We start from the raw sequence: 57,671 nt of genomic DNA, 5'->3' as shown, positions 1-57,671 counted from the left end.
TTGGCGTGTTTCAGCTTGAGGTTGGAAATCCCGTGACGGTAACGTTGCTCAAGGGTTTCGCGGTTGGTGGCGGTAACATCCAGATCACGCAGCAAGCCGTCGTGAATGCCGTAGGCCCAGCCGTGAATGGTAACTTTCTGCCCGCGTTTCCACGCTGATTGCATAATGGTGGAGTGGCCCAGGTTATACACCTGTTCCATGACGTTCAGTTCACACAAGGTATCCAGACGGCGCTCTTGCGGCATTTCGCCGAGCAATGAGCTATGTTTGAACCAGATATCGCGGATATGCAGCAGCCAGTTGTTGATAAGCCCCAGTTCCGGGTTTTCAACTGCGGCTTGTACGCCGCCGCAACCGTAGTGGCCACAGATAATAATGTGTTCAACTTCGAGTACATCCACTGCATACTGAACCACGGAAAGGCAGTTCAGGTCAGTGTGAATGACCAGGTTAGCAACATTACGGTGAACAAAGAGTTCGCCCGGCTCAAGACCGGTTAAACGTTCTGCAGGAACGCGACTGTCGGAACATCCAATCCATAGAAAGCGCGGTTTTTGCGCTTGTGCCAGTTTCTCAAAAAACCCGGGATCCTCTTCCACCAGCATTTTTGACCATAGTGCATTGTTGCTGATGAGTGTATCTATGTCTTTCATGGAGGTTAACGACCTGTAACCAAATAATTACGTTTGGCTAATATAGGGCAACTCCGGGACGATTTAAACCACAGATAAAGTGTAAGAACGTAAGGTAAGTAAAAATTTATGACCATTGCACTGGAACTTCAACAGCTTAAAAAAACCTATCCAGGCGGCGTTCAGGCGCTTCGTGGGATAGATTTGCAGGTCGAAGCGGGTGATTTTTATGCGCTTCTCGGGCCGAACGGGGCCGGGAAATCGACCACTATCGGTATTATCAGCTCTCTGGTAAATAAAACCTCCGGGCGGGTCAGCGTATTTGGTTACGATCTCGAGAAGGATGTCGTGAACGCTAAACGTCAGTTGGGACTGGTGCCGCAGGAATTTAACTTCAACCCGTTTGAAACCGTGCAGCAAATTGTGGTGAATCAGGCAGGGTACTACGGCGTGGAGCGCAAAGAAGCGTACATCCGCAGCGAAAAGTATCTTAAACAACTCGATCTATGGGGAAAACGCAACGAACGTGCGCGTATGTTATCTGGCGGGATGAAGCGCCGTTTAATGATTGCCCGTGCGTTAATGCATGAACCTAAACTACTGATTCTCGACGAACCGACCGCAGGCGTGGATATTGAACTTCGCCGCTCAATGTGGGGCTTTTTGAAGGATTTAAACGACAAAGGCACCACCATCATTCTCACCACACACTACCTGGAAGAAGCAGAAATGCTGTGCCGCAATATCGGCATTATTCAACACGGTGAGCTGGTGGAAAATACCTCGATGAAGGCGCTGCTGGCGAAGCTGAAATCGGAAACCTTTATTCTCGATCTCGCACCGAAAAGCCCGTTACCGAAGCTCGATGGCTATCAGTATCGACTGGTCGATACCGCGACGCTGGAAGTTGAAGTGCTGCGTGAGCAGGGGATCAACAGCGTATTTACGCAGTTAAGTGAGCAGGGCATTCAGGTATTAAGTATGCGTAACAAAGCTAACCGTCTGGAAGAGCTGTTTGTTTCACTGGTTAATGAAAAACAAGGAGATCGCGCATGATGCATCTTTACTGGGTGGCGCTAAAAAGCATCTGGGCGAAAGAGATCCATCGCTTTATGCGTATCTGGGTGCAGACGCTGGTGCCGCCAGTCATCACCATGACCCTTTACTTTATTATCTTCGGTAACCTGATTGGTTCGCGTATTGGCGATATGCATGGCTTCAGCTATATGCAGTTCATCGTACCGGGGCTGATCATGATGTCGGTGATCACCAATGCCTACGCCAACGTTGCGTCATCATTTTTTGGTGCCAAGTTCCAGCGTAATATTGAAGAGCTGCTGGTAGCGCCGGTTCCGACTCACGTCATTATTGCCGGATATGTCGGCGGTGGCGTGGCGCGTGGTCTGTTTGTTGGCATTCTGGTGACGGCAATTTCACTGTTTTTTGTGCCATTTCAGGTGCATTCGTGGGTATTCGTTGCCTTAACGCTGGTGCTCACGGCGGTGTTGTTCTCCCTTGCGGGTTTGCTGAACGGTGTGTTTGCCAAAACGTTCGATGACATCAGCCTGGTGCCAACCTTTGTGTTAACGCCACTCACGTATTTGGGCGGGGTCTTTTACTCACTGACTTTGTTGCCGCCGTTCTGGCAAGGGCTGTCGCACCTGAACCCAATCGTTTATATGATCAGTGGTTTCCGCTACGGCTTCCTCGGTATCAATGATGTTCCGCTGGTCACTACCTTTGGCGTACTGGTGGTCTTTATTGTGGCGTTTTATTTGATCTGTTGGTCGCTGATCCAACGTGGACGTGGTTTGCGTAGCTAAGGCTATTTCCTCTCCTCTGGATTTGGGGGAGAGGAGTTTTGACGGCTATCACCCTTTATCAACAATGGTCAGGGTAGACTGATTTTCGGCTAAGGAGGAAGGCGATGTTAGGTTGGGTAATTACCTGTCACGATGACCGGGCGCAAGAGATACTGGATGCGCTGGAGAAAAAACATGGGGCACTTCTTCAGTGCCGGGCCGTGAATTTCTGGCGCGGATTAAGCTCTAATATGCTCAGCCGCATGATGTGCGATGCTCTGCATGAAGCGGACTCTGGTGAGGGTGTCATCTTCTTAACCGATATAGCCGGAGCGCCACCGTATCGCGTGGCTTCATTATTAAGCCACAAACACTCCCGTTGCGAAGTGATTTCTGGTGTCACGTTACCGTTAATTGAACAGATGATGGCTTGCCGTGAAACCATGACCAGTTCAGAGTTTCGCGAGCGTATTGTCGAACTGGGTGCGCCGGAGGTGAGTAGTCTTTGGCACCAACAACAAAAAAATCCGCCTTTCGTCCTCAAACATAATTTGTATGAGTATTAACCCGCGATTCTGATGGCGCTTTTGCTACAATAAAAGCGTTGTTTCACCCTCGGTTATTTTTTCATGTACAAACAAGCTGTTATTCTCCTGCTGATGCTGTTTACCGCAAGTGTCAGTGCCGCGTTACCTGCCCGTTATATGCAAACCATCGAAAATGCTGCGGTCTGGGCGCAAATTGGTGACAAGATGGTGACCGTGGGGAATATTCGGGCCGGACAAATCATTGCCGTGGAGCCCACTGCCGCAAGTTATTACGCATTTAATTTTGGCTTTGGCAAAGGTTTTATCGATAAAGGTCATCTCGAGCCGGTTCAGGGGCGACAAAAAGTTGAAGACGGTTTGGGCGACCTCAACAAGCCGCTGAGTAATCAGAACTTAGTTACCTGGAAAGATACGCCGGTCTATAACGCGCCGAGTGCGGGAAGTGCGCCATTTGGGGTACTGGCGGACAATTTGCGCTACCCGATTTTGCATAAACTGAAAGACAGGTTAAATCAAACCTGGTATCAGATCCGTATTGGCGATCGACTGGCCTATATCAGCGCACTGGATGCCCAACCCGATAATGGCCTGTCGGTGCTAACCTATCACCATATTCTGCGCGACGAAGAAAACACCCGTTTTCGCCATACTTCGACGACCACATCGGTACGCGCTTTCAATAACCAGATGGCCTGGCTGCGTGACAGGGGATACGCGACACTGAGCATGGTGCAGCTGGAAGGCTACGTGAAGAATAAGATCAATCTCCCTGCGCGAGCGGTGGTGATTACCTTTGATGATGGCCTCAAGTCGGTGAGCCGCTATGCGTATCCTGTGTTGAAACAATATGGCATGAAGGCGACGGCGTTTATTGTTACCTCACGCATCAAACGTCACCCGCAGAAGTGGAACCCAAAATCGCTGCAATTTATGAGCGTTTCTGAGCTTAACGAAATTCGCGATGTATTTGATTTCCAGTCACATACCCATTTTTTGCATCGGGTAGATGGTTATCGCCGACCCATATTACTGAGCCGTAGTGAGCACAATATTCTGTTTGATTTTGCACGTTCACGCCGCGCTCTGGCGCAATTTAATCCGCATGTCTGGTATCTTTCGTATCCGTTTGGCGGATTTAATGACAACGCCGTGAAGGCAGCAAACGATGCCGGATTTCACCTGGCGGTGACAACCATGAAAGGCAAAGTAAAACCGGGGGATAATCCGTTGTTACTAAAACGACTTTATATCTTAAGAACGGATTCGCTGGAGACGATGTCGCGGCTGGTGAGTAACCAGCCGCAGGGATAACAATCAAGCAACCTGTACCGGAATCGCTTTCGCGGTACGTTTCATTTCATTGTCGCCTTCAAAATAGGCGACGTTGGGTCGCCAGGTGCGAGCTTCTTCATCTGGCATGGTAACGAAGCTGGCGATGATGACAATATCGCCGACACTGGCGCAGTGGGCCGCCGCACCGTTAACAGAAATAATTCTCGAACCGCGTTCTGCCGCGATGGCATAAGTGGAGAAACGCTTGCCGTTGGTGACATTCCAGATATCAATGGCTTCGTTTTCGAGAATACCGGCTGCGTCAAGAAAATCCTGGTCAATGGCGCAAGAACCTTCATAGTGCAGGTCCGCATGAGTCACTTTCACGCGGTGGAGTTTGCCCTGCAGCATCGTGCGAATCATAACTTCTACCTTTCTACCCTGTCGTTAACGAAGCAGGCGATGCCTGCTTTGAGGAAATTCTCACGCAGTATTGCCCGATTTTTGTTTAGTGTCTACTCATCTGACGGCATTTGCGTCAGCAGTTTGCGTACCGCGCCGAAGCGTGCCATGTATCGCCTGTAACGAATTGATATTTCTCTGAACGCTGCTCGGTAAACAATAAAGAGGTGGCTGACGATAGCGCGCCTTGACTGGATACTGCCTTCACGCAAAGCCACACGGAAGACAGGGAAGATGGATGCACCGAGTACCACACCGCATGACGCGGTATTTAAACAATTTTTAATGCATGCGGAGACGGCTCGCGACTTTCTGGAGATACATTTGCCAGTGGAATTACGCGAACTTTGTGACCTCAACACGCTTCATTTAGAGTCGGGGAGTTTCATTGAAGAGAGCCTGAAAGGACACAGCACGGACGTGCTCTATTCCGTGCAAATGCAGGGCAATCCCGGTTATCTGCATGTTGTGATTGAACACCAAAGCAAGCCGGATAAGAAAATGGCCTTTCGCATGATGCGTTATTCTATAGCCGCCATGCACCGGCATCTGGAGGCTGACCACGATAAGCTGCCGCTGGTGGTGCCGATACTGTTTTATCAGGGCGAGGCCACACCTTATCCGCTATCAATGTGCTGGTTTGATATGTTTTACTCGCCGGAGCTGGCGCGACGCGTCTATAACAGTCCTTTCCCGCTGGTGGATATCACCATCACACCGGATGACGAAATCATGCAACATCGGCGGATTGCGATTCTCGAACTACTGCAAAAACATATTCGCCAGCGCGACTTAATGTTATTGCTTGAGCAACTGGTCACGCTGATCGACGAAGGGTACACTAGCGGAAGTCAGTTAGTTGCCATGCAAAACTATATGCTGCAACGCGGTCATACTGAACAAGCGGATTTGTTTTACGGTGTGTTGAGAGACAGGGAAACGGGAGGGGAGTCTATGATGACGCTGGCGCAGTGGTTTGAAGAGAAAGGGATTGAGAAGGGGATTCAGCAGGGAAGACAGGAAGTAAGTCAGGAATTCGCCCAGCGTCTTCTGAGTAAAGGAATGTCTCGGGAAGACGTTGCAGAGATGGCAAATTTACCTCTTGCTGAGATTGATAAGGTAATTAACCTTATTTAAGTTACCTGTGTTATGACAGATGACGTGGGGTAAATTAATAACTGGCGCCATCAGCCGTAGCGCCAGTTAAGTATTACGCCAGCTCGACCATTTTGTTGTCGATCAGGCGAGCATCGCCAAGCCAGGCGGCTACCAGAATTACTGCCCGTTTGCTGGTTTCAGAAACTTCCAGCAATGTGTCGGCATCGCGAATCTGAATATCATCGGCGCGGAAGCCTTTTTCATTCAGTTCTTGCCCCGCAATGGTAATAATTTCATCGAGATCCCGTTCCCCAGCCTGCAATTTGTCAGCAATCGAACTTAAAACTTTGTACAGACCAGGCGCAATTTTGCGTTGTTCCGCCGTCAGATAACCGTTACGGGAACTTAGCGCCAGACCGTCTTTGGCGCGCATAATTGGCACACCGACAATCTCAATATCGAAGCCCATATCGGCAACCATTTTGCGGATCAGCGCCAGTTGCTGAAAATCTTTTTCACCGAAGCAGGCGATGTCCGGCTGGACCAGGTTGAACAGCTTGCTGACAATAGTCGAAACGCCGCGAAAATGTCCCGGACGGCTGGCACCTTCCAGCATGGTCGAAAGGCCAGGAACGTCAACGTAAGTGTGGGTTTCAGTACCGTTCGGGTAGATCTCTTTTACCGAAGGGGCGAAAACTAAATCCACTTTACGTTTGTTTAGCTTCTCGCAGTCCTCCTGCAAGGTCCGTGGATAACGAGCCAGATCTTCCGGGCGGTCGAACTGCATCGGGTTAACGAAAATACTGACGACGACCACATCGGCGCGGGCTTTGGCTTCGTCGACCAGCTTCATATGGCCATCGTGCAGGTTACCCATGGTAGGCACCAGCGCCACGCGCTTGCCTTCCATACGCAGGCGGCGAATTTGCTGACGCAGCAGCGGCAGGGTTTCGATAATTAACACAACGTGACTCCTTAATGGAAACTGTGTTCTTCGCCCGGATAAACGCCGGACTCCACTTCAGCCATATACTGCCGCACAGCCGCGCGGATGTCGCCCGTTTCGGCGAGGAAATTTTTAGCGAATTTAGGAATGTGACCGCCGGTAATACCAAAGGCGTCGTGCATCACGAGGATCTGCCCGTCAGTGACGTTGCCTGCGCCAATGCCAATAACCGGGATCGCCAGTGCTTCGGTAATACGTTTTGCCAGTTCAACCGGCACGCATTCCAGCACCAGCAGCTGTGCCCCAGCAGCTTCTAAGGCTAATGCATCGCTGAGCAGTTGATCGCCCGCTTCATCGCCGCGCCCCTGAACTTTGTAGCCACCGAAAATATTCACTGACTGTGGTGTTAAACCTAAGTGACCACATACAGGAACGGCACGTTCGGTCAGCATTTGTACGGTTTCTACCAGCCACTCACCGCCTTCAATTTTGACCATGTTAGCACCGGCACGCATAACCGTTGCGGCGTTTTCGAAGGCTTGTTCCGGCGTGGCATACGCCATAAACGGCAGGTCAGCCAGCAGCAGGCAGTTTGGTGCGCCGCGACGTACGGCGGCAGTGTGGTAGGCGATATCGGCAACGGTAACTGGCAGGGTGGAGTCGTGCCCCTGAACCGTCATGCCCAGCGAATCGCCCACCAGCATGACGTTAAGCCCTTCATCAGCAAAGAGTTTGGCGAAGCTATAGTCATAAGCGGTGATGGTCGCGAAACGTTTTTTTTCCTGTTTGTACTTCTGCAGTAAGGAGATGGTGGTCGGTTTCATAACGTATCCTGATAAATTGATGTTGTGCTGTCTGGCATTTTATCAGTCACATTGGTGGGGGCAATGATTTATCCGTAGCAGCACTGCCAGAAGGTGACAGTGCTGCTACGTTATCAGGGATAGGTTACCTGGAAAGTACTGGTGGCTTTAAATTCGCCGGGTTCGATAGCAATATTCCCGTCTTGCTTTAATGTTGCCTGGAAATGAAGAGGCTGTGATGTGCCGTTACCTTGATTAGGGTAAACCCCATCGGAGGTGTCATCTTCGGTTTCATAATCTATATAAACAGAATTCGTATCATTAGGTTTTAATGTCATTAGCGGATTTTTACTGGTTGCTAAACCTTCAATGAGTACGCCAACGCCTTTGGCGGCAGTGCTTCCAGTAAGCGTATTACCAAGCAGTTGTGTGTTTTGAGTACCTACTTTTCCAGTGACGAGTTTTGTTTCAATATTACGCACACGAATACAATTCTGAAGCGAGATATCAAAGGGAACAGGTGAAGCGCCATTTTTAATTGTCCCAGAGCTATATTCTCCCATTCTAACCGTTGAACCATTGACTGATGGCCCGGTAAGTATGGAGGTAAAACATGTTGGTAAGGTTAATTTGACATTATTCAGTGTGAAATTGACATAAATGTGGTTGCTGTGATCTACAACTTTTGTACCAGGACTGTAGGCCTTAAACGAATAAAGGTAATTTGATGAACTGGATAACTGGACTTGCTGATTAAGTGTAGGATCGAAATTAGTATCTGTATAAAATTCAACAGTTATGTTGTGTACTATACCACCAATAGCCCAAAACTTATCGTAGTCGTCTGCTTTGTTGCAACCCTTAGTTTGTAGATCGCTGTCTGTGACGGAAAAGAAAAATTCTTGGTTGGAAGGATCTCCGATATAGATTCCTGGCGATTGAATGTCAGTTATTGTATCGTATGCAGACCAGACCCTTGATATTAACATGGTGTAATACAGACCAGGAACAGATGTATTAAATAGTTTATGTCCGCCATAATCTTTACCTGAATAGACCATGGCATTTTCAATAGTTATTGGACCAGGATTCGCTCTGCCAGATGTATTGCAGTAAAGAATACCACCACCGGTACCTGTATCCAGGTATGACCAGTACATTTTTACCCCAGTCGGGCCGAGCTGCGTGGGTTTATAAAAAACCAAGTTGCTTGCTGTTGATGTGTAATTAAAGGTCATCTGTGCGGCAGTGGAGGGGCCTCGATAGTTATCAACTCCTGCATTATTTCCCACAATAAAACTTGTATATGCACTGACTGTATTACAACAAGAATACAGTGCTAAAAAAAGAATGTACCTGAAGATAGTCTTCATTTTTACTCCAATGTTTCTTTATTGTTATGGTTTGCGCTGTTTTTGTTTGTTATTCGTAGTAAATATCCACTAACACATGGCTCATAAGTTGACCAGATGTAACACTCAATGCAGGATCGATTTTTTGCATTCGGGTGCTAAATTTCCAGGATGAACCATTCATGTCATCCGACATTACTGGATAAACGGAACGAGATCCGCCTGAAGCATTAAGAACATTGAATGTATTCGCCGAATCCTGAGTAGAAAATATAACTACTCCTACATTACTTGCTCCTGACGAAATTTCATTAGCAAATATTTGCCTAGAGCCAGCAGCCATGACACCGCTAAGGGCTCTAAAATCAATATGTAACTGATTTAGCACATCGCCAGTTCCCTGTAATGCACAGTCGGATACAGTGATAGTGAACTCTTTTCCACCTGGTTGATAACTTTCAGGAGTAACATTACCTGAAAAATATCCCACCCCAACGACGCCAAGATCAATATTACCCTGGTTACTGATTCCGCTTTTGCAGGTGCTGTTTTTTACATTGGCAACAAGGTCAATATCCTGTCCAGCAATGGCTGGACAGGCGATGCAAAACAGTAATGACAGAAACAGAATTATTCTCTTCATCAGCTTACGTTGAGTGGGATGCATATATAGTTCCTGAATCTGTAAGTCTGTTAGTTATAGGTTACTGTAAATGTGGCTGGTGCAGAAAACTTACCCGCAGTGACATTGTTTACGGTTTTATTTTTTTCCACGACCAGGCGTGCACTCATCGGATAATAAACGACCGCATTGGCTGCAGTGGAGATTGTTACCTCTTGTGATGCTGGTGTTACACAGCTAAATTGTGTTGCACTCCCTGTTGCCGGAGTTACAGTGCTCCAGACTTCAACGGCGACAGCACTTGCTTTATCTGCGGCTGTGGAACCATTTGCAAACCCCGCACCGTCATTAGCAGTTCCCTCGCATGTGGCTCGCTTGGTTAATTTTATTTGCGCTTTTTTATTGGGGATACCCGCACAGTCTTTGAATTTGAGTTTGAATGTTTTTACTTTGGTCTTGGCATTGATTTCAGAAATATATACATCACCAAAATCAACAACAGAAATGTCCTGATCAGAGTCATTTACTAATGTAGCGGTACAAGTACCCATTTCTACAGTAGTAATAACGGTCAGTCCAATACTGTCTGTTGCCGCATAAGAGAGTACGCTGAACAATGAGGCAGCCAAAACGACACTGCTGGATAATCCATAACGTAAATTTTTAAATGTCATCATAATTATCCTTCTTATTGATAGATGAAATTAAACGTCGCCAGTGCACGAAAATTCCCCGGTACGCCTTGCCCTGCATCTGTTTCACGTAGCGCAACGGTCATTTCAAGACCCTTATCGGGCTGCATCTCGTCTGTGCTCCAGCGTATCTTTTCCGCACTGTTAGGTTTAAGGAAAGTGGCATCATCAGTAGTCCGTTTTTTGAAACCCATACCGATATTACTTGTCGTCGAAGATGAATCACCAGACTGCGGTATAATAAGCTTAGGTGAGCTTGATGATGCATTTCCGGTCAGAGTGGTATCAATCCAACTGATGCCACTGCTGCACCCACTGGCAACCAGTTTAAAATCAGCCTGAGATTCTGTCGTTTTATTCGCGATCTTATCCAGACCCATCTTAGGGATTCTCAATGTGTAGTTATTATTGCCATCATTCGTGACGTTATTACCAGTAAGTGTGATGTTACAGGTTGTCGCTTTGACAGTGGCTGTAAACTCTACATTAATATCCGTTGCAAATACTGAGGGTGATAATAATATTCCCATCAGTATCACTATTTTATGTGGCGTTGTTTTTATCATTTGACGACCCTTGTAGTTACTGAATCTGACACCGAATTCCATTCAGAATAATAGATTGTGCTATTTTTTCTGCTTCTGGGCTTTGTTGATAATGCGCAAGACAACTTACGGGTTTACTTTGTTCGAACCATTTAATGCTGATATTTCCCTGCTGCTCAATACCACGAACAAATGCTTGTCCACCCTGTCCAACATTACCAATGACATTGCCTTGCTCATCATAAATATCTGCAGCAAATGGAATATTTTTACCATCACTTCGTGTGATGTTCATAATGGCTGATTGCCCTTGCACGGTTTCAAAATCAGCAAAGACGACTGAACCCTGACGCGGTACAGCTACTGCACTGGTACTTTTTAATTCAACATCGTTCTCAAGATCGTTGATATCCAGCGCGATACGGTTTTCATGATAAGGAGAAAGAGCGCTGGTGACACCATAACCCCATCGATCGATAGTACTGTTGCCATAATTTATTCGCGCTCCTTGAGCACCTGGAGCCTGAACTACCGCCAGTGTATCGGAGTCGCTAAAACTATCATTACTGAAAGTCAGTCCACCGCTATGCAATACAAAACCACCGTCGGTGCTGAGAGAAACTTGACGGCTGTTATCGCTATTTGCAGAAATTGAACCTGCCAGCGTTCCCCATGGTGACTCATAGCTGGCATAACCCCCAACATAACTCAAATCTTTGCTGGCTTTATTCATCGTATAGCCAGTATTCACGCTATAACTGACGCGAGCGTTATCGCTATAGCCACTGCTGCTAACGTTGAGTTGGTTATTACCCTTAAAGTCACTGCTTATTTGAGTATCAATACTCTGGAAACCTGAAGTACGTTGTTCAGTGCCAAGTAATTTTTCAATTGGAATGGTGAAACTAAGATAAACGCTATCGTCAGTGTCGCCGTCTTCATTCCATGAACGCTGGGCACTGACACTGTAGCTGCCCCAGGATGTACTGTTACTGTAGCCAATAGAGTAATTGCTACGATTTTGTCCGGAAGCCCAGTAATCGGACCAACTTCCGGAAAGATAAAATGAACCGTAATCTTTTTTCTCAAATTTCAACGGTTGGTTAATACTGACCGTAACCTGATTTTTCATGCGTGAGTAATTACGCATGGATTTCGGTTCAAGATCTTGTTCGGGATGTTTCACTTCATCAATTAGAGTTAGTGCATCATTAAGACCAAGGTAATTCTGTGTCGAATAGCGATAGGCCGCGATATTCAGTGAAGTACTTGTTTCTTCGAATAACTTGTTCCAGGAAACACGATAACTTTGCCCCTGGTATGTTTTATCATCCGGGATACGAACATTGGAATGAGTCACATCGAAAGAAAATGCACCAACTGAAGTATTCAGACCAAGACCTAACAAACCAGCGGTATAGTTATTATCGGTTATCTGAATACCGGTATAACCCGTCAGATAGTTATTCAGGCCGTAGTAGTAGCTTGCTTGAAATAAATTAGGCTCATCCTGAATATCATCTTTTAAGACCTGACCGCCGCTAATATCCCAACGTCCAACGCCAGGGCGTAACATTTGAACAACGGATGAGAAAGGTTGCGAGAATGTCCGCTTTGAGCCATCGGATTCTTCGATGGTAACAATAAGATCGCTGCCGTACCCTGACGGACTCAGATCATCAATGACGAAAGCGCCTGGCGGCACCGTCGTTTCATAAATCTTATAGCCACCTTGCGTAATAGTGACTTTGGCGTTGGTATTGGCAACGCCATGAATGATAGGCGCAAAGCTGGCTAAAGTCGGAGGCAACATGCGGCTGTCACTGTATAAACGAATGCCTCGGATACTGACGGAATCAAAGGTTTCGCCCGTCGTATAAGACTCACCAAGAATGAGTTGAGAACGCAGCGAGGCGATATCACGCTGAACATACCGATTCTTAAAATCATAATTACTGCCAGAATCGGTCATCCAGTTGTAGTTGCCCGAGGCACGCAGTCGCCATGCACCTAAATTCATCCCACCGTTAAATGCAGCATAAATGCTTTCATTTTTTCGACCAGGGGTTTCACTATGATATCCGTTGAGGTTGTATGACAACATGGCCGCATTAATGCCGTTTTCCCATAACGATGGATCAACATAGTTTTGGTAATTTTTCATTACCCAGGCTTGAGGAACGTCTATATCCAGACGTTGATCGTTAACGTCATAACGAACAGAAGCCTGAGGGATAATTTCCGTCAAATTGAGGCAATTGCCGAGCGTTTCATCCCTGGCAAGCAGAACGGCTTTTTCGTTATTTATATCGGGAGAATTAATATGAAACTGCAATAAATTCTTTAATGTGATACAAGCCTGGGCGTTCTTTTTTCCTTCAATTGCGACAAATGTAATACTTTGGTTAATGATTGGTTGGTCGTTTACATAAACACTGACGTCGTAAACACCCGGTATAGCGGGGTTACCTTCACTGTACCGGCTGAGATCAATATTAGATGCATTCTGCCCCATCAGGAAGGTATGGTCATATTCAACGAGTTCAGCACTGAAAGCAGTATTGCAATACAGCAGCGCGCAAAACGTGGCGATACGGGTCAGATGATGATAATTTTTAGTATATTCTATAGTCACGCTATGCTTCCTGCGGAATTATATCCTTGCCTGATTACAGCCTGGCATTACCTTCAATTGCGCCACCAAAGTCATTAATGGCGTAAAAATGCACTTTTGCAGAATTCGCTTTGCCATTAAGGCCATTGACTTTCATGACCTCATCACTAAATGGTGCAATCATTTTCACATCAATCGGATAGCGTTTACCGCTAGCTTCTAAATCACCACTGCTAAAAGAGACGTAGTAAGGGGTTGGATTGGTCACTCGTAATGACGCCTTACCTTCTGAACCTGACCAGAACCACTTCAGGGCTAACGGGGCTTCAGAGGGATTTCCCTTCAATCCATCCGGGCGATAGAAAAGTTTTATACGTGTGCGAAATGCCAGTTGCAGCAGGCTTTGATTCGCGACCTTTTCTGCATCTGGTTTTGGTGGAACTTCCAGTACGTTAAACCAGAACACGCTCTCTCTGTCTTTAGGCAGTGAGGTGCTGGCTGTGTACATTAATTTGATTGTTTGCCCACGTTTGGCATCAATACGCGATACTGGCGGCGTAGCAGTAAAAGGGACTGTAATACTGCCAGGCTCAGCGTTGTCATCGCCAGTATCTAACCAACTCTGGACAAGCAACGGGTTATTCCCTTTATTTTCCAGACGTACGTTGACACTTTTTTGATCGCTTTTATATATTACGCGAGTACCCGAAATGACAATGTCCGCAATAGACGATGAACTAAAAGCCATACAGGTTACGAAGCATAAAGCTGTTGTATGTTTGGTGTTAAAAAACATAAACCATCCCTGATAGAGTTAATTAAAACAGGGAATAATATAAAATAGAAATTATTATTCCCTGTATATTCATTCAATCAATTTAACTGGTGAATACTTACTGATAAGTAATGGTGTATGCAGTGTTAGTTTTTACATAACCAGCAGTTGCTGTTTGGTCTGCGACGGCACGAACGTAAGACGCTTTAAAATCATAAACAGCAGATTTTGTCGTTGCATCCAGGGCTTTAGTATACACATCGCCAGGGTTGTTAATTTGAACCTGTTTGATAGTGGAACCATCAATATTGTGTAGAGCGATATTAACGCCGTCAGATGGGTTGTTAATAGACATGTCGTTGTTCAAAGTCCCTTTGCTGTTACCAAAGAAAACAGAACCGAAGGTCATTTTAGCCGTGCTACCTGGATTCGGATTTGCTTTGCTGCAGTCAACGGTGATGCTGAAAGGTTTAGCTTTAGCGCCAACGGTGTCATTCAGTACGCCAGCATCGATTTCACCAACGGTTGCGGTTTGCAGCAGGATCAGACCATCCTTGTTACCGCCGTCAACGCGGGTTTCACAGGTGTTATCAACAACCAGACCACTGATATTTAACTGACCGCCGTCCATATCAGCAGAAGCAGTACCTGCAACCATCGCCAGCATAAGACCAGACAGGGCAAAACCTAATTTTTTAGACATAAAAATCCTTTAATAAAATTCCATTAGTCAGACTACATGTTTGAAGAATGACTATTCATGACACAAATAGGAGAAACAAATGTTAGATATTAATGAGCAATGATATTTGTTACCCAAATTTACAACCATTGTTCATTAGGTCGCCTATTGTGCACTTTAGAAGCTTTTGAACAAATTAAATTTACTTAATTCAAAATTAAGTAAAAATAAGTTCACAAGTGCAATTGGTTAGGGTATGGAGATGGGATTGATATTTATTTATAGGAAGTTATATTATTTCCGCAAAGAGATGTTTAAACTAAAATCGTAATTAAGGAAAGAGATGAGATATGATTTTCAGAAAATATTTATATTCGCAATATAAATAAATTACCATTTGTTTAATTTGTCAAATGCTCTTGTATGTAAGATTTGACGCAACATCTCCCCATCAGGAAACACCAACTCCGGCGCGATTTCAAACAGCGGCCACAGCATAAATCCACGATTCTTCATATCGTAGTGCGGAACGGTCAGGCGTTCAGTATTTATCACTTCATTACCAAACAGCATGATGTCGAGATCCAGCGTGCGTGGTCCCCAGCGTTCAGCTTTGCGGACGCGACCTTGCTGCAATTCAATACGCTGTGTGTGATTGAGTAGCTCTTCAGGTGCAAGAGAGGTTTCCAGCGCCACGGCTGCGTTTAAGTAATCGGGTTGATCTTGCGGCCCCAGCGGTGGGGTGCGGTAAAACGAAGAAACGGTAAGAATGTGGCTTTCAGGGATATCGCCTAATGCTTTCAGGGCAGCATTGACCTGCTCCAGCGGAGAGGCCAGATTGCTGCCTATGGCAATATACGCCACTGTCATGCGGTACCCTCACGACGTGGTGCGCGTTTGCGTGGACGACGAGTACGACGACGCGGTGACGGTTCTTCATCCAGCTCGTTGAGCATCCCTTTTTGGTCTGGTGGCGCGGAAACCTGGAACTCACCCCACCATTTCACCAGACGCTGCAGTTCAGCGTTACGCTCAACTTCAGCTCGCAAGGCCAACAGGTCATAAGCCGCACGGAACTTAGGATGCTCCAGCAGTTTCCATGCGCGTTTACCCTGACGACGGGACATACGCAACTGCAACTGCCAGATATCGCGGGTTAACGTCGTCAGACGTTTCGGGATTGCCAGTGAACGGCAGGCTTCGTCCAGCACGTCGTTCATCGCCAGCGCAAAAGCGTCGTGATAGGTCAGGCCGCTTTCCTGGGCGATCTTCTGTGCCGTCTCCAGCAGTGGGTACCAGAACATGGCGGCAAACAGGAACGCCGGGTTCACGCGCATATCGTTATGGATACGCGTATCGGTATTCTTCAGCACCTGTTCAATGATCCGCTCCATCGGGCTGTCGCCATTTTCCGTGAAGTAGCGGGTAATGGTCGGGAACAGCGGCTGGAACAGATGATATTCACACAACAGCTTATAGGTTTCGTAACCGTAGCCCGCTTGTAGCAGTTTAAGCGATTCTTCAAACAGGCGTGCCGGTGGGATATCGTTCAGCAGGGTAGCGAGGCGAGGGATCGGTTCTGCGGTTTCCGGGCTGATGCGCATACCCAATTTGGCGGCAAAACGTACCGCGCGCAGCATACGTACCGGATCTTCACGGTAGCGCGTTTCCGGGTTACCAATCAGACGGATAACGCCGTCCTTCAGATCCTTCATGCCGCCAACGTAATCACGGACGGTAAAATCCGCTACGCTGTAATACAGGCTGTTGATAGTGAAATCGCGGCGCTGGGCGTCTTCTTCGATGGAGCCGAAAATGTTGTCGCGCAGCAACATGCCGTTTTGCCCGCGTTGGGAGGTCGTGCGGTCGCTGACGTTACCTTCGTGGTGTCCACGGAAGGTCGCAACTTCGATAATCTCCGGGCCAAACATTACATGAGCCAGACGGAAACGGCGACCCACCAGGCGGCAGTTACGGAACAGTTTGCGCACCTGCTCAGGCGTGGCGTTAGTGGTTACGTCAAAATCTTTCGGCTTTTTGCCAAGTAACAGGTCGCGCACGCCGCCGCCAACCAGCCAGGCTTCGTATCCCGCTTTATTGAGCCTGTACATTACCTTCAGGGCATTTTCACTGATATCTTTGCGGGAAATAGCATGCTGCTCACGCGGGATCACCGTCACCTGTGGACGGGCGACTGCCTGTTCAGCCTCGCTTTCCTCGCGGCTTAGCACCTTGCGGCAAAAATTAGCGACTCGGGTAAAAATAGTACACCTCGGTAGTGTCAAACATCATTCAGGACAAAAAAATAGCGGCTAATCATAGCTCAGCATGACGCATTTGAGAATGTTGAATTTACAATTGCCGACTCGGGCACGGCGGTAAGCCGCCAGTTTTTGACGGCTGACTGAAGGATTTGCTCGACGCTGAAATCCTGCCAGTGTGCTTCTGCCTGCTGCCCCAGAAATTGAAGTGCCGCGATTAGTACCGGGCGTGGATCGCCTTTCGGCAACGCAGGCGCATGATTCTGCTTGGAAAGTTTAGCGCCTTGTGGATTAAGCGCCAGCGGCAGATGAATGTAATCTGGCACTTTCCAGCCAAAAAGCTGGTACAGCGAGATTTGCCTTACTGTTGGTTCAATCAGATCAGCCCCACGCACTATTTCTGTAACGCCCTGGAAATGATCATCAACCACAACAGCCAGGTTGTAGGCGAACAACCCATCACGGCGATGAATGATAAAATCTTCCCGTGCCAGTTTTTCGTCGGCGTGAATAATGCCGCGCAGCTGGTCAGTAAATTGCGTGACCGGATGCTGCTGGCGGATACGCACTGCGGCGTTGTCTGGTCCATGATGCAACACCCGGCAATGACCGTCGTAAATACCGCCAATGCTTTGAATACGCGCACGCGTACAGGTGCAGTAATAACTTAGTCCTTGTTCATGTAACCAGGCGAGTGCTTCACGATAGGCGTCGTGACGTTGCGATTGCCAGAGAACATCGCCGTCCCAGTGCAGACCGTAATGTTCCAGCTGGCGCAGGATAGTTTCTGCGGCACCGGAAACTTCACGAGGCGGGTCGATATCTTCTATGCGTACCAGCCAGCGACCTTGCCGGGCGCGAGCCTGCAAATAGCTGCCGAGCGCGGCGATCAGAGAGCCAAAATGAAGCTCGCCGGAAGGAGAGGGGGCGAAGCGGCCAATATACTGTGTGTCTGTCATCTCTTTGAACAAAAAATAAGGCGGGAGCATTTCCCGCCTGTGGTAAACGTGATGGAACGGCTGTAATTAGCCAGCCATCTGTTTTTCGCGAATTTCAGCCAGCGTTTTGCAGTCGATGCACAGATCGGCTGTCGGGCGCGCTTCCAGACGGCGAATACCAATTTCAACACCGCAGGATTCGCAGTAGCCGAAATCTTCGTCTTCCACTTTTTTCAGCGTCTTCTCGATCTTTTTGATCAGCTTACGCTCGCGATCGCGGTTACGCAGTTCGAGGCTGAACTCTTCTTCCTGGGCTGCACGGTCTACCGGGTCCGGGAAGTTGGCTGCTTCATCCTGCATATGTGTAACGGTGCGATCGACTTCATCCCTGAGTTGATTACGCCATGCTTCCAGAATACGACGGAAGTGCGCCAGCTGGGCTTCATTCATATACTCTTCGCCCGGCTTCTCCTGATATGGTTCCACCCCAGCGATGGCGAGAATACTCAGGGACGATGTTTTACGGTTTTGCCCTTCTTGCATGTTGCTTCTCCTTAACACGCACTATCGATCCCCATGTTCGGGGGAAAAATGAGGCCGCTATAAATAGCAGATGCTTTTCCGGATAGCAATTATCTAAACGTAACACTTGACAACTGTGTGAGGAAAAGCGTATTTGCGCACGCGACCAGAATGTAAATTAACCAGTTACTTACTTTACTACAATGTAACCGGCAGTGATTTTTTAAGAGCCATGCCTTCAGCAGAAATTTCCGCTTTGTAAGCCAGAATTTCTACCCCCCTCTGTTGAGCTTCTGACAATAGTTGCGCGTATTTCTCATCGATGTGGCGCGCGGGTGAAAACCGTGTAATGGCTGAATGCAGCACGGCGAAAAAGATAACCGCACGCTGGCCTTCAGCCGCTACGCTCATCAACTCCCGAAGGTGTTTCTGACCTCGTTCAGTGACCGCATCGGGAAAATATCCCTGTTCGTTCTCCGCTAACGTAACCGATTTCACTTCAATATAGCAGTCTGGACGCGAATCCGCCTGCAACATAAAGTCAATACGGCTGCGTTCTGCGCCGTATTTTACTTCGCTTTTCAGCGAGCTATAGCCTGACAGTTCTGAAATTGATTCATTAAGGATAGCCTCTTTCGTCAACCTGTTAGCCCAAAGCGTGTTGACGCAAATAAATGCGCCGCTCTGGCTTTGAGTTAATTCCCAGGTGTGTGGGTATTTCCGTTTGGTGTTGTCTGAAGTCGAATACCAGACGGTATCGCCAGGCGTTGCACAACCGGTCATCGCACCCGTATTCGGGCAGTGTAGCGTTAATTCGCGACCATCGGGTGTGATCACATCGGCTAAAAAACGTTTGTAACGCTGAATTAGCGTCGCGCGCTGTAGAGGGGGAGAAAATTCCATTGCGACAATCCTTGTTATTGCGTTAGCGCCCAGCGTTTTAGCGGCGTGTAGCGTGTGCGTCCACGGGCAAACGAGGAGGCGTAAAGGGTGAACTCCGTCACCGCATATGACCAGTTAAAACCTGGCGGCGGGATTGTCACCGCCTCGCTGGCGTCGCGCAATAAGGTAATATGTGGATGAAACGGACGATTGCTTTGAAAACAACCGCTGCGGGCAGCCTGTGAACGGAGCATATTCGCCAGCTGGATTAAGCCGCGTGGAGGCTGACGCATCCCTAACCACACCACACGCGAACGCAGCCATTGTCCGGCGTCATCAAGCGTGAGTGTGAAACCAGATTGACGAATCCGTCCGGCTAAAAGAGAAAGCGCCTTCTCTTTCTCGGCGCTCACGTCGCCTAAAAATGCCAGAGTCAGATGCAAATTATCGGCGGCGACCGGACGTCCCGCCTCAGGTGGGAAGTGTGTGGCGCGCCAGTGGATAATCTGTTCGCGGATTTCTGCAGGTAAGTCGATAGCAAAGAACAGACGTTGCGGTTCAGACATGTGAGGCACTCGGTTATGAATTACCGCGATGCTACAATGTGGCGCGAAGAATGTTAACCCTCTGGAGCGTTTTGTGTCGTCGTTGCCCGTTGCTGCCGTCTTACCTGAATTACTTACCGCTCTCGATTGTGCGCCGCAGGTATTATTAAGTGCGCCGACCGGGGCCGGGAAATCAACCTGGCTGCCGCTGCAATTGCTGGCGCATCCCGGCATTAACGGAAAAATTATCCTGCTGGAGCCGCGTCGTCTGGCGGCGCGTAACGTCGCGCAACGGCTGGCGGAGCTGCTTAACGAAAAGCCAGGCGATACCGTTGGCTACCGGATGCGTGCGCAAAACTGCGTCGGGCCGAATACCCGCCTGGAAGTAGTTACCGAAGGCGTGCTGACGCGGATGATCCAGCGTGACCCGGAACTGAGCGGTGTTGGACTGGTGATCCTTGATGAATTTCATGAGCGCAGCTTGCAGGCGGATTTGGCGTTGGCGCTGTTACTCGATGTGCAACAAGGTCTGCGTGATGACCTTAAACTGCTGATTATGTCGGCTACGCTGGACAACGACCGCTTGCAGCAAATGCTGCCAGAAGCGCCCGTCGTCATCTCAGAAGGGCGCTCGTTTCCGGTTGAACGCCGTTATTTACCGCTGCCCGCGCATCAGCGTTTTGACGAAGCCGTCGCGGTTGCCACCGCCGAAATGCTGCGTCAGGAAAGTGGATCATTACTGTTATTTTTAACTGGCGTCGGAGAAATTCAGCGTGTGCAGGAACAACTGGCTTCGCGCATCGGCAGTGATGTGTTGCTCTGCCCGCTGTATGGCGCGTTGTCGCTGAACGATCAGCGAAAAGCGATCCTCCCGGCACCGCAAGGGATGCGCAAAGTGGTGCTGGCGACCAATATTGCTGAAACCAGTTTAACCATCGAAGGTATTCGTCTGGTGGTGGATTGTGCCCAGGAGCGTGTGGCGCGCTTTGATCCGCGCACGGGGCTTACGCGGCTGATTACTCAACGCGTTAGCCAGGCATCCATGACGCAGCGTGCCGGGCGCGCCGGGCGTCTGGAGCCGGGTATCTGCCTGCATTTAATCGCCAAGGAACAAGCAGAACGCGCCGCGGCGCAAAGTGAACCGGAAATATTACAAAGCGATCTTTCCGGTTTGCTGATGGAATTACTGCAATGGGGATGCAGCGATCCGACGCAGATGAGCTGGCTGGATCAACCGCCAACGGTGAATCTACTGGCCGCGAAACGCCTGTTACGGATGCTGGGGGCGCTGGACGGTGAACGGCTTAGTGCGCAAGGGCAAAAAATGGCAGCGCTGGGTAACGATCCGCGTTTAGCGGCAATGCTGGTTAGCGCGAAGAACGACGACGAAGCTGCTACCGCGGCAAAAATTGCCGCCATTCTCGAAGAGCCGCCACGGATGGGCAATAGTGACCTGGGCGTGGCGTTTTCGCGCAATCAACCAGCCTGGCAGCAACGTAGTCAGCAACTGTTAAAACGCTTAAACGTACGCGGCGGTGAGGCAGACAGTTCGCTTATCGCGCCGCTACTTGCCGGGGCGTTTGCCGATCGCATTGCTCGCCGCCGTGGGCAAGATGGACGCTATCAACTGGCAAACGGCATGGGAGCGATGCTCGATGCCGACGACGCGCTAAGCCGCCACGAATGGTTGATCGCACCGTTATTATTGCAGGGCAGCGCCTCGCCGGATGCGCGGATTTTACTGGCGCTACCGGTCGATATTGATGAATTAGTGCGACGCTGTCCGCAGCTGGTGCAGCAATCTGACACCGTGGAATGGGATGACGCGCAAGGTACGCTGAAAGCCTGGCGTCGGCTGCAAATCGGTCAGTTGACGGTGAAAGTGCAGCCGTTGGCGAAACCGTCAGAAGACGAGTTGCATCAGGCGATGCTTAATGGCATCCGTGATAAAGGTTTAAGCGTGCTCAACTGGACGGCGGAAGCGGAACAGCTACGCTTGCGTTTGTTATGCGCCGCAAAGTGGTTGCCGGAATATGACTGGCCTGCGGTTGATAATGAAAGTTTGTTGGCGACGCTGGAAACGTGGCTGCTGCCACATATGACCGGCGTGCATTCACTACGCGGCCTGAAATCACTCGACATTTATCAGGCACTACGCGGATTACTTGATTGGGGAATGCAGCAACGTCTGGATAGTGAATTGCCTGCGCATTACACTGTGCCGACGGGAAGCCGGATCGCCATTCGTTATCATGAAGATAACCCGCCCGCGCTGGCGGTGAGAATGCAGGAGATGTTTGGTGAGGCCACCAATCCGACGATCGCCCAGGGGCGCGTGCCGCTGGTGCTGGAGTTGCTTTCCCCTGCCCAAAGGCCATTACAAATCACACGAGATTTGAGCGCCTTCTGGAAAGGAGCGTACCGTGAGGTGCAAAAAGAGATGAAAGGGCGTTATCCCAAACATGTCTGGCCGGACGACCCGGCAAACACTGCACCGACGCGACGGACGAAAAAGTATTCGTAAGGTTGGTTTTCTCCCTCTCCCTGTGGGAGAGGGCCGGGGTGAGGGCATCAGCGCGCACGTTCACCCTCACCCTAACCCTCTCCCTCAAGGGAGAGGGGACCGATCGAGCACAAATTTTGAGAGATATCTTCTTCTGTCTTGTAACAGAAGAACAGAAAATCGGGCTTTTGCGCCTGAATATTGCGGAGAAAAAGCATGGCCGGGAATGACCGCGAGCCAATTGGACGCAAAGGGAAACCGACGCGTCCGGTCAAACAAAAGGTAAGCCGTCGTCGTTACGAAGATGACGATGATTACGACGATTATGATGACTATGAGGATGAAGAACCGATGCCGCGCAAAGGTAAGGGCAAAGGCAAAGGGCGTAAGCCTCGTGGCAAACGCGGCTGGCTATGGCTACTGCTAAAACTGGCTATCGTTTTTGCCGTGCTGATCGCCATTTACGGCGTTTATCTCGATCAAAAAATTCGTAGCCGTATTGATGGCAAGGTCTGGCAACTGCCTGCGGCAGTTTATGGCCGAATGGTCAATCTTGAGCCAGACATGACCATCAGCAAGAACGAGATGGTGAAGCTGCTGGAGGCGACCCAGTATCGTCAGGTGTCGAAAATGACCCGTCCTGGCGAATTTACCGTGCAGGCTAACAGCATTGAGATGATCCGCCGTCCGTTTGATTTCCCGGACAGCAAAGAAGGGCAGGTGCGTGCGCGTTTGACCTTTGATGGCGATCATCTGGCGACCATCGTCAATATGGAGAACAACCGTCAGTTCGGCTTCTTCCGTCTTGATCCGCGCCTGATCACCATGATCTCCTCGCCAAACGGTGAACAACGTCTGTTTGTGCCGCGCAGTGGTTTCCCTGATTTGCTGGTGGATACTTTGCTGGCGACAGAAGACCGTCATTTTTACGAGCATGACGGCATCAGCCTCTACTCCATCGGACGTGCGGTGCTGGCAAACCTGACCGCAGGTCGCACGGTGCAGGGTGCGAGTACGCTGACGCAACAGCTGGTGAAAAACCTGTTCCTCTCCAGCGAGCGCTCTTACTGGCGTAAAGCGAACGAAGCCTATATGGCGTTGATCATGGATGCGCGTTACAGCAAAGATCGCATTCTTGAGCTGTATATGAATGAGGTGTATCTCGGTCAGAGCGGCGACAACGAAATTCGTGGCTTCCCGCTGGCGAGCCTGTACTACTTTGGTCGCCCGGTAGAAGAGTTGAGCCTTGACCAGCAGGCGCTGTTAGTTGGCATGGTGAAAGGGGCGTCCATCTACAACCCGTGGCGTAACCCGAAACTGGCGCTGGAGCGACGTAATCTGGTGCTGCGTTTGCTACAACAACAGCAGATTATCGATGGTGAACTGTATGAAATGCTCAGCGCGCGTCCTCTGGGCGTACAGCCGCGCGGTGGGGTAATCTCTCCACAGCCAGCCTTTATGCAACTGGTGCGTCAGGAGTTGCAGGCGAAATTAGGCGATAAGGTAAAAGATCTGTCCGGCGTGAAGATCTTCACTACCTTTGACTCGGTGGCCCAGGACGCGGCAGAAAAAGCCGCCGTGGAAGGCATTCCGGCACTGAAGAAACAGCGTAAGCTGAGCGATCTGGAAACCGCGATTGTGGTCGTCGACCGCTTTAGTGGTGAAGTTCGTGCGATGGTCGGAGGTTCTGAGCCGCAGTTTGCGGGCTACAACCGTGCGATGCAGGCGCGTCGTTCGATTGGTTCCCTTGCAAAACCAGCGACTTATCTGACTGCCTTAAGCCAGCCGAAAATCTATCGCCTGAACACGTGGATTGCGGATGCGCCAATCGCGCTGCGTCAGCCGAATGGCCAGGTCTGGTCACCGCAGAACGATGATCGTCGTTATAGCGAAAGTGGCAGAGTGATGCTGGTGGATGCGTTGACCCGTTCGATGAACGTGCCGACGGTAAATCTGGGGATGGCACTGGGGCTGCCTGCGGTTACGGAGACCTGGATCAAACTGGGCGTGCCGAAAGATCAGCTGCATCCGGTTCCGGCGATGCTGCTGGGGGCGTTGAACTTAACGCCAATCGAAGTGGCGCAGGCATTCCAGACCATCGCCAGCGGTGGTAACCGTGCACCGCTTTCTGCGCTGCGTTCGGTAATCGCGGAAGATGGCAAAGTGCTGTATCAGAGCTTCCCGCAGGCGGAACGCGCTGTTCCGGCGCAGGCGGCGTATCTGACACTATGGACCATGCAGCAGGTTGTACAACGCGGTACGGGTCGTCAGCTTGGGGCGAAATACCCGAACCTGCATCTGGCAGGGAAAACAGGGACTACTAACAATAACGTAGATACCTGGTTTGCGGGCATTGACGGCAGCACGGTGACCATCACCTGGGTAGGCCGTGATAACAACCAGCCGACCAAACTGTATGGAGCCAGCGGGGCAATGTCGATTTATCAGCGTTATCTGGCTAACCAGACGCCAACACCGCTGAATCTTGTTCCGCCAGAAGATATTGCAGATATGGGCGTGGACTACGACGGCAACTTTGTTTGCAGCGGTGGCATGCGTGTCTTGCCGGTCTGGACCAGCGATCCGCAATCGCTGTGCCAGCAGAGTGAGATGCAGCAGCAGCCGTCAAGCAATCCGTTTGATCAGTCTTCTCAGCCGCAGCAACAGCCGCAACAGCAACCTGCTCAGCAAGAGCAGAAAGACAGCGACGGTGTAGCCGGTTGGATTAAAGATATGTTTGGTAGTAATTAACGTCTAAGCGTGAAATACCGGATGGCGAGTTGCCATCCGGTAAAATAACATCCCACCCAAAGTATTAACCCTTTCTTTTCATCTGGTTGTTTATTAACCCTTCAGGAACGCTCAGATTGCGTACCGCTTGCGAACCCGCCAGCGTTTCGAATATTATCTTATCTTTATAATAATCATTCTCGTTTACGTTATCATTCACTTTACATCAGAGATATACCAATGGCGCGTTCCAAAACTGCTCAGCCAAAACACTCACTGCGTAAAATCGCAGTTGTAGTAGCCACAGCGGTTAGCGGCATGTCTGTTTATGCACAGGCAGCGGTTGAACCGAAAGAAGACACTATCACCGTTACCGCTGCACCTGCGCCGCAAGAAAGCGCATGGGGGCCTGCTGCAACTATTGCGGCGCGACAGTCAGCTACCGGCACTAAAACCGATACGCCGATTCAAAAAGTGCCACAGTCTATTTCTGTTGTGACCGCCGAAGAGATGGCGCTGCATCAGCCGAAGTCGGTAAAAGAAGCGCTTAGCTACACGCCGGGTGTCTCTGTTGGTACGCGTGGCGCATCCAACACCTATGACCACCTGATCATTCGCGGTTTTGCGGCAGAAGGCCAAAGCCAGAATAACTATCTGAATGGCCTGAAGTTGCAGGGCAACTTCTATAACGATGCGGTCATTGATCCGTATATGCTGGAACGCGCTGAAATTATGCGTGGCCCGGTTTCCGTGCTTTACGGTAAAAGCAGTCCTGGCGGTCTGTTGAATATGGTCAGCAAGCGTCCGACCACCGAACCGCTCAAAGAAGTTCAGTTTAAAGCCGGTACTGACAGCCTGTTCCAGACTGGTTTTGACTTTAGCGATGCGCTGGATGATGACGGCGTTTACTCTTATCGCCTGACCGGTCTTGCGCGTTCTGCCAATGCCCAGCAGAAAGGGTCAGAAGAGCAGCGTTATGCTATTGCACCGGCGTTCACCTGGCGTCCGGATGATAAAACCAATTTCACCTTCCTTTCTTACTTCCAGAACGAGCCGGAAACCGGTTATTACGGCTGGTTGCCGAAAGAGGGAACCGTTGAGCCGCTGCCGAACGGTAAGCGTCTGCCGACAGACTTTAATGAAGGGGCGAAGAACAACACCTATTCTCGTAATGAGAAGATGGTCGGCTACAGCTTCGATCACGAATTTAACGACACCTTTACTGTGCGTCAGAACCTGCGCTTTGCTGAAAACAAAACCTCGCAAAACAGCGTTTATGGTTACGGCGTCTGCTCCGATCCGGCGAATGCTTACAGCAAACAGTGTGCGGCATTAGCGCCAGCGGATAAAGGCCATTATCTGGCACGTAAATACGTCGTTGATGATGAGAAGCTGCAAAACTTCTCCGTTGATACCCAGTTGCAGAGCAAGTTTGCCACTGGCGATATCGACCACACCCTGCTGACCGGTGTCGACTTTATGCGTATGCGTAATGACATCAACGCCTGGTTTGGTTACGACGACTCTGTGCCACTGCTCAATCTGTACAATCCGGTGAATACCGATTTCGACTTCAATGCCAAAGATCCGGCAAACTCCGGCCCTTACCGCATTCTGAATAAGCAGAAACAAACGGGCGTTTATGTTCAGGATCAGGCGCAGTGGGATAAAGTGCTGGTCACCCTGGGCGGTCGTTATGACTGGGCAGATCAAGAATCTCTTAACCGCGTTGCCGGGACGACCGATAAACGTGATGACAAACAGTTTACCTGGCGTGGTGGTGTTAACTACCTGTTTGATAATGGCGTAACACCTTACTTTAGCTATAGCGAATCGTTTGAACCTTCTTCGCAAGTTGGGAAGGATGGTAATATTTTCGCACCGTCTAAAGGTAAGCAGTATGAAGTCGGCGTGAAATATGTACCGGAAGATCGTCCGATTGTAGTTACCGGTGCCGTGTATAATCTCACTAAAACCAACAACCTGATGGCGGACCCTGAGGGTTCCTTCTTCTCGGTTGAAGGTGGCGAGATCCGCGCACGTGGCGTAGAAATCGAAGCGAAAGCGGCGCTGTCGGCGAGTGTTAACGTAGTCGGTTCTTATACTTACACCGATGCGGAATACACCACCGATACTACCTATAAAGGCAATACGCCTGCACAGGTGCCAAAACACATGGCTTCGCTGTGGGCTGACTATACCTTCTTTGACGGTCCGCTTTCAGGTCTGACGCTGGGCACCGGTGGTCGTTATACTGGCTCCAGCTATGGTGATCCGGCTAACTCCTTTAAAGTGGGAAGTTATACGGTCGTGGATGCGTTAGTGCGTTATGATCTGGCGCGAGTCGGCATGGCTGGCTCCAACGTGGCGCTGCATGTTAACAACCTGTTCGATCGTGAATACGTCGCCAGCTGCTTTAACACTTATGGCTGCTTCTGGGGCGCAGAACGTCAGGTCGTTGCAACCGCAACCTTCCGTTTCTAATTTCTCTTTTGGGGCACGGATTTCCGTGCCCATTTCACAAGTTGGCTGTTATGCAGGAATACACGAATCATTCCGATACCACTTTTGCACTGCGTAATATCTCCTTTCGTGTGCCCGGGCGCACGCTTTTGCATCCGCTGTCGTTAACCTTTCCTGCCGGGAAAGTGACCGGTCTGATTGGTCACAACGGTTCTGGTAAATCCACTCTGCTCAAAATGCTTGGCCGTCATCAGCCGCCGTCGGAAGGGGAGATTCTTCTTGATGCCCAACCGCTGGAAAGCTGGAGCAGCAAAGCGTTTGCCCGCAAAGTGGCTTATTTGCCGCAGCAGCTTCCTCCGGCAGAAGGGATGACCGTGCGTGAACTGGTGGCGATTGGGCGTTACCCGTGGCATGGCGCGCTGGGGCGCTTTGGTGCGGCAGATCGCGAAAAGGTCGAGGAAGCTATCTCGCTGGTTGGCTTAAAACCGCTGGCGCATCGGCTGGTCGATAGCCTCTCTGGCGGCGAACGTCAGCGGGCGTGGATCGCCATGCTGGTGGCACAGGATAGCCGTTGTCTGTTGCTCGACGAACCGACCTCGGCGCTGGATATCGCCCACCAGGTTGATGTGCTGGCGCTGGTGCACCGTTTAAGTCAGGAGCGTGGCCTGACGGTCATTGCCGTGTTGCACGATATCAATATGGCGGCACGCTACTGTGATTATCTGGTCGCCCTGCGCGGTGGTGAAATGATTGCTCAGGGAACGCCTGCGGAAATTATGCGCGGCGAAACCCTCGAAATGATTTATGGCATCCCGATGGGTATTTTGCCGCATCCGGCGGGTGCTGCACCTGTGAGTTTTGTTTATTGATGAGCGGCTTACCTCTTATTTCGCGCCGTCGACTGTTAACGGCGATGGCGCTTTCTCCGTTGTTATGGCAGATGAATACCGCCCACGCGGCGGCTATTGATCCCAATCGTATTGTGGCGCTGGAGTGGTTGCCGGTGGAATTACTGCTGGCGCTCGGCATCGTACCTTACGGTGTGGCGGACACCATCAACTATCGCCTGTGGGTCAGCGAACCACCATTGCCGGACTCAGTAATCGACGTCGGTTTGCGCACAGAACCTAACCTTGAACTGCTGACCGAAATGAAACCGTCGTTTATGGTCTGGTCGGCAGGATATGGCCCTTCACCAGAAATGCTGGCACGTATTGCGCCGGGGCGTGGATTTAACTTCAGCGACGGCAAACAGCCGCTGGCGATGGCGCGTAAATCACTGACGGAAATGGCAGATTTACTTAACCTGCAAAGCGCAGCAGAAACGCATTTAGCGCAATATGAAGACTTTATCCGCAGCATGAAACCCCGCTTTGTGAAGCGTGGTGCACGCCCGTTATTGCTGACGACGCTTATCGATCCGCGCCATATGTTGGTCTTCGGTCCAAACAGCTTGTTCCAGGAAATTCTTGATGAGTACGGCATCCCAAATGCCTGGCAAGGAGAAACCAACTTCTGGGGCAGTACCGCCGTCAGTATCGATCGTCTGGCAGCGTATAAAGACGTTGATGTGCTCTGTTTTGATCACGACAACAGCAAAGACATGGATGCGCTAATGGCAACCCCGCTGTGGCAGGCCATGCCGTTTGTCCGCGCCGGACGCTTTCAGCGCGTACCTGCAGTCTGGTTTTATGGTGCGACGCTCTCGGCAATGCACTTTGTGCGCGTTCTGGATAACGCCATCGGAGGTAAAGCGTGAGTAAACGAATTGCGCTTTTTCCGGCGTTATTGCTGGCGCTGTTAGTGATTGTCGCTACGGCGCTCACCTGGATGAACTTCTCGCAGGCGCTGCCGCGTAGCCAGTGGGCGCAGGCTGCCTGGTCGCCGGATATTGACGTCATCGAGCAGATGATTTTTCACTACAGCTTGTTGCCGCGTCTGGCGATTTCGCTGCTGGTGGGCGCGGGCCTGGGGCTGGTGGGCGTGCTGTTTCAGCAAGTGCTGCGTAACCCGCTGGCGGAACCGACGACGTTGGGCGTTGCTACAGGCGCGCAACTGGGGATTACCGTCACTACGCTCTGGGCGATCCCAGGTGCTATGGCGAGCCAGTTTGCTGCGCTGGCAGGGGCTTGCGTTGTTGGCTTAATTGTCTTTGGCGTCGCGTGGGGGAAACGGCTGTCGCCGGTAACGCTGATTCTCGCGGGGCTGGTAGTGAGCCTTTATTGTGGGGCAATCAATCAGTTACTGGTTATCTTCCATCATGACCAGTTGCAAAGCATGTTCCTGTGGAGCACCGGAACGCTGACGCAAACCGACTGGGGCGGCGTTGAGCGTTTATGGCCGCAGTTGCTGGGCGGCGTGATGCTGACGTTACTGCTACTTCGTCCGTTAACCCTGATGGGGCTTGATGATGGCGTGGCGTGCAATCTCGGGCTGGCCTTGTCGCTCGCGCGTCTGGCGGCGCTGTCGCTGGCGATAGTCATCAGTGCGCTGCTGGTGAATGCGGTAGGGATTATCGGCTTTATCGGGTTGTTCGCGCCGCTGCTGGCAAAAATGCTGGGGGCGCGGCGTTTGTTGCCACGGTTGATGCTGGCGTCGCTGATTGGTGCGTTAATTCTGTGGCTTTCTGATCAAATCATCCTCTGGCTGACTCGCGTGTGGATGGAAGTTTCCACCGGTTCGGTCACTGCGTTGATCGGTGCGCCGCTGCTACTGTGGCTGCTGCCGCGTTTACGGAGCATTAGCGCGCCGGATATGAAGGTCAACGATCGTGTCGCGACTGAACGCCAACATGTGCTGGCGTTTGCCCTCGCGGGCGGCGTGCTGCTGTTGATGGCTGTGGTAGTGGCGCTGTCGTTTGGTCGTGATGCGCACGGCTGGACGTGGGCGAGCGGGGCGTTGCTCGAGGATTTAATGCCCTGGCGCTGGCCGCGAATTATGGCGGCGCTGTTTGCGGGCGTCATGCTGGCGGTGGCGGGCTGTATTATTCAGCGGCTGACCGGAAACCCGATGGCAAGCCCGGAAGTGCTGGGGATTAGCTCCGGCGCGGCGTTTGGCGTGGTGTTGATGCTGTTTCTGGTGCCGGGTAATGCCTTTGGCTGGCTGTTACCTGCAGGCAGTCTCGGCGCGGCGGTGACGCTGTTGATCATTATGATCGCCGCCGGCCGCGGTGGATTTTCCCCACACCGCATGTTACTGGCGGGGATGGCGTTAAGCACCGCGTTCACCATGCTTTTGATGATGTTGCAGGCAAGTGGTGACCCGCGAATGGCGCAAGTGCTGACCTGGATTTCCGGTTCGACCTACAACGCGACCGATGCGCAGGTCTGGCGCACCGGAATTGTGATGGTGATTTTGCTGGCGATTACCCCGCTGTGCCGCCGCTGGCTGACCATTTTACCGCTGGGTGGTGATACCGCCCGAGCCGTAGGAATGGCGCTGACGCCGACGCGAATTGCGCTGCTGCTGTTAGCGGCTTGCCTGACGGCGACCGCGACGATGACTATTGGACCGTTGAGTTTTGTTGGTTTAATGGCACCGCATATTGCGCGGATGATGGGTTTTCGACGGACGATGCCACACATCGTAATTTCGGCGCTGGTGGGTGGTTTACTGCTGGTGTTCGCTGACTGGTGTGGGCGGATGGTGCTGTTTCCGTTCCAGATCCCGGCGGGGCTGCTGTCGACCTTTATCGGCGCGCCATATTTTATCTATTTGCTGAGAAAGCAGAGCCGTTAATTTTTCCATATAACGGCCCTGTACGCCTGGACGGATAAAGCGTTTACGCGACAACGGATGCCCGATGCGACGCTGGCGCGTCTTATCGGGCCTACAAACGGCCCCGAATCGTAGGTCGGATAAGGCGTTCACGCCGCATCCGACAAACCATGCTGGATCACAACTTCGCAAACACCCGACGTGCAGCATCGATGGTGTTATTGATATCTTCCATGCTGTGCGCCACGGACATAAAGCCCGCTTCAAACGCTGACGGTGCCAGGTAAACACCTTCGTCCAGCATCATATGGAAGAAACGCTTAAAGCGTTCCACGTCACAGGCCATCACATCCTGATAGCACGTCACGGACTCGGCGTCGGTAAAGAAAATACCGAACATGCCGCCAACGTGGTTAACGACCAGCGGAATTCCGGCTTCTTCTGCCGCTTCCAGCAGACCTTCTGCCAGACGTGATGTCAGCTCATCCAACGTTTCGTGAACGCCCGGCTGCGCGACTTCATTCAGACAGGCGAAACCCGCTGCCATCGCAATTGGGTTACCGGAAAGCGTACCCGCCTGATAGACCGGACCCGTCGGGGCCAGCGCATCCATTACATCACGACGACCACCGAATGCGCCTACCGGCATTCCACCGCCGATGATTTTGCCCAGGCAGGTGAGATCCGGTTCCACACCGTAATAATCCTGTGCGCCAGCCAGTGCCACGCGGAAGCCGGTCATTACTTCATCGATGATCAGCAATGCGCCAAATTCGTCGCACAGCGCACGCAGACCTGGCAGGAACTCTGGCAGCGGTGGAACGCAGTTCATATTGCCTGCCACCGGCTCGACGATAATACAGGCAATCTCTTGCGGGTATTGCTCAAACGCGGCGCGTACAGAAGCCAGATCGTTATAAGTACAGGTTAAGGTATGTTTGGCGAAATCTGCCGGAACGCCCGGCGAGTTTGGCTGGCCTAACGTGAGTGCGCCAGAACCGGCTTTCACCAGCAGGCAGTCAGCGTGACCGTGGTAACAACCTTCAAATTTAATAATTTTGTCGCGACCGGTAAAACCACGGGCCAGGCGGATGGCGCTCATTGTCGCTTCAGTGCCGGAGTTCACCATGCGCACCATATCCATGGTCGGGACCAGTTCGGTCACCAGTTGCGCCATTTTCACTTCCATTTCGGTTGGTGCACCAAAGCTTAAACCACGCTCGGCGGCTTCAATCACGGCATTGCGGATCGCCGGATGGTTATGGCCCAGCACCATCGGCCCCCAGGAACCGACATAATCGATATAGGCTTTGCCATCAACATCGTACAGATAAGCGCCGTCCGCTTTTTCGATAAACAGTGGAGTGCCGCCCACGCCAGTAAAGGCGCGAACAGGGGAGTTCACACCGCCAGGGATCAGCTCGCGCGCTGCGCTGTAAAGATTTTCAGACTTACTCATGGAGGGTTCCTGATTCGTAGAAAAAGTGAATGGCTGCTATTCTATGTTATTCATAACAAGTTAAATACTCGTCAAACATCAGGCTGCTTGTACTGGTGCAATCCTGATTTCTTAGAGTATAAAAGTTTTGTGCATTTGAAACATTACGCTTTGCAAAGGATTTTCATGGAACGTGCGAGTAAAATGCCGTCATCTTATTTGTATGACCAATAAGTGATCATTGGATGAAAACTGATACTCCCTCTTTAGAAACACCGCAGGCCGCGCGCCTGCGACGCAGACAACTGATTCGCCAACTTCTTGAGCGCGATAAAACCCCGTTAGCCATTTTGTTTATGGCGGCTGTCGTCGGCACGCTTGTCGGGCTGGCAGCGGTTGCTTTTGACAAAGGTGTCGCCTGGTTGCAGAACCAACGTATGGGGGCGCTGGTACATACTGCTGATAATTATCCGCTTCTGTTAACCGTCGCTTTTCTCTGTTCGGCGGTGCTGGCGATGTTTGGCTACTTTTTGGTGCGCAAATACGCGCCGGAAGCAGGTGGTTCGGGGATCCCGGAAATTGAAGGGGCGCTGGAAGATCAACGTCCCGTTCGCTGGTGGCGTGTATTGCCGGTGAAGTTCTTTGGCGGGCTGGGGACACTCGGCGGAGGCATGGTGTTGGGGCGCGAAGGGCCAACCGTGCAGATCGGCGGTAACATTGGCCGTATGGTGCTTGATATTTTCCGCCTGAAAGGTGACGAAGCTCGCCATACGCTGCTGGCAACCGGTGCTGCTGCGGGGCTGGCTGCGGCCTTTAACGCGCCGCTGGCGGGTATTTTGTTTATTATCGAAGAGATGCGTCCGCAGTTTCGCTATACGTTAATTTCGATTAAAGCGGTATTTATTGGTGTCATTATGTCGACCATTATGTACCGGATTTTTAATCATGAAGTTGCGTTGATTGACGTCGGTAAACTTTCTGATGCGCCGCTTAATACGCTGTGGCTTTATCTGATCCTCGGTATTATTTTTGGCATTTTCGGCCCTATTTTTAATAAATGGGTGCTGGGGATGCAGGATTTGCTGCACCGTGTGCACGGCGGCAATATTACCAAATGGGTGCTAATGGGCGGTGCGATTGGCGGTCTGTGTGGATTGCTGGGGTTTGTGGCACCAGCAACGTCGGGCGGCGGTTTTAACCTGATTCCTATCGCTACCGCGGGGAATTTCAGCATGGGAATGCTGGTGTTTATCTTCGTCGCGCGGGTCATTACCACCTTACTCTGCTTCTCTTCCGGCGCGCCGGGCGGTATTTTTGCCCCGATGCTGGCGCTGGGTACTGTGCTGGGAACCGCTTTCGGAATGGTTGCCGTTGAGCTGTTTCCGCAATATCACCTTGAGGCGGGGACGTTTGCTATTGCCGGAATGGGGGCATTACTGGCGGCATCTATTCGCGCGCCGTTAACGGGGATCATTCTGGTTCTGGAGATGACCGATAACTACCAGCTCATTTTGCCAATGATTATTACCGGTCTTGGCGCAACACTATTAGCGCAATTTACCGGCGGGAAACCGCTATACTCGGCGATTCTTGCGCGCACGCTGGCAAAACAGGAAGCTGAGCAACTGGCGCGAAGCAAGGCCGCATCAGCCAGCGAGAATACTTGAACGAAATACCAGGGTATTAGATAATGGCGATTATTATTGGGTTAGAATTTGCCCAATTGCCGATGTCGTTTGGAGCAAAATATGAGTGATGACGTAGCACTGCCGCTGGAGTTTACCGACGCAGCAGCCAACAAAGTTAAAAGCCTGATCGCTGACGAAGATAACCCGAATCTGAAATTACGCGTGTATATCACCGGTGGCGGTTGCAGCGGCTTCCAGTATGGTTTCACCTTTGATGATCAGGTGAACGAAGGCGATATGACCATCGAAAAACAGGGCGTTGGCCTGGTGGTTGATCCGATGAGCCTGCAATATCTGGTCGGCGGTTCCGTTGATTATACCGAAGGTCTGGAAGGTTCTCGTTTCATCGTGACCAACCCGAACGCGAAAAGCACCTGCGGTTGCGGTTCTTCCTTTAGTATCTAATCTGTTGTTCATGTGCCGGATAAACTATCCGGCACATCTTCTCTCTTCAACGCCCATTCTCATCCAGCGCAAACGTCGGTAGCTTAAGATGCCAACGAATAGCCGCCAGCCGAATCAATAGCGTCACGACCATGCCCATCATACTGGCTGTTTCCAGTGGTACGGAAAATGTGTAATAAGCCGTAGCGTGGACAATACCGCCGATAATACAGGCAGTTGCGTAGATTTCTGTACGTAAAATCATGGGGATTTCGCGGGCCAGAACATCACGAATAATCCCGCCGCCAACGCCAGTAATGACGCCCATACAAACCGCGATTAACGGACCGGCTTCCGCATTAAAGGCTTTATTCACGCCAATGCCGACAAACACCGCCAGACCAACGGCGTCCAGCACCGGCAACATCCATTTTGGTAAGCGTCTTGGCTGGCGCACCAGCACGATGGTCAGCATGCTGGTGACCATTGCAACGACCAGATCGGTGGGATCTTTCACCCAAAATACCGGGCCGTGATCCAGCGCCATGTCGCGAATTGTCCCGCCGCCTACTGCGGTTACCACGCCCAGTACCAGAACACCAAAAGGGTCCATACGCAATTTTCCGGCTAACAAAACGCCGGAGATGGCAAATACCGCTGTGCCGACTATATCCAGCCAATAGACGAGCATTGTTCAATCCCCACTGAGCACCTGAAAAGGTCAGGCGCTAATCTACCTGTGAAAGCGCATTACAGAGCTGTTGTGCAGCGAGGATAATACGTGGGCTTGCACGTTCAAACCAGTCACTCGTGAGAGGAATAACGGGAATTTTGAGCTGTTCACCCCAGTATTGTTTGATTTTAGGAATTTGGTCCGGTCCGCCTGTAATGACAATCGCCTGTGGCGAGCGTGCTAACACCTGTTCGCGGCTAACTTGCGGCCAGGGAACCCGGCTGTCTTTAAAGATGTTTTCTCCGCCACAAACTTCGAGTACCTGGTTCTGAATCGACTCTTTTCCACTGGTAAATGGCGGATTAATGCCGAATTGCAGAAAAACACGTTTTTTAGGTTTATCAGCATATTGCGCTTTCAATTGCGCGTACTGATCCAGCAGGGATTGCGCGGCTTGTTCGGCCTTGTCTGGTTGCGGACTCCAGGGGGCCAGTTGACGTAACGCATTGGCAATTTGTTCAATGCTTGTCGCATCGACCCACATCACTTTTATTCCCAGCGAAGCCAGCTGGTCAACCTGCCGCTCGGCATTACCTCCACGCCAGGCAATCACCAGATCGGGTTTCAGCGCGACAATGCGTTCCAGATTCATCCCCTGCCAGGTGGAAACCTGCTCAATCTTTTGCGCTTGTGGAGGATAGTCGGAATAGCTGCTGACCCCAACCGGCGTGATCCCGGCGGCAAAGGCAAGTTCAGTGTTGGCGGGAGAAAGCGTGATGACGCGCGGCGCGGCGTTGAGCCACAGTGGCGCAAGAAAAGACAGGGCGACCAGCGCCCTGAACAGTGACTTAGCCATGTGCAAGTTTCTGCACCAGTGACTCAACCATCAGGCTGGACTGTTTAGCGGCAACAGCCAGGAACTCATCGAAGCTAAGATGAGACTGTTGATCGGCCACGTCGGAGATGGCGCGTACGACAACAAACGGGACGTTGAAATTGTGGCAGACATGGGCGATTGCCGTCGCTTCCATCTCTACAGCAATGGCCTGTGGGAAGTTGTGGCGGATTTTCGCCAGACCAACAGAACCGTTGATGAAAGCGTCGCCGCTAACAATCAGGCCACGTACAGCGTTAAGATTCAGTTCGGCAATGCAGGCCTCAGCGGCAGCGATCAGTTTATCGTCAGCTTTAAAGCCTGCCGGACAGCCTGGTAACTGACCGTATTCATAACCAAATGCCGTGACATCCGCGTCGTGATAACGTGCTTCGTCCGAGACAACGATATCGCCCACTTTCAACGTTGGTGCCAGGCCACCGGCAGAACCGGTGTTAATAATCACATCTGGCTTGCAGTGTTCCAACAGCAAAGTGGCACCCAGCGCCGCAGCGACTTTACCGATGCCCGATTTCAGAAGCGCAACCTCGGTTCCATTCAGTTGGCCGGTATAGATTTCGCAACCGCCGAGACTGATAGTTTGACGGTTTTCGATTTTGTCACGCAGCAGCGTAACTTCTTCTTCCATTGCACCAATGATGCCGATTTTCATAGATTTACTCGCGATAAGCCCGATTTGAAGGCATAGTTTACCATGCGCTTACGGGGAAGCGTATTTCTCACGCGGGAGAGGACATGGCACAGATTGATTTCCGAAAAAAAATAAACTGGCATCGTCGTTACCGTTCACCGCAGGGCGTTAAAACCGAACATGAGATCCTGCGGATCTTCGAGAGCGATCGCGGGCGTATCATCAACTCTCCGGCAATTCGTCGTCTGCAACAAAAGACCCAGGTTTTTCCACTGGAGCGCAATGCCGCCGTGCGCACGCGTCTTACCCACTCGATGGAAGTCCAGCAGGTGGGACGCTACATCGCCAAAGAAATTTTAAGCCGTCTGAAAGAGCTTAAATTGCTGGAAGCATACGGCCTGGATGAACTGACCGGCCCCTTTGAAAGCATTGTTGAGATGTCATGCCTGATGCACGATATCGGCAATCCGCCGTTTGGTCATTTTGGCGAAGCAGCGATAAATGACTGGTTTCGCCAACGTTTGCACCCGGAAGATGCCGAAAGCCAGCCTCTGACTGACGATCGCTGCAGCGTGGCGGCACTACGTTTACGGGACGGGGAAGAACCGCTTAACGAGCTGCGGCGCAAGATTCGTCAGGACTTATGTCATTTTGAGGGGAATGCACAAGGCATTCGTCTGGTGCATACATTGATGCGGATGAATCTCACCTGGGCACAGGTTGGCGGTATTTTAAAATATACCCGTCCGGCGTGGTGGCGTGGCGAAACGCCTGAGACACATCACTATTTAATGAAAAAGCCGGGTTATTATCTTTCTGAAGAAGCCTATATTGCGCGGTTGCGTAAAGAACTTAATTTGGCGCTTTACAGTCGTTTTCCATTAACGTGGATTATGGAAGCTGCCGACGACATCTCCTATTGTGTGGCAGACCTTGAAGATGCGGTAGAGAAAAGAATATTTACCGTTGAGCAGCTTTATCATCATTTGCACGAAGCGTGGGGCCAGCATGAGAAAGGTTCGCTCTTTTCGCTAGTGGTTGAAAATGCCTGGGAAAAATCACGCTCAAATAGTTTAAGCCGCAGTACGGAAGATCAGTTTTTTATGTATTTACGAGTAAACACCCTAAATAAACTGGTACCCTACGCGGCACAACGATTTATTGATAATCTGCCTGCGATTTTCGCCGGAACGTTTAATCATGCATTATTGGAAGATGCCAGCGAATGCAGCGATCTTCTTAAGCTATATAAAAATGTCGCTGTAAAACATGTGTTTAGCCATCCAGATGTCGAGCAGCTTGAATTGCAGGGCTATCGGGTCATTAGCGGATTATTAGAGATTTATCGTCCTTTATTAAGCCTGTCGTTATCAGACTTTACTGAACTGGTAGAAAAAGAACGGGTGAAACGTTTCCCTATTGAATCGCGCTTATTCCACAAACTCTCGACGCGCCATCGGCTGGCCTATGTCGAGGCTGTCAGTAAATTACCGTCAGATTCTCCTGAGTTTCCGCTATGGGAATATTATTACCGTTGCCGCCTGCTGCAGGATTATATCAGCGGTATGACCGACCTCTATGCGTGGGATGAATACCGACGTCTGATGGCCGTAGAACAATAACCAGGCTTTTGTAAAGACGAACAATAAATTTTTACCTTTTGCAGAAACTTTAGTTCGGAACTTCAGGCTATAAAACGAATCTGAAGAACACAGCAATTTTGCGTTATCTGTTAATCGAGACTGAAATACATGAAAAAAACCACATTAGCACTGAGTGCACTGGCTCTGAGTTTAGGTTTGGCGTTATCTCCGCTCTCTGCAACGGCGGCTGAGACTTCTTCAGCAACGACAGCCCAGCAGATGCCAAGCCTTGCACCGATGCTCGAAAAGGTGATGCCTTCAGTGGTCAGCATTAACGTAGAAGGTAGCACAACCGTTAATACGCCGCGTATGCCGCGTAATTTCCAGCAGTTCTTCGGTGATGATTCTCCGTTCTGCCAGGAAGGTTCTCCGTTCCAGAGCTCTCCGTTCTGCCAGGGTGGCCAGGGCGGTAATGGTGGCGGCCAGCAACAGAAATTCATGGCGCTGGGTTCCGGCGTCATCATTGATGCCGATAAAGGCTATGTCGTCACCAACAACCACGTTGTTGATAACGCGACGGTCATTAAAGTTCAACTGAGCGATGGCCGTAAGTTCGACGCGAAGATGGTTGGCAAAGATCCGCGCTCTGATATCGCGCTGATCCAAATCCAGAACCCGAAAAACCTGACCGCAATTAAGATGGCGGATTCTGATGCACTGCTCGTGGGTGATTACACCGTAGCGATTGGTAACCCGTTTGGTCTGGGCGAGACGGTAACTTCCGGGATTGTCTCTGCGCTGGGGCGTAGCGGCCTGAATGCCGAAAACTACGAAAACTTCATCCAGACCGATGCAGCGATCAACCGTGGTAACTCCGGTGGTGCGCTGGTTAACCTGAACGGCGAACTGATCGGTATCAACACCGCGATCCTCGCACCGGACGGCGGCAACATCGGTATCGGTTTTGCTATCCCGAGTAACATGGTGAAAAACCTGACCTCGCAGATGGTGGAATACGGCCAGGTGAAACGCGGTGAGCTGGGTATTATGGGGACTGAGCTGAACTCCGAACTGGCGAAAGCGATGAAAGTTGACGCCCAGCGCGGTGCTTTCGTAAGCCAGGTTCTGCCTAATTCCTCCGCTGCAAAAGCGGGCATTAAAGCGGGTGATGTGATCACCTCACTGAACGGTAAGCCGATCAGCAGCTTTGCCGCACTGCGTGCTCAGGTGGGTACTATGCCGGTAGGCAGCAAACTGACCCTGGGCTTACTGCGCGACGGTAAGCAGGTTAACGTGAACCTGGAACTGCAGCAGAGCAGCCAGAATCAGGTTGATTCCAGCTCCATCTTCAACGGCATTGAAGGCGCTGAGATGAGCAACAAAGGCAAAGATCAGGGCGTGGTAGTGAACAACGTGAAAACGGGCACTCCGGCTGCGCAGATCGGCCTGAAGAAAGGTGATGTGATTATTGGCGCGAACCAGCAGGCAGTGAAAAACATCGCTGAACTGCGTAAAGTTCTCGACAGCAAACCGTCTGTGCTGGCACTCAACATTCAGCGCGGCGACAGCACCATCTACCTGTTAATGCAGTAATCTCCCTCAACCCCTTCCTGAAAACGGGAAGGGGTTCTCCTTACAATCTGTGAACTTCACCACAACTCCATACATCTTCATCATCCTTTAGGCATTTGCACAATGCCGTACGTTACGTACTTCCTTATGCTAAGCCGTGCATAACGGAGGACTTATGGCTGGCTGGCATCTTGATACCAAAATGGCGCAGGATATCGTGGCACGTACCATGCGCATCATCGATACCAATATCAACGTAATGGATGCCCGTGGGCGAATTATCGGCAGCGGCGATCGTGAGCGTATTGGTGAATTGCACGAAGGTGCATTGCTGGTACTTTCACAGGGACGAGTCGTCGATATCGATGACGCGGTAGCACGTCATCTGCACGGTGTGCGGCAGGGGATTAATCTACCGTTACGGCTGGAAGGTGAAATTGTCGGCGTAATTGGCCTGACAGGTGAACCAGAGAATCTGCGTAAATATGGCGAACTGGTCTGCATGACGGCTGAAATGATGCTGGAACAGTCGCGGTTGATGCACTTGTTGGCGCAGGATAGCCGTTTGCGGGAAGAACTGGTGATGAACCTGATTCAGGCAGAGGAGAATACTCCCGCACTTACTGAATGGGCGCAACGGCTGGGGATCGATCTCAATCAACCGCGAGTGGTGGCTATTGTTGAGGTCGACAGCGGTCAGCTTGGCGTGGACAGCGCAATGGCGGAGTTACAACAACTGCAAAACGCGCTGACTACGCCCGAGCGTAATAATCTGGTGGCGATTGTCTCGCTAACCGAAATGGTGGTGTTGAAACCGGCGTTGAACTCTTTTGGGCGCTGGGATGCAGAAGATCATCGTAAGCGAGTTGAACAACTGATTACCCGCATGAAAGAGTACGGCCAGCTGCGTTTTCGCGTTTCACTGGGCAACTATTTTACCGGTCCTGGCAGTATTGCCCGATCCTATCGTACGGCGAAAACGACGATGGTGGTGGGTAAACAGCGGATGCCAGAAAGTCGCTGCTATTTTTATCAGGATCTGATGTTACCTGTGTTACTCGACAGTTTGCGTGGCGACTGGCAGGCCAACGAACTGGCGCGACCGCTGGCGCGGCTGAAAACGATGGACAATAACGGCTTGCTGCGACGAACGCTGGCGGCGTGGTTTCGCCACAATGTGCAACCGCTGGCAACGTCAAAGGCGTTGTTTATTCATCGTAATACCCTGGAGTATCGGCTTAATCGTATATCGGAACTGACCGGGCTTGATTTGGGCAATTTTGATGACAGGTTGCTGCTGTATGTGGCGTTACAACTGGATGAAGAGCGGTAGGTTATGCGTTAAGGTTGAGGCGGCGCTGGCTCATTCCCCTCAGCCCGAAGGGTAGAGGGGAATGCCCGAATTAACCGTCAGTTCGGGATTATTTACGCGTTAGTTTTTCCAGATCGGCTTCAATCTCGCTGATCTTATTGGTTACGACTGACTCCAGGTGACGTAAGTCGTCGAGGATCTTACGCTTAAGATCAACTTCGCTGCGGTCACGCTGGCAGATTTGATCAAGCTCATCAATGATATACCGTAGATTCGGGCTGATTTCCTGGACTTCTTTATAACCCTGACCCACACCATCAGCGACGACCGTTTTACGCTGACGCGGATATTTAAACTTAACGCTCTTGGCGAAAAACTCGCCTTTGTCTTTCTGGAAATAGATTTTCAGAATATCGTTGTTGGCTTCCTGCCGGAGGCTGTAACGATCAATTTCTTCAGGATTGGTAATACCCAGACTTTTCAGATTGTCGTACATAGCGTTACCTCAAAATGAGTCAGTAAATTGTGCTTATTTTAGCATTTGGCCTGGCCCGCCCGGCTCGACTGTGATCGCAGAAAGCCTTTTTCTTCCAGACTTCTATCATGGCGTAAAAATCAAAAAATTACCTGCTTTATTCTGGTGATAAAATTCACGATCTACACCAGTTCCAGCATCGTTACTTCCGGGCGGCAGTTCAGACGCAAACCATACAAACTGCCCACGCCACGGGTTGTGTAGATGTGTCTTTCGCCAAAGGCATTTAATCCGGCGACGTAACGTTTATCTTCGACAGGGGCAAAAGGTTCACCAACCAACGGTACGCGCAGTTGCCCGCCGTGAGTATGGCCGCACAGCATCAGATCCCAGGGTTCATCACGCATGACTTCTTTGCTGTCGGGATTATGCGCCAGCACCAGTCTTGGCAGATTGGCTTCGCTGGCGGGAGGCGGTTTGCATTGTCCGGCCCATAAGTCACCAGTGCCTACCAGTTCGAATTGCCTGTTCGGCGTGGCGATCACCGTAGCCTGGTTAAACAACACCGTGATGCCCGCTGATTTCAACGTCTCGCCAATTAAGTGATTTTTTTCTGTACCAACAGGGCGATCGTGGTTGCCGAAGCAGGCAAACGTCGGCGCACATTCGGCAAGGGGGGAGAGTACGTCACTAAACGCCGAAAAATTCAGCGACATATCAAATAATACGTAATCGCCGCCCAGTAATATCAAATCGGGCTTTTGTTCTATGCCAAGAGCAATCGCGTCAGAAATCAGGCTTAAAGGAACAAAACGAGAGTAATGGAGATCGGCCAGAAAAAGAATTTTGAATGGTGCTGCGTTGTCTTTAAAAAAGGCGAGGCGGTGACGGATTAATTCAAACCAGCCTGGCTCACAGTAATGCATATAACCGAAACCTGAGCTCGTGGCTATCGTCGCGGCAGTAGCCTGCAAAAATCGGCGGCGTGAAATCATCGCTCATCCCTGCAAAAAAATCGGGCAGCGTCGTGCTGCCCGTGTGCATACTTTTAGTCGATGGTACGCAGCAGTTCGTTAATGCCGACTTTGCCGCGAGTTTTCGCGTCAACTTTCTTAACGATAACCGCACAGTAGAGGCTGTATTTGCCATCTTTTGACGGCAGATTACCTGAAACAACCACAGACCCCGCCGGAACGCGACCGTAGTGGATTTCGCCGGTTTCACGGTCGTAAATACGGGTGCTCTGACCAATGTATACGCCCATGGAAATGACGGAACCTTCTTCGACAATCACCCCTTCAACCACTTCAGAGCGCGCGCCGATGAAGCAATTATCTTCAATGATGGTTGGGTTAGCCTGCAGCGGTTCCAGCACGCCGCCGATGCCCACGCCACCGGAAAGGTGGACGTTTTTACCAATCTGCGCACAAGAACCGACGGTCGCCCAGGTATCAACCATGGTGCCTTCATCAACATATGCGCCGATGTTGACGTAAGACGGCATCAGCACGGTGTTACGGGCAATAAACGCACCCTGACGTACCGCCGCTGGTGGCACAACGCGGAAGCCTTCTTTCTGGAAACGTGCTTCGTCGTAGTCGGCGAATTTCATCGGCACTTTGTCGAAGTAGCGGCTTTCTGCCCCTTCGATCACCTGATTATCATTAATACGGAAAGAGAGCAGCACCGCTTTTTTCAACCACTGATGCGTCACCCACTGACCGTCAATTTTTTCCGCTACACGCAGTGCGCCGGAATCCAGCAGGGCGATCACCTGATTTACCGCTTCGCGGGTAACGGTGTCTGCATTGGCTGGCGTGATCTCGGCACGGCGTTCAAAAGCGGTTTCAATAATGTTCTGTAACTGCTGCATTGTTAAACTCTTTTCATATCAGTAAACACATCACCCTTTATCGTTTGGATTGAGGGCCTCTGTCAACCGCTGATGCACTTCCTGCTGCAACTCGTTATTAAGCGCACGCCGGTCAGCGGTGGCAATTATGAATAAATCTTCTACTCGCTCGCCAATGGTTGTAATTCGGGCACCATGAAGCGAAATTCCCAGATCGGCAAAAATTTTCCCGACTCGCGCCAGCAGTCCAGGTTGGTCGAGGGCGATCAGTTCGAGGAACGATTTGCGGTCGGTATGGGTCGGCAAAAACGTTACTTCGGTTTCAACAGTAAAATGGCGTAATTTGGCGGGTTGGCGACGGGGCTGCGGTGGCTGCCAGCTACTTTGCGTCAGTACTTGCTCCAGACCAAACCGAATAACCTCATGACGATCTGCGGACAGCGGGTTGCCATCGGGTTCCAGCACGATAAAGGTATCCATCGCCATACCGTCGCGAGTGGTGAAAATTTGTGCGTCGTGAACACTTAAATTGCGGCGGTCTAATTCGGCACAGACGGCGGCAAACAGATAAGGGCGGTCCGGGCTCCAGATAAAAATCTCGGTGCCTCCACGCGTAGCCTGCGGGCTAAGCAATACCAGCGGTTTGCTTAAATCATGCTGTAATAAATGGCGGGCATGCCAGGCCAGTTGATTTGGGCTATGGCGGACAAAATAGTTAGCACGACAGCGTGACCAAATTTGGTGCAGCGCCTCTTCGTCGATGTTATCCATGCGCAGTAGTGCCAGTGCCTGGAGTTGGTGATGGCGAACCCGTTCGCGCATATCCGGCGTGTTTTGCATTCCGCGTCGTAGCTGCTTTTCGGTGGCAAAGTAGAGCTCACGCAACAGACTTTGCTTCCAGCTATTCCACAGCGTTTCGTTGGTGGCGCAAATGTCAGCCACAGTCAGGCATACCAGATAGCGCAGACGATTTTCCGTTTGCACTTCTTCGGCAAACTGCTTGATGACTTCCGGGTCCTGAATATCGCGGCGTTGGGCGGTCACCGACATCAACAGGTGCTGGCGAACCAGCCAGGCGACCAGCTGTGTTTCGCGTGAGTTCAGCCCGTGGAGTTCGGCAAAATGCACTACATCCTGAGCACCGAGAATGGAGTGGTCGCCGCCGCGTCCTTTGGCGATATCGTGAAACAGCGCGGCGATGAAAATCAGCTCAGTTGACGGCAGGCGCGGCCAGACGTCCACACACAACGGATGGCGCTGGCGCGTTTCTTCACTGGCAAAACTCTCCAGTTTCAGCATCACGCGGATAGTATGTTCATCCACCGTGTAGGCGTGGAACAGATCAAACTGCATCTGCCCGACGATATGCGACCATTGCGGCATATACGCGCCGAGCACGCTATGGCGATGCATTGGCAATAGCCCGCGCCGCACCGCTCCGGGGTGACGCAGAATGCTCAAAAACAGTTTTCGTGCTTCCGGAATATTACACAGCGGTTGTTGCAGATGGCGACGGGCATGGCGTAACTGGCGCAGCGTGGTGGAGTAAATGCCGGTGATCGCACTGTTGTGCACCATGGTGTAGAACATACGCAAGATGGCTTCCGGCTGGCGCATAAATAGTGTTTCATCACGCAGGTCGATTAGCGTACCGCGTAGCTGAAACTCATCGTCGATTGGACGTGGTTTTTCGTCGGCGGGAAGGGCGAGGATGGCTTCATCGAACAGTTGCAGCAGCATCTGGTTGAGTTCACTGACGCGGCGTGTAACGCGGAAGTAATCCTTCATCATCCGCTCGACCGGTTCGTTACCTTCACCACTGTAATTCAGACACTGGGCGACGCTAAGCTGGCGATCGAATAACAGGCGATTATCGTAACGGCTGACGACCAGATGCAGGGCAAAGCGAATACGCCACAATATATGCAGACATTCGTTTAATTCCGCCCGCTCCGCTGAGGTTAAGAAGCCAAACCCGACCATTTCATCCAGCGATGTTGCGCCAAAATGACGGCGGGCCACCCATTGCAGAGTGTGGATATCGCGCAAGCCGCCAGGGCTGCTTTTGATGTCTGGTTCAAGGTTGTAGCTGGTGCCATGGTAACGCTGATGGCGCTGGTTCTGTTCTTCAACTTTCGCCGCGTAGAACTTGTCGGAAGGCCAGAATCCTTCGCTGAAAATATGTTTTTGCAGTTCGAGGAACAGCGCAACATCGCCAATTAATAAGCGGGATTCGATTAAATTGGTGGCGACGGTTAAATCCGATAACCCTTCCAGCATGCACTCTTCAAGCGTGCGCACGCTATGACCGACTTCCAGCTTTACATCCCAGAGCAGCGTTAACAGCTCGCCCACTTTTTGCGCCTGATCGTCCGGGAGCTTTTTACGGCTTAAAATCAGTAAATCGACGTCTGAAAGTGGATGCAGCTCGCCACGACCGTAGCCACCGACGGCGACCAATGCCAGGTCGGCAATCTGGCTGAATCCCGCTTCAATCCATAATCGTTGCAGGAGCTGGTCGATAAACTCGGTGCGCGCCTCAATCAACTGTTCTGCAGAGATCCCATTGTCAAAGGCATCACCCAGCCAACGCTGGAAAGTATCGATATGGGCTTTTATCCCACCGACGGTTAATTCATCACGGGGCCAGACGCATGGATTTTGCGGTTGACCGGGCAGGGTGGGGAGAGCGGTGTTTGCGTACTGTTCTGGAAGGGTATTCATTGTGCGCCACCCATAAGATTAAATTATCGCATTAAAAAAGCCGGCATTCGCCGGCTTCATCTTATTCGTCGTGCGAGATTATCGCCGGGATGGTGTCATCCTTGCGTAGCGTCAGAATTTCGCAGCCGTTATCAGTCACCACAATAGTATGCTCATATTGTGCAGACAAGCTGCGATCTTTGGTTTTTACCGTCCAGCCATCTTTCATGGTGCGGATCTCTTTTTTACCCGCGTTGACCATTGGCTCGATGGTGAACGTCATCCCAGGTTTCAGTACGACGTTGGTTTCACGGGAGTCATAGTGCAGCACCTGCGGTTCTTCATGGAAGCCGCGACCAATACCGTGTCCGCAATATTCACGAACGACGGAGAAGCCTTCTGCTTCGACAAATTTCTGAATCGCCGCACCGATTTCGCGCAGATTAATGCCTGGTTTTACCATGCGTAGCGCCAGGTACAGGCTTTCTTGCGTGATGCGGCACAGACGTTCGCCCATGATGGTCGGCTTACCGACGATAAACATTTTCGAGGTATCGCCGTGGAAACCATCTTTGATTACGGTGACATCAATGTTAACGATATCGCCATCTTTCAGCAGCTTAGCATCGTCCGGGATACCGTGGCACACCACTTCATTAATAGAGATGCAAACGGATTTCGGATAGCCGTGATAGCCGAGGCAGGCAGAAACCGCGTGTTGTTCATTAACAATGTAATCATTACAGATGCGATCCAGCTCGCCGGTGCTGACGCCCGGTTTAACATACGGTTCGATCATCTCCAGCACTTCGGCAGCCAGTCGGCCAGCGACGCGCATTTTTTCGATATCTTCTGGGGTCTTGATTGAGATAGCCATTAATTCTGTCCATCAGCGTCGGTGATACCGACAATATATATGTAAGTGCCGTCAATGGTATCACACCCGGGCAAATTGAGAATCATTCTGAATTTCGCCAAACGTGCCACTGAAGGTTTTCTATAATAGAAAATTCGACGTCTGATGCTGTACGCAGCGCCAACAATTATTGGTGTCCACGACGTATTTGTGGTATAAAGCGCGCCGGACTTCCGATCCATTTCGTATACACAGACTGGACGGAAGCGACAATCTCACTTTGTGTAACAACACACACGTATCGGCACATATTCCGGGGTGCCCTTTGGGGTCGGTAATATGGGATACGTGGAGGCATAACCCCAACTTTTATATAGAGGTTTTAATCATGGCAACTGTTTCCATGCGCGACATGCTCAAGGCTGGTGTTCACTTCGGTCACCAGACCCGTTACTGGAACCCGAAAATGAAGCCGTTCATCTTCGGTGCGCGTAACAAAGTTCACATCATCAACCTTGAGAAAACTGTACCGATGTTCAACGAAGCTCTGGCTGAACTGAACAAGATTGCTTCTCGCAAAGGTAAAATCCTTTTCGTTGGTACTAAACGCGCTGCAAGCGAAGCGGTGAAAGACGCTGCTCTGAGCTGCGACCAGTTCTTCGTGAACCATCGCTGGCTGGGCGGTATGCTGACTAACTGGAAAACCGTTCGTCAGTCCATCAAACGTCTGAAAGACCTGGAAACTCAGTCTCAGGACGGTACTTTCGACAAGCTGACCAAGAAAGAAGCGCTGATGCGCACTCGTGAGCTGGAGAAACTGGAAAACAGCCTGGGCGGTATCAAAGACATGGGCGGTCTGCCGGACGCTCTGTTTGTAATCGATGCTGACCACGAACACATTGCTATCAAAGAAGCAAACAACCTGGGTATTCCGGTATTTGCTATCGTTGATACCAACTCTGATCCGGACGGTGTTGACTTCGTTATCCCGGGTAACGACGACGCAATCCGTGCTGTGACCCTGTACCTGGGCGCTGTTGCTGCAACCGTACGTGAAGGCCGTTCTCAGGATCTGGCTTCCCAGGCGGAAGAAAGCTTCGTAGAAGCTGAGTAATAAGGCTTGATAACTCCCCCAAAATAGTTCGAGTTGCAGAAAGGCGGCAAGCTCGAGAATTCCCGGGAGCTTACATCAGTAAGTGACCGGGATGAGCGAGCGAAGATAACGCATCTGCGGCGCGAAATATGAAGGGGGAGAGCCCTTATAGACCAGGTAGTACACGTTTGGTTAGGGGGCCTGCATATGGCCCCCTTTTTCACTTTTATATCTGTGCGGTTTAATGCCGGGCAGATCACATCTCCGAGGATTTTAGAATGGCTGAAATTACCGCATCCCTGGTAAAAGAGCTGCGTGAGCGTACTGGCGCAGGCATGATGGATTGCAAAAAAGCACTGACTGAAGCTAACGGCGACATCGAGCTGGCAATCGAAAACATGCGTAAGTCCGGTGCTATTAAAGCAGCGAAAAAAGCAGGCAACGTTGCTGCTGACGGCGTGATCAAAACCAAAATCGACGGCAACTACGGCATCATTCTGGAAGTTAACTGCCAGACTGACTTCGTTGCAAAAGACGCTGGTTTCCAGGCGTTCGCAGACAAAGTTCTGGACGCAGCTGTTGCTGGCAAAATCACTGACGTTGAAGTTCTGAAAGCACAGTTCGAAGAAGAACGTGTTGCGCTGGTAGCGAAAATTGGTGAAAACATCAACATTCGCCGCGTTGCTGCGCTGGAAGGCGACGTTCTGGGTTCTTATCAGCACGGTGCGCGTATCGGCGTTCTGGTTGCTGCTAAAGGCGCTGACGAAGAGCTGGTTAAACACATCGCTATGCACGTTGCTGCAAGCAAGCCAGAATTCATCAAACCGGAAGACGTATCCGCTGAAGTGGTAGAAAAAGAATACCAGGTACAGCTGGATATCGCGATGCAGTCTGGTAAGCCGAAAGAAATCGCAGAGAAAATGGTTGAAGGCCGCATGAAGAAATTCACCGGCGAAGTTTCTCTGACCGGTCAGCCGTTCGTTATGGAACCAAGCAAAACTGTTGGTCAGCTGCTGAAAGAGCATAACGCTGAAGTGACTGGCTTCATCCGCTTCGAAGTGGGTGAAGGCATCGAGAAAGTTGAGACTGACTTTGCAGCAGAAGTTGCTGCGATGTCCAAGCAGTCTTAATTATCAAAAAGGAGCCGCCTGAGGGCGGCTTCTTTTTGTGCCCATCTTGTAAATTCAGCTAACCCTTGTGGGGCTGCGCTGAAAAGCGACGTACAATGTCGCTAGTATTAATTCATTTCAATCGTTGACAGTCTCAGGAAAGAAACATGGCTACCAATGCAAAACCCGTCTATAAACGCATTCTGCTTAAGTTGAGTGGCGAAGCTCTGCAGGGCACTGAAGGCTTCGGTATTGATGCAAGCATACTGGATCGTATGGCTCAGGAAATCAAAGAACTGGTTGAACTGGGTATTCAGGTTGGTGTGGTGATTGGTGGGGGTAACCTGTTCCGTGGCGCTGGTCTGGCGAAAGCGGGTATGAACCGCGTTGTGGGCGACCACATGGGGATGCTGGCGACCGTAATGAACGGCCTGGCAATGCGTGATGCACTGCACCGCGCCTATGTGAACGCTCGTCTGATGTCCGCTATTCCATTGAATGGCGTGTGCGACAGCTACAGCTGGGCAGAAGCTATCAGCCTGTTGCGCAACAACCGTGTGGTGATCCTCTCCGCCGGTACAGGTAACCCGTTCTTTACCACCGACTCAGCAGCTTGCCTGCGTGGTATCGAAATTGAAGCCGATGTGGTGCTGAAAGCAACCAAAGTTGACGGCGTGTTTACCGCTGATCCGGCGAAAGATCCAACCGCAACCATGTACGAGCAACTGACTTACAGCGAAGTGCTGGAAAAAGAGCTGAAAGTCATGGACCTGGCGGCCTTCACGCTGGCTCGTGACCATAAATTACCGATTCGTGTTTTCAATATGAACAAACCGGGTGCGCTGCGCCGTGTGGTAATGGGTGAAAAAGAAGGGACTTTAATCACGGAATAATTCCCGTGATGGATAAATAAGGGTAAGATTCCGCGTAAGTATCGCGGGGGCGTAAGTCTGGTTATAAGGCGTTATTGTTGCAGGCAGTTTGGTCACGGCCAGCGCGCAGCAACCGGAGCGTACAAAAGTACGTGAGGATGGCGAGCACTGCCCGGGGCCAAAATGGCAAATAAAATAGCCTAATAATCCAGACGATTACCCGTAATATGTTTAATCAGGGCTATACTTAGCACACTTCCACTGTGTGTGACTGTCTGGTCTGACTGAGACAAGTTTTCAAGGATTCGTAACGTGATTAGCGATATCAGAAAAGATGCTGAAGTACGCATGGACAAATGCGTAGAAGCGTTCAAAACCCAAATCAGCAAAATACGCACGGGTCGTGCTTCTCCCAGCCTGCTGGATGGCATTGTCGTGGAATATTACGGCACGCCGACGCCGCTGCGTCAGCTGGCAAGCGTAACGGTAGAAGATTCCCGTACACTGAAAATCAACGTGTTTGATCGTTCAATGTCTCCGGCCGTTGAAAAAGCGATTATGGCGTCCGATCTTGGCCTGAACCCGAACTCTGCGGGTAGCGACATCCGTGTTCCGCTGCCGCCGCTGACGGAAGAACGTCGTAAAGATCTGACCAAAATCGTTCGTGGTGAAGCAGAACAAGCGCGTGTTGCAGTACGTAACGTGCGTCGTGACGCGAACGACAAAGTGAAAGCACTGTTGAAAGATAAAGAGATCAGCGAAGACGACGATCGCCGTTCTCAGGACGATGTACAGAAACTGACTGATGCTGCAATCAAGAAAATTGAAGCGGCGCTGGCAGACAAAGAAGCAGAACTGATGCAGTTCTGATTTCTTGAACGACAAAAACGCCGCTCAGTAGATCCTTGCGGATCGGCTGGCGGCGTTTTGCTTTTTATTCTGTCTCAACTCTGGATGTTTCATGAAGCAACTCACCATTCTGGGCTCGACCGGCTCGATTGGTTGCAGCACGCTGGACGTGGTGCGCCATAATCCCGAACACTTCCGCGTAGTTGCGCTGGTGGCAGGCAAAAATGTCACTCGCATGGTAGAACAGTGCCTGGAATTCTCTCCCCGCTATGCCGTAATGGACGATGAAGCGAGTGCGAAACTTCTTAAAACGATGCTACAGCAACAGGGTAGCCGCACCGAAGTCTTAAGTGGGCAACAAGCCGCTTGCGATATGGCAGCGCTTGAGGATGTTGATCAGGTGATGGCAGCCATTGTTGGCGCTGCTGGGCTGTTACCTACGCTTGCTGCGATCCGCGCGGGTAAAACCATTTTGCTGGCCAATAAAGAATCACTGGTTACCTGCGGACGTCTGTTTATGGACGCCGTAAAGCAGAGCAAAGCGCAATTGTTACCGGTCGATAGCGAACATAACGCCATTTTTCAGAGTTTACCGCAACCTATCCAGCATAATCTGGGATACGCTGACCTTGAGCAAAATGGCGTGGTGTCCATTTTACTTACCGGGTCTGGTGGCCCTTTCCGTGAGACGCCATTGCGCGATTTGGCAACAATGACGCCGGATCAAGCCTGCCGTCATCCGAACTGGTCGATGGGGCGTAAAATTTCTGTCGATTCGGCTACCATGATGAACAAAGGTCTGGAATACATTGAAGCGCGTTGGCTGTTTAACGCCAGCGCCAGCCAGATGGAAGTGCTGATTCACCCGCAGTCAGTGATTCACTCAATGGTGCGCTATCAGGACGGCAGTGTTCTGGCGCAGCTGGGGGAACCGGATATGCGTACGCCAATTGCCCACACCATGGCATGGCCGAATCGCGTGAACTCTGGCGTGAAGCCGCTCGATTTTTGCAAACTAAGTGCGTTGACATTTGCCGCACCGGATTATGATCGTTATCCATGCCTGAAACTGGCGATGGAGGCGTTCGAACAAGGCCAGGCAGCGACGACAGCATTGAATGCCGCAAACGAAATCACCGTTGCTGCTTTTCTTGCGCAACAAATCCGCTTTACGGATATCGCTGCGTTGAATTTATCCGTACTGGAAAAAATGGATATGCGCGAACCACAATGTGTGGACGATGTGTTATCTGTTGATGCGAACGCGCGTGAAGTCGCCAGAAAAGAGGTGATGCGTCTCGCAAGCTGAGGATAATCCGGCTACAGAGAGTCGCGCTATTTGTTAGCGTAGGGCTTCAGTGATATAGTCTGCGCCATCTGATCGTAAGTAGTTGGCTTTATAAGGTCAGGTATGCCGTGGTTTTACACGGCTTTTTTTTGTATAGGCTTCAGTATTCCTGAGTACCGTAAACCCTGTCAGGGAATAAAAAACGCGTGATGTTGTCTGCTACTCAACCACTTAGCGAAAAATTGCCAGCGCATGGCTGCCGTCATGTTGCGATCATTATGGACGGCAATGGTCGCTGGGCAAAAAAGCAAGGGAAGATTCGTGCCTTTGGGCATAAAGCCGGGGCAAAATCCGTCCGCCGGGCTGTCTCTTTTGCGGCCAACAACGGTATTGAGGCGTTAACGCTGTATGCCTTTAGTAGTGAAAACTGGAACCGACCAGCGCAGGAAGTCAGTGCGTTAATGGAACTGTTTGTGTGGGCGCTCGATAGCGAAGTAAAAAGTCTGCACCGACATAACGTGCGTCTGCGTATTATTGGCGATACCAGTCGCTTTAACTCGCGTTTGCAAGAACGTATTCGTAAATCTGAAGCGCTAACAGCCGGGAATACCGGTCTGACGCTGAATATTGCGGCGAACTACGGTGGACGTTGGGATATAGTCCAGGGAGTCAGGCAACTGGCTGAAAAGGTGCAGCAAGGAAACCTGCAACCAGATCAGATAGATGAAGAGATGCTAAACCAGCATGTCTGTATGCATGAACTGGCCCCTGTAGATTTAGTAATTAGGACTGGGGGGAGCATCGCATTAGTAACTTTTTGCTTTGGCAAATTGCCTATGCCGAACTTTACTTTACAGATGTTCTCTGGCCCGATTTCGATGAACAAGACTTTGAAGGGGCGTTAAATGCCTTTGCTAATCGAGAGCGTCGTTTCGGCGGCACCGAGCCCGGTGATGAAACAGCCTGATGGGGGTCGCTTTTGCTGAAGTATCGCCTGATATCTGCTTTTGTGTTAATACCCGTCGTCATCGCGGCGTTGTTTCTGTTGCCGCCGGTGGGGTTCGCCATTGTAACGCTGGTGGTCTGCATGCTGGCAGCGTGGGAATGGGGACAGCTTAGCGGTTTTACCACTCGTTCGCAGCGAGTATGGTTGGCGGTGTTATGCGGGTTATTGTTGGCGCTGATGCTTTTTCTGTTGCCGGAATATCACCGAAATATTCATCAACCGCTGGTTGAAATCTCACTTTGGGCTTCGCTGGGTTGGTGGATTGTCGCGCTATTGCTGGTGCTGTTTTACCCAGGTTCCGCAGCAATCTGGCGTAACTCTAAAACATTGCGCCTTATTTTTGGCGTGCTAACCATTGTTCCCTTCTTCTGGGGCATGCTGGCGTTACGGGCCTGGCACTATGACGAGAATCATTACAGTGGCGCAATATGGCTGCTCTATGTCATGATCCTGGTATGGGGCGCTGACTCCGGCGCATATATGTTTGGCAAATTGTTTGGTAAACATAAGCTGGCACCGAAGGTTTCTCCGGGTAAAACCTGGCAAGGCTTTATCGGTGGACTCGCTACTGCAGCGGTAATCTCATGGGGTTATGGCATGTGGGCGAATCTCGACGTCGCTCCCGTCACCTTACTCATTTGCTCTATTGTCGCAGCGTTAGCCTCAGTGCTCGGCGATCTGACCGAGAGTATGTTTAAGCGTGAAGCAGGAATTAAGGACAGCGGTCATTTAATTCCAGGACACGGTGGTATTTTAGATCGTATTGATAGCCTGACGGCTGCGGTACCGGTCTTTGCTTGCTTGTTGTTACTGGTATTCAGGACGCTTTAACGGAAGGTAATATGCTGAGTTTTCTCTGGGATTTGGCTTCGTTCATCGTTGCACTGGGTGTACTTATCACCGTGCATGAATTTGGTCATTTCTGGGTTGCCCGGCGTTGTGGTGTTCGCGTTGAGCGTTTCTCAATAGGGTTTGGTAAGGCGCTCTGGCGGCGAACTGATAAGCTCGGCACCGAATATGTTATCGCCCTGATCCCGTTGGGCGGTTATGTCAAAATGCTGGATGAGCGCGCAGAACCGGTCGTTCCGGAACTCCGCCACCATGCCTTCAATAATAAATCTGTCGGCCAACGAGCGGCGATTATTGCCGCAGGTCCGGTTGCAAACTTCATTTTTGCTATCTTTGCCTACTGGCTGGTTTTTATTATTGGTGTGCCTGGCGTACGTCCGGTGGTTGGCGAAATAGCAGCCAATTCGATAGCTGCGGAAGCACAAATTGCACCAGGTACGGAACTAAAAGCCGTAGATGGTATCGAAACGCCTGATTGGGATGCCGTGCGTTTGCAGTTGGTCGATAAAATTGGCGATGAAAGCACCACCATTACAGTAGCGCCATTTGGCAGCGACCAACGGCGGGATGTAAAGCTCGATTTACGTCACTGGGCGTTTGAGCCTGATAAAGAAGATCCGGTATCTTCGCTGGGGATTCGTCCTCGTGGGCCGCAAATTGAACCTGTACTGGAAAATGTGCAACCAAACTCGGCGGCAAGCAAGGCAGGTTTGCAAGCAGGCGACAGGATCGTTAAAGTCGATGGTCAGCCCTTAACGCAGTGGGTGACCTTTGTGATGCTTGTCCGGGATAACCCGGGTAAATCCTTAGCGTTAGAAATCGAAAGGCAGGGAAGTCCCTTGTCTTTGACATTAATCCCGGAGAGTAAACCGGGTAATGGTAAAGCGATTGGTTTTGTCGGTATTGAGCCGAAAGTCATTCCTTTGCCAGATGAGTATAAAGTTGTACGCCAGTATGGGCCGTTCAACGCCATTGTCGAAGCCACGGACAAAACGTGGCAGCTGATGAAGCTGACGGTCAGTATGCTGGGAAAATTGATCACCGGTGATGTGAAACTGAACAACCTCAGTGGGCCGATCTCTATCGCCAAGGGGGCTGGGATGACAGCGGAACTCGGGGTTGTTTATTACCTGCCGTTTCTTGCGCTTATTAGCGTGAACTTAGGGATAATTAACCTGTTTCCGTTGCCCGTACTTGACGGGGGGCATCTGCTGTTCCTTGCGATCGAAAAGATCAAGGGCGGACCGGTATCCGAGCGGGTTCAAGACTTTTGTTATCGCATTGGCTCGATTTTGCTGGTGCTGTTAATGGGGCTTGCACTTTTCAATGATTTCTCTCGGTTATGAGAGTTAGTTAGGAAGAACGCATAATAACGATGGCGATGAAAAAGTTGCTCATAGCGTCGCTGCTGTTTAGCAGCGCCACCGTATACGGTGCTGAAGGGTTCGTAGTGAAAGATATTCATTTCGAAGGCCTTCAGCGTGTCGCCGTTGGTGCGGCCCTCCTCAGTATGCCGGTGCGCACAGGCGACACGGTTAATGATGAAGATATCAGTAATACCATTCGCGCTCTGTTTGCTACCGGCAACTTTGAGGATGTTCGCGTCCTTCGTGATGGTGATACCCTTCTGGTTCAGGTAAAAGAACGTCCGACCATTGCCAGCATTACTTTCTCCGGTAACAAATCGGTGAAAGATGACATGCTGAAGCAAAACCTCGAGGCTTCTGGTGTGCGTGTGGGCGAATCCCTTGATCGCACCACCATTGCCGATATCGAGAAAGGTCTGGAAGACTTCTACTACAGCGTCGGTAAATATAGCGCCAGCGTTAAAGCTGTCGTGACCCCGCTGCCGCGCAACCGTGTTGACCTAAAACTGGTGTTCCAGGAAGGTGTGTCAGCTGAAATCCAGCAAATTAACATTGTTGGTAACCATGCTTTCACCACCGACGAACTGATCTCTCATTTCCAACTGCGTGACGAAGTGCCGTGGTGGAACGTGGTAGGCGATCGTAAATACCAGAAACAGAAACTGGCGGGCGACCTTGAAACCCTGCGCAGCTACTATCTGGATCGCGGTTATGCCCGTTTCAACATCGACTCTACCCAGGTCAGTCTGACGCCAGATAAAAAAGGTATTTACGTCACGGTGAACATCACCGAAGGCGATCAGTACAAGCTTTCTGGCGTTGAAGTGAGCGGCAATCTTGCCGGGCACTCCGCTGAAATTGAGCAGCTGACTAAGATCGAGCCGGGCGAGCTGTATAACGGCACCAAAGTGACCAAGATGGAAGATGACATTAAAAAGCTTCTCGGTCGCTATGGTTATGCCTATCCGCGCGTACAGTCGATGCCTGAAATTAACGATGCCGACAAAACCGTTAAATTACGCGTGAACGTTGATGCGGGTAACCGTTTCTACGTGCGTAAGATCCGTTTTGAAGGTAACGATACCTCGAAAGATGCCGTCCTGCGTCGCGAAATGCGTCAGATGGAAGGTGCATGGCTGGGGAGCGATCTGGTCGATCAGGGTAAGGAGCGTCTGAATCGTCTGGGCTTCTTTGAAACTGTCGATACCGATACCCAACGTGTTCCGGGTAGCCCGGACCAGGTTGATGTAGTCTACAAGGTAAAAGAGCGCAACACCGGTAGCTTCAACTTTGGTATTGGTTACGGTACTGAAAGTGGCGTGAGCTTCCAGGCTGGTGTGCAACAGGATAACTGGTTAGGTACAGGTTATGCTGTTGGTATCAACGGGACCAAAAACGATTACCAGACCTATGCTGAACTGTCGGTAACCAACCCGTACTTCACCGTAGATGGCGTAAGCCTCGGTGGTCGTCTCTTCTATAATGACTTCCAGGCAGATGATGCCGACCTGTCCGACTATACCAACAAGAGTTATGGTACAGACGTGACGTTGGGCTTCCCGATTAACGAATATAACTCGCTGCGTGCAGGTCTGGGTTATGTACATAACTCCCTGTCCAACATGCAGCCTCAGGTTGCGATGTGGCGTTATCTGTACTCTATGGGTGAACATCCGAGCACCTCTGATCAGGATAACAGCTTCAAAACGGACGACTTCACGTTCAACTATGGTTGGACCTATAACAAGCTTGACCGTGGTTACTTCCCGA

The 57,671-nt window shown here is 50.9% G+C and carries 52 protein-coding genes and 1 pseudogene (2 of these 53 only partly in view); 27 read left to right on the top strand and 26 right to left on the bottom strand.

Annotated elements, in window-relative coordinates; all coding sequences use genetic code 11:
* A protein-coding gene (can, locus tag AB4H76_RS19040) for a carbonate dehydratase (RefSeq protein ID WP_000651599.1) crosses the window boundary here: on the bottom strand, positions 1-653 show its 5' portion. 10 nt of this gene lie to the left of the window's left edge; 653 of the gene's 663 nt are visible here — the first part of the coding sequence; its start codon is at positions 651-653; the stop codon falls past the left edge of the window.
* A 108-nt stretch (positions 654-761) separates the two neighbouring features.
* Between can and AB4H76_RS19035 the strand changes: the two genes are divergently transcribed.
* The 4 genes from AB4H76_RS19035 to AB4H76_RS19020 all read left to right on the top strand — a co-directional run bounded on the left by AB4H76_RS19035 (position 762) and on the right by AB4H76_RS19020 (position 4,293).
* The gene (locus AB4H76_RS19035; protein ID WP_000150637.1) at positions 762-1,688 is read left to right on the top strand and encodes an ABC transporter ATP-binding protein; all 927 of its coding nucleotides are present in this window, start codon (positions 762-764) and stop codon (positions 1,686-1,688) included.
* A complete protein-coding gene (locus AB4H76_RS19030; RefSeq protein ID WP_000972203.1) occupies positions 1,685-2,455 on the top strand; it encodes an ABC transporter permease in 771 nt (256 codons plus the stop codon). The genes AB4H76_RS19035 and AB4H76_RS19030 overlap by 4 nt, the downstream gene beginning before the upstream one ends.
* A gap of 104 nt (positions 2,456-2,559) precedes the next feature.
* Positions 2,560-3,000: a PTS sugar transporter subunit IIA gene (locus AB4H76_RS19025; protein ID WP_000901987.1), complete on the top strand. Its 441-nt coding sequence runs from the start codon at positions 2,560-2,562 to the stop codon at positions 2,998-3,000.
* A gap of 63 nt (positions 3,001-3,063) precedes the next feature.
* Positions 3,064-4,293 (top strand): polysaccharide deacetylase family protein, encoded by a 1,230-nt coding sequence (locus tag AB4H76_RS19020; RefSeq protein ID WP_000277917.1) that lies wholly within the window; start codon positions 3,064-3,066, stop codon positions 4,291-4,293.
* Positions 4,294-4,296: 3 nt separating this feature from the next.
* Here the strand turns inward: AB4H76_RS19020 and panD are convergent, their stop codons facing one another.
* Positions 4,297-4,677, bottom strand: a complete 381-nt coding sequence (panD, locus tag AB4H76_RS19015; RefSeq protein WP_000621515.1) for an aspartate 1-decarboxylase — start codon at positions 4,675-4,677, stop codon at positions 4,297-4,299.
* A 273-nt stretch (positions 4,678-4,950) separates the two neighbouring features.
* Here panD and rpnC point away from each other — a divergent pair, with 273 nt between their 5' ends.
* Positions 4,951-5,853 carry a recombination-promoting nuclease RpnC gene (gene rpnC, locus AB4H76_RS19010; protein ID WP_000339954.1) on the top strand — a complete coding sequence of 301 codons (903 nt, stop codon included), beginning with the start codon at positions 4,951-4,953 and terminating at the stop codon, positions 5,851-5,853.
* 73 nt (positions 5,854-5,926) lie between these two features.
* Here rpnC and panC read toward each other — a convergent pair whose 3' ends face one another.
* The 15 genes from panC to thpR form a co-directional block, all read right to left on the bottom strand.
* The gene (panC, locus tag AB4H76_RS19005) at positions 5,927-6,778 is read right to left on the bottom strand and encodes a pantoate--beta-alanine ligase (protein WP_000905383.1); all 852 of its coding nucleotides are present in this window, start codon (positions 6,776-6,778) and stop codon (positions 5,927-5,929) included.
* A gap of 11 nt (positions 6,779-6,789) precedes the next feature.
* Entirely contained in the window at positions 6,790-7,584 is a 795-nt protein-coding gene (panB, locus tag AB4H76_RS19000; RefSeq protein WP_000805497.1) for a 3-methyl-2-oxobutanoate hydroxymethyltransferase, read from the bottom strand.
* 113 nt (positions 7,585-7,697) lie between these two features.
* A complete protein-coding gene (gene yadC / locus AB4H76_RS18995) occupies positions 7,698-8,948 on the bottom strand; it encodes a fimbrial tip-adhesin YadC (protein WP_284729375.1) in 1,251 nt (416 codons plus the stop codon).
* 37 nt (positions 8,949-8,985) lie between these two features.
* Positions 8,986-9,582: a fimbrial-like protein gene (locus AB4H76_RS18990; RefSeq protein ID WP_000553749.1), complete on the bottom strand. Its 597-nt coding sequence runs from the start codon at positions 9,580-9,582 to the stop codon at positions 8,986-8,988.
* 26 nt (positions 9,583-9,608) lie between these two features.
* A complete protein-coding gene (gene yadL, locus AB4H76_RS18985; protein ID WP_001310526.1) occupies positions 9,609-10,214 on the bottom strand; it encodes a fimbrial-like protein YadL in 606 nt (201 codons plus the stop codon).
* Between the two features lie 11 nt (positions 10,215-10,225).
* Positions 10,226-10,795, bottom strand: coding sequence for a fimbrial protein (locus tag AB4H76_RS18980; RefSeq protein ID WP_000598300.1), 570 nt, complete (start codon positions 10,793-10,795; stop codon positions 10,226-10,228).
* Positions 10,796-10,811: 16 nt separating this feature from the next.
* Complete coding sequence (gene htrE / locus AB4H76_RS18975; protein WP_077491385.1) at positions 10,812-13,409, bottom strand: Yad fimbria usher protein HtrE; 2,598 nt, start codon at positions 13,407-13,409, stop codon at positions 10,812-10,814.
* A 34-nt stretch (positions 13,410-13,443) separates the two neighbouring features.
* The gene (locus tag AB4H76_RS18970; RefSeq protein WP_000465928.1) at positions 13,444-14,184 is read right to left on the bottom strand and encodes a fimbrial chaperone; all 741 of its coding nucleotides are present in this window, start codon (positions 14,182-14,184) and stop codon (positions 13,444-13,446) included.
* A 97-nt stretch (positions 14,185-14,281) separates the two neighbouring features.
* Positions 14,282-14,866, bottom strand: a complete 585-nt coding sequence (locus tag AB4H76_RS18965; RefSeq protein ID WP_000038438.1) for a fimbrial protein — start codon at positions 14,864-14,866, stop codon at positions 14,282-14,284.
* Positions 14,867-15,235: 369 nt separating this feature from the next.
* The gene (gene folK / locus AB4H76_RS18960; RefSeq protein WP_000215139.1) at positions 15,236-15,715 is read right to left on the bottom strand and encodes a 2-amino-4-hydroxy-6-hydroxymethyldihydropteridine diphosphokinase; all 480 of its coding nucleotides are present in this window, start codon (positions 15,713-15,715) and stop codon (positions 15,236-15,238) included.
* Complete coding sequence (gene pcnB / locus AB4H76_RS18955) at positions 15,712-17,109, bottom strand: polynucleotide adenylyltransferase PcnB (protein WP_010723084.1); 1,398 nt, start codon at positions 17,107-17,109, stop codon at positions 15,712-15,714. The genes folK and pcnB overlap by 4 nt, the downstream gene beginning before the upstream one ends.
* A 59-nt stretch (positions 17,110-17,168) precedes the next feature.
* Positions 17,169-18,065, bottom strand: coding sequence for a tRNA glutamyl-Q(34) synthetase GluQRS (gene gluQRS / locus AB4H76_RS18950; protein WP_235837665.1), 897 nt, complete (start codon positions 18,063-18,065; stop codon positions 17,169-17,171).
* A 66-nt stretch (positions 18,066-18,131) separates the two neighbouring features.
* On the bottom strand, positions 18,132-18,587 hold the full coding sequence (gene dksA, locus AB4H76_RS18945; RefSeq protein ID WP_001155227.1) for an RNA polymerase-binding protein DksA: 456 nt from the start codon (positions 18,585-18,587) through the stop codon (positions 18,132-18,134).
* 177 nt (positions 18,588-18,764) lie between these two features.
* The gene (gene sfsA / locus AB4H76_RS18940) at positions 18,765-19,469 is read right to left on the bottom strand and encodes a DNA/RNA nuclease SfsA (RefSeq protein ID WP_000396036.1); all 705 of its coding nucleotides are present in this window, start codon (positions 19,467-19,469) and stop codon (positions 18,765-18,767) included.
* A 14-nt stretch (positions 19,470-19,483) separates the two neighbouring features.
* Positions 19,484-20,014, bottom strand: a complete 531-nt coding sequence (gene thpR / locus AB4H76_RS18935) for an RNA 2',3'-cyclic phosphodiesterase (RefSeq protein WP_001294693.1) — start codon at positions 20,012-20,014, stop codon at positions 19,484-19,486.
* A 73-nt stretch (positions 20,015-20,087) separates the two neighbouring features.
* Here thpR and hrpB point away from each other — a divergent pair, with 73 nt between their 5' ends.
* The 6 genes from hrpB to fhuB all read left to right on the top strand — a co-directional run bounded on the left by hrpB (position 20,088) and on the right by fhuB (position 31,427).
* Positions 20,088-22,517, top strand: a complete 2,430-nt coding sequence (gene hrpB / locus AB4H76_RS18930; RefSeq protein ID WP_001300640.1) for an ATP-dependent helicase HrpB — start codon at positions 20,088-20,090, stop codon at positions 22,515-22,517.
* A 195-nt stretch (positions 22,518-22,712) separates the two neighbouring features.
* Positions 22,713-25,247, top strand: coding sequence for a bifunctional glycosyl transferase/transpeptidase (gene mrcB / locus AB4H76_RS18925; RefSeq protein ID WP_000918149.1), 2,535 nt, complete (start codon positions 22,713-22,715; stop codon positions 25,245-25,247).
* Positions 25,248-25,466: 219 nt separating this feature from the next.
* Complete coding sequence (gene fhuA / locus AB4H76_RS18920; protein WP_000124421.1) at positions 25,467-27,710, top strand: ferrichrome porin FhuA; 2,244 nt, start codon at positions 25,467-25,469, stop codon at positions 27,708-27,710.
* A gap of 50 nt (positions 27,711-27,760) precedes the next feature.
* Positions 27,761-28,558: a Fe3+-hydroxamate ABC transporter ATP-binding protein FhuC gene (fhuC, locus tag AB4H76_RS18915; protein ID WP_001158929.1), complete on the top strand. Its 798-nt coding sequence runs from the start codon at positions 27,761-27,763 to the stop codon at positions 28,556-28,558.
* Entirely contained in the window at positions 28,558-29,448 is an 891-nt protein-coding gene (gene fhuD, locus AB4H76_RS18910) for a Fe(3+)-hydroxamate ABC transporter substrate-binding protein FhuD (RefSeq protein WP_001310529.1), read from the top strand. Before fhuC ends, fhuD begins: the two co-directional genes overlap by 1 nt.
* Complete coding sequence (gene fhuB / locus AB4H76_RS18905; protein WP_085452779.1) at positions 29,445-31,427, top strand: Fe(3+)-hydroxamate ABC transporter permease FhuB; 1,983 nt, start codon at positions 29,445-29,447, stop codon at positions 31,425-31,427. Before fhuD ends, fhuB begins: the two co-directional genes overlap by 4 nt.
* Before the next feature lie 157 nt (positions 31,428-31,584).
* On the opposite strand, the gene hemL is transcribed toward fhuB, so the two are convergent.
* Positions 31,585-32,865, bottom strand: a complete 1,281-nt coding sequence (gene hemL, locus AB4H76_RS18900; RefSeq protein ID WP_000045290.1) for a glutamate-1-semialdehyde 2,1-aminomutase — start codon at positions 32,863-32,865, stop codon at positions 31,585-31,587.
* Between the two features lie 165 nt (positions 32,866-33,030).
* Between hemL and yadX the strand changes: the two genes are divergently transcribed.
* Genes yadX through erpA form a run of 4 tightly spaced genes read left to right on the top strand, consistent with a single transcriptional unit; the run spans position 33,031 to position 34,937 of the window.
* Complete coding sequence (yadX, locus tag AB4H76_RS18895) at positions 33,031-33,078, top strand: protein YadX (protein WP_211180485.1); 48 nt, start codon at positions 33,031-33,033, stop codon at positions 33,076-33,078.
* A gap of 11 nt (positions 33,079-33,089) precedes the next feature.
* A complete protein-coding gene (clcA, locus tag AB4H76_RS18890; protein WP_000845394.1) occupies positions 33,090-34,511 on the top strand; it encodes a H(+)/Cl(-) exchange transporter ClcA in 1,422 nt (473 codons plus the stop codon).
* 23 nt (positions 34,512-34,534) lie between these two features.
* The gene (yadW, locus tag AB4H76_RS18885) at positions 34,535-34,600 is read left to right on the top strand and encodes a small protein YadW (protein WP_120795373.1); all 66 of its coding nucleotides are present in this window, start codon (positions 34,535-34,537) and stop codon (positions 34,598-34,600) included.
* Entirely contained in the window at positions 34,593-34,937 is a 345-nt protein-coding gene (gene erpA, locus AB4H76_RS18880; protein WP_001295564.1) for an iron-sulfur cluster insertion protein ErpA, read from the top strand. The genes yadW and erpA overlap by 8 nt, the downstream gene beginning before the upstream one ends.
* A 46-nt stretch (positions 34,938-34,983) precedes the next feature.
* Here the strand turns inward: erpA and AB4H76_RS18875 are convergent, their stop codons facing one another.
* From AB4H76_RS18875 to mtnN, 3 genes are read right to left on the bottom strand one after another with little or no spacing between them, the layout of a single operon-like run.
* Positions 34,984-35,607 carry a TRIC cation channel family protein gene (locus AB4H76_RS18875; protein ID WP_000964221.1) on the bottom strand — a complete coding sequence of 208 codons (624 nt, stop codon included), beginning with the start codon at positions 35,605-35,607 and terminating at the stop codon, positions 34,984-34,986.
* 37 nt (positions 35,608-35,644) lie between these two features.
* A complete protein-coding gene (btuF, locus tag AB4H76_RS18870; protein ID WP_001129927.1) occupies positions 35,645-36,445 on the bottom strand; it encodes a vitamin B12 ABC transporter substrate-binding protein BtuF in 801 nt (266 codons plus the stop codon).
* Positions 36,438-37,136 carry a 5'-methylthioadenosine/S-adenosylhomocysteine nucleosidase gene (gene mtnN / locus AB4H76_RS18865; RefSeq protein WP_000689844.1) on the bottom strand — a complete coding sequence of 233 codons (699 nt, stop codon included), beginning with the start codon at positions 37,134-37,136 and terminating at the stop codon, positions 36,438-36,440. The genes btuF and mtnN overlap by 8 nt, the downstream gene beginning before the upstream one ends.
* A gap of 83 nt (positions 37,137-37,219) precedes the next feature.
* On the opposite strand from mtnN, the gene dgt reads away from it, so the two are divergent.
* From dgt to cdaR, 3 genes are all read left to right on the top strand, one after another.
* Positions 37,220-38,737: a dGTPase gene (gene dgt, locus AB4H76_RS18860; protein WP_000057067.1), complete on the top strand. Its 1,518-nt coding sequence runs from the start codon at positions 37,220-37,222 to the stop codon at positions 38,735-38,737.
* A 129-nt stretch (positions 38,738-38,866) separates the two neighbouring features.
* Positions 38,867-40,291: a serine endoprotease DegP gene (degP, locus tag AB4H76_RS18855; RefSeq protein ID WP_085452780.1), complete on the top strand. Its 1,425-nt coding sequence runs from the start codon at positions 38,867-38,869 to the stop codon at positions 40,289-40,291.
* 154 nt (positions 40,292-40,445) lie between these two features.
* On the top strand, positions 40,446-41,603 hold the full coding sequence (gene cdaR, locus AB4H76_RS18850; protein ID WP_000929443.1) for a DNA-binding transcriptional regulator CdaR: 1,158 nt from the start codon (positions 40,446-40,448) through the stop codon (positions 41,601-41,603).
* 88 nt (positions 41,604-41,691) lie between these two features.
* Here cdaR and AB4H76_RS18845 read toward each other — a convergent pair whose 3' ends face one another.
* The 5 genes from AB4H76_RS18845 to map all read right to left on the bottom strand — a co-directional run bounded on the left by AB4H76_RS18845 (position 41,692) and on the right by map (position 47,489).
* On the bottom strand, positions 41,692-42,078 hold the full coding sequence (locus AB4H76_RS18845; protein ID WP_000272188.1) for a DUF3461 family protein: 387 nt from the start codon (positions 42,076-42,078) through the stop codon (positions 41,692-41,694).
* A gap of 161 nt (positions 42,079-42,239) precedes the next feature.
* Positions 42,240-43,052 carry a phosphodiesterase YaeI gene (gene yaeI / locus AB4H76_RS18840; RefSeq protein ID WP_000625631.1) on the bottom strand — a complete coding sequence of 271 codons (813 nt, stop codon included), beginning with the start codon at positions 43,050-43,052 and terminating at the stop codon, positions 42,240-42,242.
* Between the two features lie 53 nt (positions 43,053-43,105).
* Positions 43,106-43,930, bottom strand: a complete 825-nt coding sequence (gene dapD / locus AB4H76_RS18835) for a 2,3,4,5-tetrahydropyridine-2,6-dicarboxylate N-succinyltransferase (RefSeq protein ID WP_001186650.1) — start codon at positions 43,928-43,930, stop codon at positions 43,106-43,108.
* 30 nt (positions 43,931-43,960) lie between these two features.
* A complete protein-coding gene (gene glnD, locus AB4H76_RS18830) occupies positions 43,961-46,633 on the bottom strand; it encodes a bifunctional uridylyltransferase/uridylyl-removing protein GlnD (RefSeq protein ID WP_058905796.1) in 2,673 nt (890 codons plus the stop codon).
* Positions 46,634-46,694: 61 nt separating this feature from the next.
* Positions 46,695-47,489, bottom strand: coding sequence for a type I methionyl aminopeptidase (map, locus tag AB4H76_RS18825; RefSeq protein WP_001018194.1), 795 nt, complete (start codon positions 47,487-47,489; stop codon positions 46,695-46,697).
* A gap of 367 nt (positions 47,490-47,856) precedes the next feature.
* Between map and rpsB the strand changes: the two genes are divergently transcribed.
* The 9 genes and pseudogenes from rpsB to bamA all read left to right on the top strand — a co-directional run.
* Positions 47,857-48,582: a 30S ribosomal protein S2 gene (gene rpsB / locus AB4H76_RS18820; RefSeq protein ID WP_000246882.1), complete on the top strand. Its 726-nt coding sequence runs from the start codon at positions 47,857-47,859 to the stop codon at positions 48,580-48,582.
* Positions 48,583-48,839: 257 nt separating this feature from the next.
* Entirely contained in the window at positions 48,840-49,691 is an 852-nt protein-coding gene (gene tsf / locus AB4H76_RS18815; RefSeq protein ID WP_000818114.1) for a translation elongation factor Ts, read from the top strand.
* A 146-nt stretch (positions 49,692-49,837) separates the two neighbouring features.
* Positions 49,838-50,563 carry a UMP kinase gene (pyrH, locus tag AB4H76_RS18810; RefSeq protein WP_000224573.1) on the top strand — a complete coding sequence of 242 codons (726 nt, stop codon included), beginning with the start codon at positions 49,838-49,840 and terminating at the stop codon, positions 50,561-50,563.
* Between the two features lie 291 nt (positions 50,564-50,854).
* Positions 50,855-51,412, top strand: a complete 558-nt coding sequence (frr, locus tag AB4H76_RS18805) for a ribosome recycling factor (RefSeq protein ID WP_000622418.1) — start codon at positions 50,855-50,857, stop codon at positions 51,410-51,412.
* 91 nt (positions 51,413-51,503) lie between these two features.
* Positions 51,504-52,700: a 1-deoxy-D-xylulose-5-phosphate reductoisomerase gene (ispC, locus tag AB4H76_RS18800; RefSeq protein WP_000811923.1), complete on the top strand. Its 1,197-nt coding sequence runs from the start codon at positions 51,504-51,506 to the stop codon at positions 52,698-52,700.
* A gap of 251 nt (positions 52,701-52,951) precedes the next feature.
* Positions 52,952-53,646: pseudogene (gene ispU / locus AB4H76_RS18795) on the top strand ((2E,6E)-farnesyl-diphosphate-specific ditrans,polycis-undecaprenyl-diphosphate synthase).
* Positions 53,647-53,658: 12 nt separating this feature from the next.
* Positions 53,659-54,516, top strand: a complete 858-nt coding sequence (gene cdsA / locus AB4H76_RS18790; protein WP_000922446.1) for a phosphatidate cytidylyltransferase — start codon at positions 53,659-53,661, stop codon at positions 54,514-54,516.
* 11 nt (positions 54,517-54,527) lie between these two features.
* Positions 54,528-55,880 (top strand): sigma E protease regulator RseP, encoded by a 1,353-nt coding sequence (gene rseP, locus AB4H76_RS18785; protein ID WP_001295561.1) that lies wholly within the window; start codon positions 54,528-54,530, stop codon positions 55,878-55,880.
* A gap of 29 nt (positions 55,881-55,909) precedes the next feature.
* Positions 55,910-57,671, top strand: the 5' portion of a protein-coding gene (gene bamA / locus AB4H76_RS18780) for an outer membrane protein assembly factor BamA (RefSeq protein ID WP_001240896.1). 671 nt of this gene lie beyond the right edge of the window; the window shows 1,762 of its 2,433 coding nt (coding positions 1-1,762); the start codon lies at positions 55,910-55,912; the stop codon falls past the right edge of the window.

Origin of the sequence: Escherichia sp. UTM R2, assembly GCF_048593455.1 — a bacterium.
GTDB lineage: Bacteria > Pseudomonadota > Gammaproteobacteria > Enterobacterales > Enterobacteriaceae > Escherichia > Escherichia coli.
This window is presented reverse-complemented; position numbering and strand designations above follow the sequence as displayed.

Coding starts and splice junctions, on each gene's coding strand:
- AB4H76_RS19035 (WP_000150637.1), top strand. CDS start 762: ATGACCATTGCACTGGAACTTCAACAGCTTAAAAAAACCTATCCAGGC.
- rseP (WP_001295561.1), top strand. CDS start 54,528: ATGCTGAGTTTTCTCTGGGATTTGGCTTCGTTCATCGTTGCACTGGGT.
- pyrH (WP_000224573.1), top strand. CDS start 49,838: ATGGCTACCAATGCAAAACCCGTCTATAAACGCATTCTGCTTAAGTTG.
- AB4H76_RS18875 (WP_000964221.1), bottom strand. CDS start 35,607: ATGCTCGTCTATTGGCTGGATATAGTCGGCACAGCGGTATTTGCCATC.
- AB4H76_RS18965 (WP_000038438.1), bottom strand. CDS start 14,866: ATGTCTAAAAAATTAGGTTTTGCCCTGTCTGGTCTTATGCTGGCGATG.
- yaeI (WP_000625631.1), bottom strand. CDS start 43,052: ATGATTTCACGCCGCCGATTTTTGCAGGCTACTGCCGCGACGATAGCC.
- AB4H76_RS18980 (WP_000598300.1), bottom strand. CDS start 10,795: ATGATAAAAACAACGCCACATAAAATAGTGATACTGATGGGAATATTA.
- dksA (WP_001155227.1), bottom strand. CDS start 18,587: ATGCAAGAAGGGCAAAACCGTAAAACATCGTCCCTGAGTATTCTCGCC.
- map (WP_001018194.1), bottom strand. CDS start 47,489: ATGGCTATCTCAATCAAGACCCCAGAAGATATCGAAAAAATGCGCGTC.
- hemL (WP_000045290.1), bottom strand. CDS start 32,865: ATGAGTAAGTCTGAAAATCTTTACAGCGCAGCGCGCGAGCTGATCCCT.
- AB4H76_RS18970 (WP_000465928.1), bottom strand. CDS start 14,184: ATGTTTTTTAACACCAAACATACAACAGCTTTATGCTTCGTAACCTGT.
- panB (WP_000805497.1), bottom strand. CDS start 7,584: ATGAAACCGACCACCATCTCCTTACTGCAGAAGTACAAACAGGAAAAA.
- mrcB (WP_000918149.1), top strand. CDS start 22,713: ATGGCCGGGAATGACCGCGAGCCAATTGGACGCAAAGGGAAACCGACG.
- mtnN (WP_000689844.1), bottom strand. CDS start 37,136: ATGAAAATCGGCATCATTGGTGCAATGGAAGAAGAAGTTACGCTGCTG.
- thpR (WP_001294693.1), bottom strand. CDS start 20,014: ATGTCTGAACCGCAACGTCTGTTCTTTGCTATCGACTTACCTGCAGAA.
- tsf (WP_000818114.1), top strand. CDS start 48,840: ATGGCTGAAATTACCGCATCCCTGGTAAAAGAGCTGCGTGAGCGTACT.
- rpnC (WP_000339954.1), top strand. CDS start 4,951: ATGGATGCACCGAGTACCACACCGCATGACGCGGTATTTAAACAATTT.
- erpA (WP_001295564.1), top strand. CDS start 34,593: ATGAGTGATGACGTAGCACTGCCGCTGGAGTTTACCGACGCAGCAGCC.
- cdaR (WP_000929443.1), top strand. CDS start 40,446: ATGGCTGGCTGGCATCTTGATACCAAAATGGCGCAGGATATCGTGGCA.
- AB4H76_RS19025 (WP_000901987.1), top strand. CDS start 2,560: ATGTTAGGTTGGGTAATTACCTGTCACGATGACCGGGCGCAAGAGATA.
- ispC (WP_000811923.1), top strand. CDS start 51,504: ATGAAGCAACTCACCATTCTGGGCTCGACCGGCTCGATTGGTTGCAGC.
- dapD (WP_001186650.1), bottom strand. CDS start 43,930: ATGCAGCAGTTACAGAACATTATTGAAACCGCTTTTGAACGCCGTGCC.
- fhuA (WP_000124421.1), top strand. CDS start 25,467: ATGGCGCGTTCCAAAACTGCTCAGCCAAAACACTCACTGCGTAAAATC.
- panD (WP_000621515.1), bottom strand. CDS start 4,677: ATGATTCGCACGATGCTGCAGGGCAAACTCCACCGCGTGAAAGTGACT.
- fhuD (WP_001310529.1), top strand. CDS start 28,558: ATGAGCGGCTTACCTCTTATTTCGCGCCGTCGACTGTTAACGGCGATG.
- yadL (WP_001310526.1), bottom strand. CDS start 10,214: ATGATGACATTTAAAAATTTACGTTATGGATTATCCAGCAGTGTCGTT.
- AB4H76_RS18845 (WP_000272188.1), bottom strand. CDS start 42,078: ATGTACGACAATCTGAAAAGTCTGGGTATTACCAATCCTGAAGAAATT.
- folK (WP_000215139.1), bottom strand. CDS start 15,715: ATGACAGTGGCGTATATTGCCATAGGCAGCAATCTGGCCTCTCCGCTG.
- dgt (WP_000057067.1), top strand. CDS start 37,220: ATGGCACAGATTGATTTCCGAAAAAAAATAAACTGGCATCGTCGTTAC.
- gluQRS (WP_235837665.1), bottom strand. CDS start 18,065: ATGACAGACACACAGTATATTGGCCGCTTCGCCCCCTCTCCTTCCGGC.
- clcA (WP_000845394.1), top strand. CDS start 33,090: ATGAAAACTGATACTCCCTCTTTAGAAACACCGCAGGCCGCGCGCCTG.
- rpsB (WP_000246882.1), top strand. CDS start 47,857: ATGGCAACTGTTTCCATGCGCGACATGCTCAAGGCTGGTGTTCACTTC.
- glnD (WP_058905796.1), bottom strand. CDS start 46,633: ATGAATACCCTTCCAGAACAGTACGCAAACACCGCTCTCCCCACCCTG.
- AB4H76_RS19020 (WP_000277917.1), top strand. CDS start 3,064: ATGTACAAACAAGCTGTTATTCTCCTGCTGATGCTGTTTACCGCAAGT.
- AB4H76_RS19030 (WP_000972203.1), top strand. CDS start 1,685: ATGATGCATCTTTACTGGGTGGCGCTAAAAAGCATCTGGGCGAAAGAG.
- degP (WP_085452780.1), top strand. CDS start 38,867: ATGAAAAAAACCACATTAGCACTGAGTGCACTGGCTCTGAGTTTAGGT.
- fhuC (WP_001158929.1), top strand. CDS start 27,761: ATGCAGGAATACACGAATCATTCCGATACCACTTTTGCACTGCGTAAT.
- btuF (WP_001129927.1), bottom strand. CDS start 36,445: ATGGCTAAGTCACTGTTCAGGGCGCTGGTCGCCCTGTCTTTTCTTGCG.
- sfsA (WP_000396036.1), bottom strand. CDS start 19,469: ATGGAATTTTCTCCCCCTCTACAGCGCGCGACGCTAATTCAGCGTTAC.
- AB4H76_RS18990 (WP_000553749.1), bottom strand. CDS start 9,582: ATGCATCCCACTCAACGTAAGCTGATGAAGAGAATAATTCTGTTTCTG.